The 56,395-nt window shown below is 61.7% G+C and carries 51 protein-coding genes and 1 pseudogene (1 of these 52 only partly in view); 21 read left to right on the top strand and 31 right to left on the bottom strand.

Going from position 1 to position 56,395, the window contains the following annotated elements; translation table 11 throughout:
- Positions 1-8,038 carry the 3' portion of a non-ribosomal peptide synthetase gene (locus FUU19_RS15590; RefSeq protein WP_230490785.1) on the top strand. The gene continues 1,979 nt to the left of window position 1, outside the view, so 8,038 of the gene's 10,017 nt are visible here — the last part of the coding sequence; its start codon lies beyond the left edge, outside the window; it ends in the stop codon at positions 8,036-8,038.
- Positions 8,039-8,168: 130 nt separating this feature from the next.
- Entirely contained in the window at positions 8,169-9,158 is a 990-nt protein-coding gene (locus FUU19_RS15585) for an aldo/keto reductase (protein ID WP_230490786.1), read from the top strand.
- Here FUU19_RS15585 and FUU19_RS15580 read toward each other — a convergent pair.
- Complete coding sequence (locus tag FUU19_RS15580) at positions 9,155-10,048, bottom strand: LysR family transcriptional regulator (protein WP_043140030.1); 894 nt, start codon at positions 10,046-10,048, stop codon at positions 9,155-9,157. The genes FUU19_RS15585 and FUU19_RS15580 overlap by 4 nt on opposite strands.
- 172 nt (positions 10,049-10,220) lie before the next feature.
- Between FUU19_RS15580 and FUU19_RS15575 the strand changes: the two genes are divergently transcribed.
- Entirely contained in the window at positions 10,221-10,616 is a 396-nt protein-coding gene (locus FUU19_RS15575; RefSeq protein ID WP_025303382.1) for a (R)-mandelonitrile lyase, read from the top strand.
- Positions 10,617-10,622: 6 nt separating this feature from the next.
- Here FUU19_RS15575 and FUU19_RS15570 read toward each other — a convergent pair whose 3' ends face one another.
- The 3 genes from FUU19_RS15570 to gabD all read right to left on the bottom strand — a co-directional run bounded on the left by FUU19_RS15570 (position 10,623) and on the right by gabD (position 13,002).
- Positions 10,623-10,991 carry a glyoxalase superfamily protein gene (locus FUU19_RS15570; protein WP_141972878.1) on the bottom strand — a complete coding sequence of 123 codons (369 nt, stop codon included), beginning with the start codon at positions 10,989-10,991 and terminating at the stop codon, positions 10,623-10,625.
- Positions 10,992-11,013: 22 nt separating this feature from the next.
- Positions 11,014-11,427, bottom strand: coding sequence for a GyrI-like domain-containing protein (locus FUU19_RS15565; RefSeq protein ID WP_197833525.1), 414 nt, complete (start codon positions 11,425-11,427; stop codon positions 11,014-11,016).
- 99 nt (positions 11,428-11,526) lie between these two features.
- A complete protein-coding gene (gabD, locus tag FUU19_RS15560) occupies positions 11,527-13,002 on the bottom strand; it encodes an NADP-dependent succinate-semialdehyde dehydrogenase (protein ID WP_230507171.1) in 1,476 nt (491 codons plus the stop codon).
- A gap of 211 nt (positions 13,003-13,213) precedes the next feature.
- Here gabD and FUU19_RS15555 point away from each other — a divergent pair, with 211 nt between their 5' ends.
- Positions 13,214-13,429 carry a glycogen synthesis protein gene (locus FUU19_RS15555; protein ID WP_230490788.1) on the top strand — a complete coding sequence of 72 codons (216 nt, stop codon included), beginning with the start codon at positions 13,214-13,216 and terminating at the stop codon, positions 13,427-13,429.
- Between the two features lie 38 nt (positions 13,430-13,467).
- On the opposite strand, the gene FUU19_RS15550 is transcribed toward FUU19_RS15555, so the two are convergent.
- Together FUU19_RS15550 and FUU19_RS15545 are read right to left on the bottom strand one after the other, a co-directional pair.
- The gene (locus tag FUU19_RS15550; RefSeq protein WP_230490789.1) at positions 13,468-14,382 is read right to left on the bottom strand and encodes a pyridoxamine 5'-phosphate oxidase family protein; all 915 of its coding nucleotides are present in this window, start codon (positions 14,380-14,382) and stop codon (positions 13,468-13,470) included.
- A gap of 4 nt (positions 14,383-14,386) precedes the next feature.
- The gene (locus FUU19_RS15545; protein ID WP_230490790.1) at positions 14,387-15,004 is read right to left on the bottom strand and encodes a glutathione S-transferase family protein; all 618 of its coding nucleotides are present in this window, start codon (positions 15,002-15,004) and stop codon (positions 14,387-14,389) included.
- Positions 15,005-15,101: 97 nt separating this feature from the next.
- On the opposite strand from FUU19_RS15545, the gene FUU19_RS15540 reads away from it, so the two are divergent.
- The 5 genes from FUU19_RS15540 to FUU19_RS15520 all read left to right on the top strand — a co-directional run bounded on the left by FUU19_RS15540 (position 15,102) and on the right by FUU19_RS15520 (position 19,995).
- A complete protein-coding gene (locus tag FUU19_RS15540; RefSeq protein WP_230490791.1) occupies positions 15,102-16,013 on the top strand; it encodes a LysR family transcriptional regulator in 912 nt (303 codons plus the stop codon).
- A gap of 147 nt (positions 16,014-16,160) precedes the next feature.
- Positions 16,161-16,958, top strand: a complete 798-nt coding sequence (locus FUU19_RS15535; protein ID WP_230490792.1) for an alpha/beta hydrolase — start codon at positions 16,161-16,163, stop codon at positions 16,956-16,958.
- 1 nt (position 16,959) lies between these two features.
- Positions 16,960-17,331: a RidA family protein gene (locus FUU19_RS15530; protein ID WP_141968006.1), complete on the top strand. Its 372-nt coding sequence runs from the start codon at positions 16,960-16,962 to the stop codon at positions 17,329-17,331.
- Positions 17,332-17,389: 58 nt separating this feature from the next.
- Positions 17,390-18,577: an amino acid aminotransferase gene (locus FUU19_RS15525; RefSeq protein ID WP_230490793.1), complete on the top strand. Its 1,188-nt coding sequence runs from the start codon at positions 17,390-17,392 to the stop codon at positions 18,575-18,577.
- A gap of 20 nt (positions 18,578-18,597) precedes the next feature.
- Complete coding sequence (locus tag FUU19_RS15520) at positions 18,598-19,995, top strand: amino acid permease (protein WP_141968010.1); 1,398 nt, start codon at positions 18,598-18,600, stop codon at positions 19,993-19,995.
- A gap of 37 nt (positions 19,996-20,032) precedes the next feature.
- On the opposite strand, the gene paaY is transcribed toward FUU19_RS15520, so the two are convergent.
- The 13 genes from paaY to paaA all read right to left on the bottom strand — a co-directional run bounded on the left by paaY (position 20,033) and on the right by paaA (position 31,323).
- Entirely contained in the window at positions 20,033-20,629 is a 597-nt protein-coding gene (paaY, locus tag FUU19_RS15515; protein WP_230490794.1) for a phenylacetic acid degradation protein PaaY, read from the bottom strand.
- Positions 20,630-20,641: 12 nt separating this feature from the next.
- Positions 20,642-21,580, bottom strand: a complete 939-nt coding sequence (gene paaX / locus FUU19_RS15510) for a phenylacetic acid degradation operon negative regulatory protein PaaX (protein ID WP_141968012.1) — start codon at positions 21,578-21,580, stop codon at positions 20,642-20,644.
- Positions 21,581-21,658: 78 nt separating this feature from the next.
- Entirely contained in the window at positions 21,659-22,966 is a 1,308-nt protein-coding gene (gene paaK / locus FUU19_RS15505) for a phenylacetate--CoA ligase PaaK (RefSeq protein WP_141968014.1), read from the bottom strand.
- A gap of 15 nt (positions 22,967-22,981) precedes the next feature.
- The gene (gene pcaF / locus FUU19_RS15500; RefSeq protein WP_230490795.1) at positions 22,982-24,187 is read right to left on the bottom strand and encodes a 3-oxoadipyl-CoA thiolase; all 1,206 of its coding nucleotides are present in this window, start codon (positions 24,185-24,187) and stop codon (positions 22,982-22,984) included.
- Entirely contained in the window at positions 24,184-24,624 is a 441-nt protein-coding gene (paaI, locus tag FUU19_RS15495; RefSeq protein ID WP_047730362.1) for a hydroxyphenylacetyl-CoA thioesterase PaaI, read from the bottom strand. The genes pcaF and paaI overlap by 4 nt, the downstream gene beginning before the upstream one ends.
- A complete protein-coding gene (locus tag FUU19_RS15490; protein ID WP_230490796.1) occupies positions 24,621-26,150 on the bottom strand; it encodes a 3-hydroxyacyl-CoA dehydrogenase in 1,530 nt (509 codons plus the stop codon). The genes paaI and FUU19_RS15490 overlap by 4 nt, the downstream gene beginning before the upstream one ends.
- A 2-nt stretch (positions 26,151-26,152) precedes the next feature.
- A complete protein-coding gene (gene paaG, locus FUU19_RS15485; protein WP_230490797.1) occupies positions 26,153-26,944 on the bottom strand; it encodes a 2-(1,2-epoxy-1,2-dihydrophenyl)acetyl-CoA isomerase PaaG in 792 nt (263 codons plus the stop codon).
- 3 nt (positions 26,945-26,947) lie between these two features.
- Positions 26,948-27,721 (bottom strand): 2,3-dehydroadipyl-CoA hydratase PaaF, encoded by a 774-nt coding sequence (gene paaF, locus FUU19_RS15480; RefSeq protein WP_230490798.1) that lies wholly within the window; start codon positions 27,719-27,721, stop codon positions 26,948-26,950.
- An 8-nt stretch (positions 27,722-27,729) separates the two neighbouring features.
- Positions 27,730-28,788, bottom strand: a complete 1,059-nt coding sequence (paaE, locus tag FUU19_RS15475) for a 1,2-phenylacetyl-CoA epoxidase subunit PaaE (protein ID WP_197833575.1) — start codon at positions 28,786-28,788, stop codon at positions 27,730-27,732.
- 13 nt (positions 28,789-28,801) lie between these two features.
- Positions 28,802-29,299: a 1,2-phenylacetyl-CoA epoxidase subunit PaaD gene (gene paaD, locus FUU19_RS15470; protein ID WP_141968026.1), complete on the bottom strand. Its 498-nt coding sequence runs from the start codon at positions 29,297-29,299 to the stop codon at positions 28,802-28,804.
- A 9-nt stretch (positions 29,300-29,308) separates the two neighbouring features.
- On the bottom strand, positions 29,309-30,067 hold the full coding sequence (gene paaC / locus FUU19_RS15465; protein WP_230490799.1) for a 1,2-phenylacetyl-CoA epoxidase subunit PaaC: 759 nt from the start codon (positions 30,065-30,067) through the stop codon (positions 29,309-29,311).
- A gap of 8 nt (positions 30,068-30,075) precedes the next feature.
- The gene (paaB, locus tag FUU19_RS15460; RefSeq protein WP_141968030.1) at positions 30,076-30,363 is read right to left on the bottom strand and encodes a 1,2-phenylacetyl-CoA epoxidase subunit PaaB; all 288 of its coding nucleotides are present in this window, start codon (positions 30,361-30,363) and stop codon (positions 30,076-30,078) included.
- A gap of 21 nt (positions 30,364-30,384) precedes the next feature.
- Positions 30,385-31,323 (bottom strand): 1,2-phenylacetyl-CoA epoxidase subunit PaaA, encoded by a 939-nt coding sequence (gene paaA / locus FUU19_RS15455; protein WP_033647856.1) that lies wholly within the window; start codon positions 31,321-31,323, stop codon positions 30,385-30,387.
- 317 nt (positions 31,324-31,640) lie between these two features.
- On the opposite strand from paaA, the gene paaZ reads away from it, so the two are divergent.
- Positions 31,641-33,707, top strand: a complete 2,067-nt coding sequence (gene paaZ, locus FUU19_RS15450) for a phenylacetic acid degradation bifunctional protein PaaZ (RefSeq protein ID WP_230490800.1) — start codon at positions 31,641-31,643, stop codon at positions 33,705-33,707.
- Positions 33,708-33,750: 43 nt separating this feature from the next.
- On the opposite strand, the gene kdoO is transcribed toward paaZ, so the two are convergent.
- Together kdoO and FUU19_RS15440 are read right to left on the bottom strand one after the other, a co-directional pair.
- The gene (gene kdoO, locus FUU19_RS15445; protein ID WP_230507169.1) at positions 33,751-34,644 is read right to left on the bottom strand and encodes a Kdo hydroxylase KdoO; all 894 of its coding nucleotides are present in this window, start codon (positions 34,642-34,644) and stop codon (positions 33,751-33,753) included.
- A gap of 491 nt (positions 34,645-35,135) precedes the next feature.
- Entirely contained in the window at positions 35,136-36,689 is a 1,554-nt protein-coding gene (locus tag FUU19_RS15440; RefSeq protein ID WP_230490802.1) for a sensor domain-containing diguanylate cyclase, read from the bottom strand.
- Positions 36,690-36,849: 160 nt separating this feature from the next.
- Between FUU19_RS15440 and FUU19_RS15435 the strand changes: the two genes are divergently transcribed.
- Positions 36,850-37,044, top strand: a complete 195-nt coding sequence (locus FUU19_RS15435) for a hypothetical protein (RefSeq protein ID WP_060420604.1) — start codon at positions 36,850-36,852, stop codon at positions 37,042-37,044.
- 15 nt (positions 37,045-37,059) lie between these two features.
- Here FUU19_RS15435 and FUU19_RS15430 read toward each other — a convergent pair whose 3' ends face one another.
- Complete coding sequence (locus tag FUU19_RS15430) at positions 37,060-37,479, bottom strand: VOC family protein (RefSeq protein ID WP_141968041.1); 420 nt, start codon at positions 37,477-37,479, stop codon at positions 37,060-37,062.
- A 177-nt stretch (positions 37,480-37,656) separates the two neighbouring features.
- The gene (locus FUU19_RS15425; protein ID WP_230490803.1) at positions 37,657-38,577 is read right to left on the bottom strand and encodes a Kdo(2)-lipid IV(A) acyltransferase; all 921 of its coding nucleotides are present in this window, start codon (positions 38,575-38,577) and stop codon (positions 37,657-37,659) included.
- Positions 38,578-39,203: 626 nt separating this feature from the next.
- Between FUU19_RS15425 and FUU19_RS24770 the strand changes: the two genes are divergently transcribed.
- The 3 genes from FUU19_RS24770 to FUU19_RS15410 all read left to right on the top strand — a co-directional run bounded on the left by FUU19_RS24770 (position 39,204) and on the right by FUU19_RS15410 (position 40,149).
- Positions 39,204-39,401, top strand: coding sequence for a glycine zipper domain-containing protein (locus FUU19_RS24770; protein ID WP_230490804.1), 198 nt, complete (start codon positions 39,204-39,206; stop codon positions 39,399-39,401).
- Between the two features lie 14 nt (positions 39,402-39,415).
- Entirely contained in the window at positions 39,416-39,664 is a 249-nt protein-coding gene (locus FUU19_RS15415) for a GlsB/YeaQ/YmgE family stress response membrane protein (protein ID WP_004935146.1), read from the top strand.
- 95 nt (positions 39,665-39,759) lie between these two features.
- Positions 39,760-40,149 carry a YidB family protein gene (locus FUU19_RS15410; protein WP_019453502.1) on the top strand — a complete coding sequence of 130 codons (390 nt, stop codon included), beginning with the start codon at positions 39,760-39,762 and terminating at the stop codon, positions 40,147-40,149.
- A 3-nt stretch (positions 40,150-40,152) separates the two neighbouring features.
- On the opposite strand, the gene FUU19_RS15405 is transcribed toward FUU19_RS15410, so the two are convergent.
- Positions 40,153-41,085: a LysR family transcriptional regulator gene (locus tag FUU19_RS15405; RefSeq protein ID WP_230490805.1), complete on the bottom strand. Its 933-nt coding sequence runs from the start codon at positions 41,083-41,085 to the stop codon at positions 40,153-40,155.
- A 110-nt stretch (positions 41,086-41,195) separates the two neighbouring features.
- Here FUU19_RS15405 and FUU19_RS15400 point away from each other — a divergent pair.
- Positions 41,196-42,248 (top strand): annotated as a pseudogene (locus tag FUU19_RS15400) (SDR family oxidoreductase).
- Between the two features lie 44 nt (positions 42,249-42,292).
- On the opposite strand, the gene FUU19_RS15395 reads toward FUU19_RS15400, so the two are convergent.
- From FUU19_RS15395 to FUU19_RS15385, 3 genes are all read right to left on the bottom strand, one after another.
- A complete protein-coding gene (locus FUU19_RS15395) occupies positions 42,293-43,300 on the bottom strand; it encodes an NAD(P)H-quinone oxidoreductase (protein WP_141968049.1) in 1,008 nt (335 codons plus the stop codon).
- 153 nt (positions 43,301-43,453) lie between these two features.
- Entirely contained in the window at positions 43,454-43,663 is a 210-nt protein-coding gene (locus tag FUU19_RS15390; protein WP_004935132.1) for a hypothetical protein, read from the bottom strand.
- Between the two features lie 510 nt (positions 43,664-44,173).
- Positions 44,174-44,551 (bottom strand): hypothetical protein, encoded by a 378-nt coding sequence (locus tag FUU19_RS15385; RefSeq protein ID WP_230490806.1) that lies wholly within the window; start codon positions 44,549-44,551, stop codon positions 44,174-44,176.
- Between the two features lie 376 nt (positions 44,552-44,927).
- Between FUU19_RS15385 and cspE the strand changes: the two genes are divergently transcribed.
- Together cspE and dsrB are read left to right on the top strand one after the other, a co-directional pair.
- Entirely contained in the window at positions 44,928-45,140 is a 213-nt protein-coding gene (gene cspE, locus FUU19_RS15380; protein ID WP_004935122.1) for a transcription antiterminator/RNA stability regulator CspE, read from the top strand.
- Positions 45,141-45,460: 320 nt separating this feature from the next.
- Positions 45,461-45,661, top strand: a complete 201-nt coding sequence (dsrB, locus tag FUU19_RS15375; RefSeq protein ID WP_038877309.1) for a protein DsrB — start codon at positions 45,461-45,463, stop codon at positions 45,659-45,661.
- A gap of 218 nt (positions 45,662-45,879) precedes the next feature.
- Here dsrB and rcsA read toward each other — a convergent pair whose 3' ends face one another.
- Complete coding sequence (gene rcsA / locus FUU19_RS15370) at positions 45,880-46,509, bottom strand: transcriptional regulator RcsA (RefSeq protein WP_033635078.1); 630 nt, start codon at positions 46,507-46,509, stop codon at positions 45,880-45,882.
- Between the two features lie 732 nt (positions 46,510-47,241).
- Here rcsA and FUU19_RS15365 point away from each other — a divergent pair.
- A complete protein-coding gene (locus FUU19_RS15365; protein WP_230490807.1) occupies positions 47,242-47,946 on the top strand; it encodes a GNAT family N-acetyltransferase in 705 nt (234 codons plus the stop codon).
- A gap of 11 nt (positions 47,947-47,957) precedes the next feature.
- Here the strand turns inward: FUU19_RS15365 and FUU19_RS15360 are convergent, their stop codons facing one another.
- Entirely contained in the window at positions 47,958-49,373 is a 1,416-nt protein-coding gene (locus tag FUU19_RS15360; protein ID WP_141968055.1) for a pyridoxal phosphate-dependent decarboxylase family protein, read from the bottom strand.
- A 102-nt stretch (positions 49,374-49,475) separates the two neighbouring features.
- Between FUU19_RS15360 and FUU19_RS15355 the strand changes: the two genes are divergently transcribed.
- Positions 49,476-50,351 (top strand): LysR substrate-binding domain-containing protein, encoded by an 876-nt coding sequence (locus FUU19_RS15355; RefSeq protein ID WP_230490808.1) that lies wholly within the window; start codon positions 49,476-49,478, stop codon positions 50,349-50,351.
- On the opposite strand, the gene FUU19_RS15350 is transcribed toward FUU19_RS15355, so the two are convergent.
- Positions 50,348-51,733 (bottom strand): CoA transferase, encoded by a 1,386-nt coding sequence (locus FUU19_RS15350; RefSeq protein ID WP_230490809.1) that lies wholly within the window; start codon positions 51,731-51,733, stop codon positions 50,348-50,350. The two genes, FUU19_RS15355 and FUU19_RS15350, sit on opposite strands and share 4 nt — an antisense overlap.
- A gap of 61 nt (positions 51,734-51,794) precedes the next feature.
- Positions 51,795-53,978, bottom strand: a complete 2,184-nt coding sequence (locus FUU19_RS15345; protein WP_230490810.1) for a glycoside hydrolase — start codon at positions 53,976-53,978, stop codon at positions 51,795-51,797.
- Between the two features lie 501 nt (positions 53,979-54,479).
- Here FUU19_RS15345 and FUU19_RS15340 point away from each other — a divergent pair.
- Positions 54,480-55,178 (top strand): MgtC family protein, encoded by a 699-nt coding sequence (locus FUU19_RS15340; protein WP_025303346.1) that lies wholly within the window; start codon positions 54,480-54,482, stop codon positions 55,176-55,178.
- 242 nt (positions 55,179-55,420) lie between these two features.
- The coding region (locus tag FUU19_RS15335) for a P-type ATPase actuator domain-containing protein (protein ID WP_255703162.1) at positions 55,421-56,395 on the top strand (975 nt) is incomplete at its 3' end.

Below are 56,395 nucleotides of genomic sequence, written 5' to 3'. Positions count from 1 at the left end.
GCTGTTCATCGCGAGCGACGCGCAGCGGCGGGATCCGGCGCTGTTGTGCGAACAGATGGCGGTCTGGTGCATCGAGGCCTGCTTCCTGCCGCCGGCGCTGCTGGGAACCCTGCCTGAACTTCCGGCTTCGGTGCGCTATCTCGCGACCGGCGGTGAGGCGACCGCGCAGGAAGCGCTAGACCATTACCTGGCCAGCGGCATGCAGGTCGCCAACATGTATGGCCCGACCGAGGCTTCGGTCAGCGTCAGTGTGAATATCTATCGCCGCAACGGCGCGCGCAATATTGGCCACGCCATCGCCAACATGCGTTGCTATGTGGTTGACGAGAAATACAATTTGTTGCCGCTTGGCGTTGAAGGCGAGCTGTGCCTGGCCGGCGAGGGGGTGGCGCGGGGGTACCTGAACCTGCCGGCGCTGACGGCGTCCACGTTCGTCGCCAACCCATTTGAACTGCATGAGCCGTACCGGCGGCTGTATCGCACCGGCGACCGGGTACGGCGGTTGGCCGACGGCAGTCTGGAGTATCTCGGGCGGCACGATCAGCAAATCAAGATCAACGGCTATCGCATCGAGTTGGGCGAAATAGAAATGCAGCTGCGTGCGCTGCCTGAGGTGGCCGAAGCGGTGGTGACTCTGCGTCCCGGCACTACGGACCAACTGGCGGCCTGGTATGTGCCGCAACCTGGCGCGGCGCCGGAGGCCGGCGACATCTTGCAACGCCTGGCGGCGCAGCTGCCGCACTACATGTTGCCTTCGGCGATGCGGGCGCTGGTGGCGCTGCCGCTGACGGTGAGCCGCAAGGTCGATTACCGGGCATTGCCGGAACCGCTGCCGGTCGAGCCGCAAACGGCGTTTCGCCGGCCGGGCACGCCGCTGGAGACTGATCTGTCGGCGCTGTTCAATCGGTTGCTGGGTGGCAATGTCGGCGTGGACGACAACTTCTTCCGCCTCGGCGGCAACTCCATTATGGCCATCAGGCTGTGCCACGAAGTGAATAAACTGCCGGGGGCAAAGATCTCGGTACTGACGTTGAATCAGCATCCGACGGTGGCCGCATTGAGCGAGCACATCGCCGCCCAACGGCAGGCGCCACCGGATGAGCTGCCTATCCTCTCCGGCGGGCGGCGGGAGGCGCCGCTATCGCTTCAGCAGTCGCGGCTGTGGTTCGTTCAGCAACTGTCGGTGAATGCCACGCATTATCTGTCGCCTGTGCTGCTGCGGCTGTCGCCGGATATCGATGACGAACGCTTTGCGGATTGTCTGCAGGCGATCGTCGAGCGCCACCAGATCTTGCGTAGCCTGATCCGCCAGAATGATCGGGGCGAAGCCAGTCAGTGGGTCAGCGACACCGTGCTGCCGGTACCTTTGCTGGCGTTGAGCGCCGATGAATTTGACGCTGCGCTGTCGCAAGCCTGCCGCCAACCGATGGATTTGACGCGTGAGCTGCCGCTGCGCGCCACGCGCTACCGTTACCGCGATGCGGCGGAGCGGGAAACGACCGTTTGTCTGTTGGTGTTCCATCACATCGTCTTTGACGGCTGGTCGCTTGAAGTGCTGCTGCAGGAGCTGGACGCGCGCTATCGGGGAACGTGGCGTGAGGCGACAGAGCCGGCGTTGCAATACCTCGACTATGCGTGCTGGCAACAGGCGCCGGAAAATGTGCAGCGCCGGGCGGACGAATTGGCCTTTTGGCGGCAAGCGCTGGAAGGTTGCCAGCAACTCGATCTGCCGTTGGACTTTTTGCGGCCGGCGGTCTTCGACGAGCGCGGCGACAACAGCGAGGTGCCGTTGCCGGCGGCGCTGGTGAAGGCGCTGGATGCGCTGGCGCGTAGAGAGGGGGTGACGCTGCATGCGGTGATGCTGGCGGGCTTCATGTTGCTGCTGTCCCGCTACAGCGGCCAGAACGATGTCATGGTCGGTACGCCGCTGGCGAACCGCAACCGCCCTGAACTGGAGAATCTGATTGGGTTCTTCGTCAATACGCTGCCTTTACGCCGGCAGATTGACCCGCGTCATCGCGTTGCCGAGTTTGTACGGCAGGTCGCGGCCACGACGCTGCAGGCGCAGCAGCATCAGACGCTGTCGCTGGAAGCGCTGGTGGACGACCTGGCGCTGCCGCGCGATTTTTCGCGTCATCCGCTGTTCCAGGTCATGTTCGCGCTGGAGAGCGCGGGCGGCGCACAGGCACGCCCGGACTGGCTGGCGGTGGTCGATCTGAGCGCTCATGAGCGCACCGCCAAGTTCGACCTGACGCTCACGCTGACGCCGCAGGGGGAGCAGATGCGCGCGCGCTTCAACTTCGCTTCGGCGTTGTTCAGCAAAGCGTCGATGGATCGGCTGGCCGGCTACTATCTCGCCGTATTGCAGCAGATGGCTCACCACGACGACTGGCCGCTGGAAAATATTCGTCTGCAACCGCAGAGCCAGGTGTTGCCGGTGGGATCCGCCTTCGGCTATGCGTTTGAGCGCAGCCTGCAACAGGATTTCGTGCAGCATGCGCGGCGCGAGCCGCAGGCCGTGGCGGTTGTCGACGATCAGGGGGAGATGACTTACGGCGAGCTGCACGAGGCGGCGTTGACGCTGGCCACTCAGCTGCGCGTGCAAGGACGGATGACCGGCGACGCCATCGCCGTCATCGCCGATAAGGGGCGTCGGCAGCCGGTAGCCCTGCTGGCGGCGCTGATGTGCGGTAAGGCGTTCTTGCCGATGGAGGCGGCATGGCCGCCGCAGCGGCGGCTGAAAGTGATGGCGCAGGCCGGCATCAACACGCTGCTCAGCGATGCGCCCTGGGCCTGCGCCGAGATCAACCTGATCGAACTGAATGCTTCAGGGTTGGCGGCGCAGCTGCCGCTGCCGCAACAGCGCCTGCCGGCGCTGGATGCCGGGCCTGACAGCCTGGCCTATATCATTTTCACCTCGGGATCGACCGGCACACCGAAGGGCGTGGCGATCGAACATCGCAGCGCGGTGAACATGCTGGAAGGCGTGCGGCGGTATTTCGGCCTCAATGAGCGGGATCGCAGCCTGGCCCTCAGCGCGTTGAGCTTCGATCTGGCGATATTCGACATTTTCAGCCCGCTGAGCGCCGGCGGAGCGGTCGTGATGCCGGCCGAGCGGGACAGGAGCAATCCGCAGGCCTGGTATCAATTAATGATGGCCCATCGGGTGACGCAATGGCTGAGCGCACCGGCGCTGATGGAGCTGTTGCTGGATTATGTGAACGGCGCGGGGTTGACGGCAGGGCCTGCACCGGCGCTGCGGGCGGTGATGGTGGGGGGCGACTGGATCGCCACCTCGCTGCCGGAACGCTGCCTGGCCTGGGCGCCGCACGGCCGTTTTTGCAGCGCCGGCGGCGCGACGGAGGCGGCGATCTTCACCATGCTGTACGAGGTCCCGCGCGGTCAGAAAATTCGGTCGGTCAGCATTCCTTACGGCAAACCGTTGCCGCACCAGCGCTGTTATATCCTGGATGCCGGGCGACGCCCCGCCGCGCCGGGGGTGCGAGGGGAAATCTATCTGGCGGGTGAGGGCCTGGCGCGCGGGTATTACGGCGATCCGCAACGCACCGCCGAGAGTTTTTTCTGGCATGACGAGCTGCAGGAGCGGGTGTATCGCACCGGGGACGCGGGCCGATGGCTGGAGGATGGCAACGTGGAGTTCATGGGGCGCCTCGATCAGCAGATCAAGCTGAACGGCTATCGCATCGAACTGGGCGAAATAGAACATGCCGTGCTCGCCTATCCGGGCGTGACCGCCTGTTGCTGCGTACTGGTCACTCAACCGCAGCCTTGCCTGGCCGCGTACTACGTTGCCGATGAGACGATCGCCCCTCAGGCGCTGGCTCAGCATTTGAGCAGCCAACTGCCTCCGTACATGGTGCCGCAGGCGCTGATGCAGCTGGCGCAGCTGCCGCTGACCGAAAACGGCAAGATAGCCCGACAGGCGTTGCCGCAGCCGGAAAGGGCGGCGCGTGAGCTCGTTGCGGCGCAGAGCGAATGGGAGAACGTTTGTCTGGCGGTGTGGCGCGATTTGCTGCAGCGGCAGGATTTCGGTGTGGAGGACAATTTCTTCTCGCTGGGGGGCAACTCTCTTCTGGCTATCCAGGCCTGTTATCAGATCGGCCGGCGGCTGGCGTGTGAGGTAACGCTGAGCGAGCTGGGACGATTCCCGACTATACGTTCGCTGTGTCGTGCGTTGCCGCAACAGGAGCAGGGCGCCGCGCCGGTGTCGATCCCGCCGCTGCGGCAACGCGAGTATCCGCTCTCTGCTTCACAGCTGCAGCTGTGGTTTATCGAGAATTTGAACGGCGGCGGCAATCTTTATCATGTGCCGATGCTGTTCCGTCTCGGCGACGAGGTGTGTCTGGCGGCTTATGAGCGCAGTTTGCAGGCGGTCGTCGCCCGGCATCAGGTTTTACGCAGCCTGATTGTCCAGATGCCATCCCAAAGCGCCGTCGCCCGGGTCTGTGAACTGACGCTTTCGCTGGAGCGCGTGACGCTGGAGGCGGCGCACTGGCCGGACAGGCTGCGGCAGGATATCGACCGGCCGTTTGCGCTGGGGGCGGAATTACCGATCAGGGCGGCCGTTTACCGGGTTGCGCAGCCGGATGGCGGGTGGGTGAATTACAGCCTGATTCTGGTGCACCACCTGGCGTTTGACGGCTGGTCGCAGCCGGTGCTGCTGCAGGAGCTGGACGTGCTGTATCAGGCGCAGCGGCAAGGGCAAGAGGCCGGGCTGGCGGCGTTGCCGTTGCACTATGGCGACTATGCTGTCTGGCAGCGGCGCTGGCTGGATTCCGCTCAGGCGGATGAGGCAAAAGCGTATTGGCGCCATGCCCTGGCGGGGTGGCAGGCGCTGGAAATGCCGCTCGACTTCGTGCGGCCTGCTCGCTTCGATCATCGTGGCGCCAACCACGTCATCGCGCTGCCGGAGGCGCTGGTGGCGCAGGCGACGCAGTTCGCCCGGCGGCAAGGCGTCACGCCGTTTGCGTTGTATCTTGCGGCCTTTAATCTGCTGCTTGGTTACTTCAGCGGCCAGCAAGACATTCTGGTCGGCACACCGGTCGCCAACCGGCCGGTGGCGGAGACTCGCTCGGCGATCGGTTTCTTCGTCAATACGCTGCCGCTGCGCTCGCAAATAGACGATGCGGTGTCGCTGAACGATTATGTGCATCGGGTCTTTGACGGCGTGCTGCAGGCGCAACGGCATCAGAACTTGCCGTTGGATCAGCTGATCGAACTGCTGCAGGTGCCGCGTGATCTGTCGCGCCATCCGCTGTTCCAGGCGCTGTTCGCGCTGGAGGAGGTGGGGGACGGGCCGGCCTGGCTGGTGCCGCAGGATCTGCTGGCACACTACCAGGCGGCCAAATTCGATTTGACGCTGAGCATACAACCGGCGCCGCAGGGCGGGCGGGCGATCTTCAACTATGCTACCGCCTTGTTTGCACCGACTACGCTAGCGCTGCTGGGGGAGTATTATCTGACGATCCTCACGCAGATCGTCAATCACGGGGAGCAGCGCGTCAGCCAGTTAGCGCTGGTCTCGGAGAGTGAAATGGCGCGGCAGCGCGCCTTCCATCAATCCTGTCCGCCGGCCTACGATTTCGAGCGCGCCATCCATCATGATTTTATCCGTCAGGCCGAGCGCGATCCGCAGCGGGTGGCGATCGTCGATGAATGGGGCGAACTGAACTACGGTGAGCTGTATCGGCGGGCGCTGACGCTGTCGTTGCAGCTGCGTCAGCACGCGGACATGCGCGCCGAGACCATCGCGGTGATGGTGGATAAAGGGCGGGCGCAAATCATTGCGGTGCTGGCGATTCTGATGGCCGGCAAGGCCTATTTGCCGCTGGATGGCGCCTGGCCGGAACGCCGCCGCCTGGATATCGTCGCGCAGTCGCAGACTCGGGTTATCCTGAGCAGCCGCGAGTGGGGGGCCAGCGGCGAGGCCAGGCTGTTAACGATCGATCCGCAGGGGGCCGTCATGGGGTTACCGCCGGCTCCGCCGGGGGAGCCTGTCTTACCGGCACCTTCCGCGCTGGCCTATGTGATCTTCACCTCCGGGTCTACCGGCGCGCCAAAAGGGGTGGCGATAGAACATCGCGGCGCGGTGAACAGCATCATCGATACGTTGCACCAGCTGGAACTCGGCGCGGACGATCGCGGGTTGGCGCTCAGCGCGTTGAGCTTCGACATTTCGGTGTTCGATATTTTCGGCCTGCTGTCGGTGGGTGGCGCCATCGTAATGCCGTCCGAAACCGAACGCTACCAGCCTGAGGCCTGGCATCGGCTGTTGATGACCCAGAGCGTGACCTTCTGGAACTCCGCGCCTTCGGTGATGACGCTGCTGGTGGAGCTGTTGGAGTCCGCCGCGTCGCAGGCGCAGTGGCCGCAGCTGCGTAACGTGGTGCTGGTGGGCGAGGTGATCTCCCGCCAACTGCCGGCGCGTATTCGCCAATGGCGGCCAGGGTGCCGGGTCGTCAGCGCCGGGGGCGCGACCGAGAGCTCCATTTGGTCGATCCTGTACGACATCCCGGAAACGCCGATCCTGGCGCCCAGCGTGCCTTACGGTCAGGCGATGGCACATCAGCGTTTTTACGTGCTGGATCGTCATCAGCGCGTGCTGCCGCCTGGCTTGCCGGGAGAACAATACATCGGAGGGATCGGCGTGGCGCGCGGCTATTACCGCAATCCGTCGCTGACCGAAGAGAAGTTCATCTACCATCCGGCGCTGGGAGAGCGTCTTTATCGCACCGGCGATGCCGGCCGCTATTTGCCGGACGGTAATCTGGAGTTCCTCGGCCGTATGGATTTTCAGGTGAAAATCAACGGCTACCGGGTTGAGCTGGGGGAGGTCGAGCAATGTGCGCTGGCATTCGGCACGATCAAATCCTGCTGCGCCATCGTGCTGTCGGAGGAGAATCGGCAGCGCCTGGCGCTGTATTACGTCAGCGAGGCGCCGCTGGATGAATCGGCGCTGCTGGTCTTTATGAGTGGGCAATTACCGTTGTACATGCTGCCTGCGGCGCTGATGCGGCTGGAAGCACTGCCGTATAACTCCAGCGGCAAACTGGATCGCAAGGCGTTGCCTGCGCCGGCGGTGAGCGAGCCGCAGGCCTATGTCGCTCCCGCGAGCGAGCTGGAACAGCAGCTGTGCGCGCTGTGGCAGGCGGCGTTGCAGTGCGGGCAGGTCGGCATGACGGATGATTTCTTCCTGCTGGGCGGCACCTCGATCAAGGCCATTTCCCTTTGCGTCGGCATGGGCGAACTGATGGCCGCGCCGGTGCCGGTGGTGCAGCTGCTGCAAAGCCGCACCCTGAAAAATCTGCTGGCCGCCAACGAACGCCGCCTGGTCTTGCCGCTTAACCGTTGGGCTGAGGGCGCGCCCGTGGTATGGATGATCCACCCGGCGCTGGTGGGAGCGGAAGCGTTTCACGCTTTCGCTCAGCCGTTGCAGGGGCGATTCAACTGCTATGGCGTCGACAACCATAACCTTTATCATCAACCGGCCATCGACTCGCTCGGCGATCTGGCCGAACGGTATCTGAACGACATGATCGCCGCCGGTCTGCTGCAAGGCGCTGGGCCGGTGCACATTCTCGGTTGGTCGCTGGGGGGGATCATCGCGCTGGAGATTGCCGCCCGTCTGGAAGCGCGCGGCTGCCGTAACGTGCAACTGTATCTGCTGGACAGCTTCTACCGGCAGGCCACGGCGGAGTTGCCTCTGGAGCAGCTGTTGCCGGCGTTGGGCATCGATGGCGAGGCGGCGACACGCGCCATGGCCGCAGGGCAGGCGGAGCGGCGGCTGTCGGAAGGGAGGCTGAGCCGCCGGCTGCAGACCACTAGGGTGACGCTGTTTAAGGCGACGGAGGGTAACCCGCAGTTGCCGGAGGCGGTCACGGCGCCGCTGTTGGCGGTGGACGATAATGGGCTTGGCGCCGTCTGCGAGCGGCTGCAGGTCATCCCGTTGGCTTGCCATCACCATAACATCTTGCTGTGTGAGGCGGAGATCGGGCAAGCGCTCAACGAAGGGATCTGATTTATGAGCCTGGCTCATAAGCTCAAGCGTATTTCGCCCCATAGTCATGGCGGCAGTCGCGTTTTACAGTCATCACACCGGAACGGCTCCGCGTCAGGCGGGGCCGGTATCAATCAGTGGGGGAGTGAAGATGCAAACACGCAAATTGGGGCGCGAAGGGCTGGAAGTCTCGGCGTTGGGGTTGGGCTGTATGGGACTGAGCTTTGGTTACGGCCCGGCCACCGACAAACGGCAGGCGGTCGATCTGATCCGTGCCGCGGTTGACGAGGGCGTGACGTTCTTCGATACCGCCGAGATTTATGGTCCGTTCACGAACGAGGAATTGTTGGGCGAAGCGCTGGCGCCGGTGCGCGATCGGGTCGTCATCGCCACCAAGTTCGGTTTCGATCTGCCGCAGCCGGCGGGGCAGCAGGTGTTGAACAGCCGTCCGGAGCATATTCGCCAGGCGGTGGAAGGCTCGTTGAAGCGCCTGCGGATAGAGACGATCGATTTGCTGTATCAGCACCGTGTCGATCCTGAGGTGCCTATCGAGGAGGTGGCCGGTACGGTGCAGCAACTGATTCGCGAAGGGAAAGTGAAGTATTTCGGCCTGTCGGAAGCCGGTGCGCAAACCATTCGGCGAGCTCACGCGGTGCAGCCGGTCACGGCGCTGCAAAGCGAATATTCGCTGTGGTGGCGCGAGCCGGAGCGTGAAATCTTGCCGACGCTGGCAGAGCTGGGCATCGGTCTGGTGCCGTTCAGCCCGCTCGGCAAGGGCTTTCTCACCGGCGCCATTACCGAGAACACCACCTTTGACAGCGGCGATTTTCGCAACGTGGTGCCGCGCTTCAGCGCCGAAGCGCGCCGGGCCAATCAGGCGCTGTTGAGCGTGCTGGGGCAGATAGCGCAGCGCAAAGGCGTGACGCCGGCGCAGATCGCCCTGGCCTGGCTGCTGGCCCAGCAGCCGTGGATCGTGCCGATCCCGGGAACCACCAAGCGTCACCGGCTGGAAGAAAACCTTGCGGCGGCGTCGGTGGTGTTGGCGGCGGACGAACTGGGCGAGATCGAGCGTGCGCTCTCCGCTATCGACGTGATCGGCGATCGTTACCCGGCGCATCTGCAGAAGAACGTCGGGCGTTAAGCCCCGCGTCGCAGCGCCTCAATCAGCAGCGCAAAGGCGGTAGTGTGTTGCCTGCGGCTTGGATAATAGAGGTAATAACCGGGAAACGGCGGGCACCAGTCGTCCAGCGCCATCAGCAACCGACCGTCGGCCAGCGGCTCGGCGACGGTATCTTCCGGCACAAAGGCGATGCCGAGGCCGAGCTGCGCGGCGTCGATTCGCTGGCGCAGGCTGTTGAAGGTCAGCTGCCCCTCCACCCGCACTTTAATCTCCCGGCCATCGCGGGCAAATTCCCAGGCGTACAGCCCGCCGAGGGTGGGCAGGCGCATGTTGATGCAGCGATGGTTTTGCAGCGCTTGCGGCGTAGCGGGGAGGCCGTAACGGGCGAAATAGTCAGGGGAGGCGACGGGCACCATGCGCATGTCCGGCCCGATGCGCACCGCGACCATGTCCTTCGCCACCTGTTCCCCCAGGCGAATTCCGGCGTCGAATCGCCCGGCGACGATGTCGGTCAGGCTATTGTCGACGGTGATTTCCACGTTGATATCCGGGTAATCGACGAGAAAAGTGCGCAGCACCGGCCACAGTACCGCATCCACCGCGTGTTCGCCGGCGGTGATGCGGATGTTGCCGGCGGGCCGATCGCGCATTTCACCCAGCGCGTTCAGCTCGCTTTCAATCTCCGCCAAGCGCGGGCCAATGCTGTTGAGCAGCCGCTCACCGGCCTCGGTGGGGGCGACGCTGCGCGTGGTGCGCGTGAGCAAACGCAGCGCCAGGCGTTCTTCCAGGCCGCGAATAGCGTGGCTGAGTGCCGATTGGGAAACGCCAAGCTGCGCCGCCGCTTTGGTGAAGCTGCGTTCCCTGGCGACCATCAGGAAAGCGATCAGATCGTTAAAGTTTTCTTTCAACATACCGGCACCGGAGAGCAAGGTTGGGGCGCTGTCGCGCGTAGATTTATGAATTGAGCTCATAGCTCCTTGCGCATTTTACCCGCTAGTCGCCGGAAAAACACGGCGCTATCTTGGCATCACTGACTCACAACTATCAGCGTAGGTTGGAAAGCCGGCGCGGAGGACACGACAGATGAAAATACAACGCAGCGGTTCTATCCCATCACAGCGCGGTTCGGCGGATTATTTTACCGGGCAGGTACGCATCGACGCGCCGTTCGCCGGTGACGCGCCGGCCAGGGTAGGCGGCGCGACCGTCACCTTCGAACCCGGCGCCCGCACGGCATGGCATACGCATCCGCTCGGCCAGACGCTGATCGTCACTCAGGGGCGCGGGTGGATCCAGATGTGGGGCGAGAAGACGCAGGAGATGCATCCCGGCGATATCGTTTGGATACCGGCTGACGTCAAACACTGGCACGGTGCGACACCGGACACTGCCATGACCCATATCGCCATCGCCGAAGCGGTGGACGGCAGCCCGGTGACCTGGCTGGAGCCGGTCAGCGAGGCGGAATACCGGCCATAACGCCGATCAGGCCGGGGGACTCTGTTCGCAAAACCGCAGCCGGTTGCCGAACGGATCGGTGAGGTTGAGCTCTTTGCCCCAGTCGACAACCTCCAGCCCCGGCCGGGCATAGCGGTAGTTTTTGGCCGTGAGCTCCCGGTGCAGCGCGTCGATATCGTGCACCGGGATGAAAATGGCGGCGCCGGGCGTGCTGTCGCCGTAGTGTTCGCTCAGGTGCAGCGTCAGCCCGGCGCGGGTCACCTGCATGTACAGCGGCAGGTCTTCGCTGAAACGGTGCTCCCACGCCAGCGTGAAACCGAGAAAATCCAGATAAAACTCTTTGGCCTTGTCGACTGAAAAGATACGCAGAATCGGAATGGCGGGGGAGAGCGTCATCATTGTTGACCTCACTGTCGCGTTAGCGGCAGCCGATATGGATATCGACCGCGTCGGGGCCGGTATAGGCTTCGAAGTCGGTCAGGAAGCGACGTTCGATTTCCGGGTGTTGCTCGAAGTAGGTCCAGATGGCTTGCCAGCCTTCGATGACCGCTGCCGGCATGGCGCCTCGGGCCTGGAACACCAGATAGCGGCCAGGTTGGATGTGCAAACCGCTCTGTGCCTCACTGCCGGCGGTGACATCAAACGGCCCGCTGGCATCGGAGGCGTAGTTGGAGTAGACCCCGTAAACCGGCATGGCGGGCGAGGTGGCGAAAAAGTCTGACCACAGCGCCGGGATTTTAGCCGTCTCGGGCCGGGTTTCGTCCTGATTGGTGGTTCTGATTGTCTGGCCGGCGACGTAAAAACCGGGCAGGTGTACCGAGAGGGGCTGCATAGAGGCAATTCCTTTTAACCGCTGAAAAGATGCCTAAAGGTAGCAAAGGCTGCCCAAAACCGCCAGACAGGGCCCCCGCAGGCGCGGAGGCCCCTCACATCAGGCGCCCAAACCGCCGAGGCACAGGTATTTGATTTCGAGATAGTCCTCGATGCCGTATTTTGAGCCTTCGCGGCCCAAACCGGAGTGCTTCATGCCGCCGAACGGCGCCACCTCGGTGGAAATCAGCCCTTCGTTGATGCCGACAATGCCGTACTCCAGCGCTTCGGCCACGCGCATCACCCGGCCGATGTCGCGGCTGTAGAAGTAAGCGGCCAGGCCGAACGGCGTGTCGTTGGCCAGTTCGACGGCGTCGGCCTCCTGGCTGAAGCGGATCAGGGGCGCCACCGGGCCGAACGTCTCCTCACGGAAGATTTTCGCCGTGCGCGGCACATCGGTCAGGATGGTCGGGGTGAAGAAATTGCCGCCCAGCGCGTCAGGCTTGCCGCCCAACAGCACCGAGGCGCCGTGCTCGACGGCGTCGGCGATATGCTCGCGCACTTTCTCCACCGCGTCCGGGTTAATCAACGGGCCGATGGAGACGCCGTCATCCAGGCCGTTGCCGACTTTCAGCTTGGCGACGGCGGCTTTCAGCTTGGCGGCGAAGGCGTCGTACACGCCGTCCTGCACCAGAAAACGGTTGGTGCAGACACAGGTCTGGCCGGCGTTGCGGTATTTCGAGGCGACCGCGCCGGCCACGGCGGCGTCCAGATCGGCGTCGTCGAAGACGATAAACGGCGCGTTGCCGCCCAACTCCATGCTGGTTTTCTTGATGGTGGGCGCACACTGGGCCAGCAGCTGCGCGCCGACTTCGGTGCTGCCGGTGAAGGAGAGTTTACGCACATCCGGGTTGGCGGTGAGTTCGCCGCCGATGCCTTTGCTGGGGCCGGTGATCACGTTGCACACCCCGGCGGGCAGCTCGGCGCGCTCCGCCAGCACGGCGATCGCCAGCGCCGAGAACGGGGTCTGGCTGGCGGGGCGGATCACCCCGGTGCAACCCGCCGCCCAGCCGGGGCCGGCTTTGCGGGTGATCATCGCCGCCGGGAAGTTCCACGGGGTGATGGCGGCGAACACGCCGATCGGCTCTTTCTGCACGATGATGCGGCGACCGGCCTGGGGCTGCGGAATGGTGTCGCCGTAGACCCGCTTGCCTTCCTCGGCGAACCATTCGATAAAGGAGGCGGCATAGGCGATTTCACCGCGGCTTTCGGCCAGCGGTTTACCCTGTTCCGCCGTCATGATGCGCGCCAGATCCTCCTGATTTTCCATCATCAGCTCAAACAGCCGCCGCAGTTTGCCTGCGCGCTCTTTGGCGGTCAGCGCCCGCCAGGCGGGCAGCGCTTTTTTGGCGGCGGCGATGGCGCGCGCGGTTTCTTCGGCGCCGAAGGCTGGCACATGGCCGACCAGCTCACCGTTGGCGGGGTTATGAATGGCGATCGCGTGGCCTGCTTTGGCCGGCAACCATTGCCCGTCGATGTAATTGGCCTCGCGGAACAGCGTGGGATCCTTGAGGGTAGCGCTGATGCTGGTGCTCATTGGTCTCTTCCTTTGCTGAGTTCAACAGAATGGTCTATCCCATACGGCTACCCTTTACCCTAGCAAACTTTGCCGCCGCCGTTTGCCACCGTGGCGACAAGATGAGCATTTTCTTCATGCGCACCTTCTGTACAAAAAACATCCGCCGGCGGGCCGATACTGAAAGAGCAGGCATATAACCCTTTTCGATGTGATTAAAAGGAGTGTGCGAATGATGAAATCAGTGGACTGGCATCTCGCGGCCTACGGCAGCGAAATGGATTTTTTGGCGTCGAGCATCGCCCTGATGGAATGGCAAGGGCGGCAGATTGACGCCGGGCAGGTGGCCGGCAATATGTCGGAGCAGCAAAGCCGCCTGTTCTTTGCGCGGTTGAGTTATTTTCGTCAGCTTTATCAGGCCGCAGCGGCGGCCGAACACAGCCTGTAATTTCCCGATTCAGCCCCGCCGCAGCGGGGCTTTTCATTTCAGCGGCGCCACACTCCGGTCGCCAGCGTCGCCGGCGAATACTCCAGATCGCGTCCCCGCCACGGCAACGCCGCCGCAAAGCGCCAGGCGCGGTGAACGTCAAACCGCCAATAACGTTCCGCCCCTTCAACGCCGGGATCCCCTGCCGCCTGCCAGAGGATCTGCGTTTTTCCTTGCAGATGCAGTACGTCACCGCGCTCGAAATCGATGAACAGCAGCGCCGCCCGCGGTTCGGCCAGCAGGTTGCCCAACGTATTCATATAGCGGTTGCCGCGAAAGTCCGGCATCCACAGCGTGTCGCCTTCCAGATGGATAAAGCCGGGGCGCCCGCCGCGATGGGAAATATCGACGCCGCCCTGCGCCAGTGCCAGGTGCGCGCCGCTGGCGACGAAGCTGGTGTCCGCGGTGCGGATCAGCGCCTGCGCCGCCGCATCGAGCGACGTTAAATGCGCAACCGGCTGTGGCCGGCTCTCCACCGGGTAGAGTTCGCGGCGCTGAATGTACTGCGGGCAGTTGCCGAAGCTTTGGTGAACGACGATCTCCACCCGGTTTTTATCGGTGCGGCCGACGGTGCCGTTGGCGCGGTTACGCCGCCGGTTGCTGAAGTCGAGCCCGAGCGCGCCGACCGGTTTGCCGGGCAGCAACAGCGCCTGGGCGGGATCGTCGCTGCGGCGCGGCGCGCTGATGCGCAGGTGCGTGTCGTCCGGCGTGCGTAAAAATCCGGGCGGGCCGCTGAACAGGGTGGCGATGGGCCAGCCCTGGTCGTCCAGCGTAGCGACGAACAGGTAGGGCAGCGCGGCGAAAAACGCGCGGTGCTGATCCGGCATCGCGGGGTAGATGCCGCCGCCCACGCGATCGAATCCGGCCAGCGTCTGCGCGCGCAGCTCATCGGGGTGGAACCGTTGCGGGATCATGGCGTCAGCTCGCCGCCGGTTCCGGCAGGGCCGGCATGGCGAAGAAGCCGGGAAGCGCCGCGATGCGCGCCACCCAGCGCCGTATCGCGGGGTAAGGCGCCAGCGAAATGCCGCCTTCGCCTGCGACCGCCACATAGCTGTAGCAGGCCAGATCGGCGATGGTCGCCTGTTCGCCGGCCAGGTAGCCGCGCTCGCTCAGGTGCTGCTCCATCTGCGGCAGAAAACGATCGCTGATTGCCCGCGCCGCCTGGTAATCCTCCGGCACCGCGAACTGGGCGATCAATCGGCAGGAGGCCGGGCCGTAGCGGACTTCGCCGGCGGCTTTGGAAAGCCAGGCCTGCACCCGCGCCGCCGCCACCGGCTGTTCCGGCAGCCAGTGGCTGTCCGGCGCGTAGCGTTTCACCAGATAGACCAGAATGGCGTTGCTGTCGGCCAGCGTCAGATCGCCGTCCTGCAAGACCGGGATCTGGCCGAACGGGTTGAGCCGGCGAAAGGCCGCGCTCTGCCGCACGTCTGCCGAGGCCTCTACCCATTCATAGGGCAGCGCCAGCATGCGCAGCAGCAAGGCCACGCGGTGAACGTGGCCGGAAAGCGGGGTGCCGTAGAGGGTGATGGTGGACATGGCGTTTCTCCTCAGTGTTTTTTTCAGGATACTCTTGCGGTGAATGAGCGGAATCCGGCAATGTGGAAATTGATAATTTCACTTATCGGAAGAGTCTATGGATCGGTTAGACGAGTTGGCCATCTTCGTGGCGGTGGTGCAGCAGGGCAGCCTGGCTGCCGCCGGGCGCAAACTGCGGCGTTCGGCGCCGGCGATCACCCGGGCGATCGCCGCGCTGGAACAGCGTTTCGGCACCCGGCTGGTGGAACGTACCACCCGGCGGCTGGCGCCTACCGAGGCGGGCGTGCGGCTGCTGGAGCGCGCGCAACAGCTGCTGCAGGATTATCAGGCGGTGGTGCAGGATACCGCCGAAGCGCAGCTGAGCGGCTTGCTGCGCGTCACTTCGCCGGTGCAGTTCGGTCGCCGCTACGTGGCGCCGGTGGTGATGGCGTTTCTCGATGACTACCCGCAGATGCAGATCGAAATGGTGTTGAACGATCGCAATCTCGATCTGATTGACGAAGGATTGGATATCGCGGTGCGCATCGGTCATCTGCAGGACTCTTCGCGCGTGGCGCGGCGGTTGGGGCAGGTCAGCCGGGTGACGGTCGCCAACCCGGATTATCTGGCGCGTTGGGGGGAACCGCGCTCACCGGCGCAGCTGGCGGAACACGCCACTATCGTCGGCACCCAGCGGCCGTCGCTGCGCGAATGGCGCTTCGGCCCGCAGGAAAACGGCGAGCGGGTGCGATTGGCCCCCCGGCTGTTGCTCAACGACGTGGAAGCGCAACTGCTGGCGGTGCGCGCCGGCAAAGGCATCGCCCGCCTACTCTCGTATCAGGTGGCGGACGATTTGGCCGCCGGTACGCTGGTGCGGCTGCTGGTGGATCATGAGCCGTTGCCGATGCCGGTACAGCTGGTGGCGCAGCAGGCGCAGCGCATGCCGCTGAAGGTGCGCGCCTTCTGGGATTATGCGTTTGAACGGCTCAGCGCATTGCCGCAAATTCAGCCGGATGGACGGGGGAAATAAGCGCAAAAAGTTTCATGGGCTAAACTTTTTCGCCGCCGGCGTTATTTTATTTTACCGGACGCGCATTGCTGATGCGCCCGTCTTGACAATAATGTCACCGGTGCTAATAGTTAATTCATATCTTAAATAATAAACGAAGTTTAATATATGAAACAACTTGCGGGGAGTTATGATAATGGCGCTACGGTGGATAATGAAGACGCTATTTTGGCTTCATTCCAAACCCGCAGTGCGGCTATTTATTATCAGGCAAAACATGAAAAGAATATTGCGTATGGCGAAAGTGAACGCGAAACATTGGATTGGCTCTATTCTGCAAAGCAGCACCAGGGGACGTTAATTTTTATTCACGGCGGCTATTGGCAATTTTGCGATAAGGCGGATTTCGCCTTTATCGCCGCCGGGCCGTTGGCGTTGGGTTTTGACGTGGTGCTGGTGGAATATGCGCTGGCACCGGCGGTTAATCTTGACGCTATTTGCCGCCAGGTGGGGGCGGCGCTTGATGCCATTCAGCGCCGTCTGCCGCTGCACTATGCCCATCCGGTGCATCTGTGTGGCCATTCCGCCGGCGGCCATCTGGCGGCATTTTGGCAGCAGCATGCGCTGGTGGATGCGGTCTTTCCCATCAGCGGCCTGTTCGAACTGGCGCCGCTGCAAGAAAGCTATGTCAATCGGGCGCTGCAGCTGACCGCGCGGCAAATTGAAACGCTAAGCCCGGCGCGCCGGCCCCCGGTGCGCGGCAAGCCGCTCACGCTGTATTACGGCGCATTGGAGCTGCCGGAGCTGATCGGCCAGTCGCAACACTATCACGCGGCGCTCCGCCAACGCGGGTTGTCTGCAGAACTGGTCGCGGTGCCCGGCGCCAATCATTTCACCATTCTGGATGCGTTGTTCGCCGTCGACGGCGCGCTGCTTCGCCAACTTGACCACCACGGAAACCACTGACATGCGCGAGATCGTAGAGACCGGGCTGCCGGACATCGGCCAGCCTTTTTCCTGGGCCACCCGGGGCGGCGGTATGCTGTTTACCGCCCACGGCCCGGTGCGGGCGGACGGCAGCATCGAGACCGGCGCGCCGGAGCGACAGATTGCGTTAACCTTCGATAACCTGGCGCAGACGTTGAAGGCGGCGGGCAGCCACAGCGATAAGGTGCTGCAGGTGATCGTGTATCTTACCGACGTCAACGACGTTAAATGTCTCGATGAGATTTACCGGAAATACTTTAATTATCCTTATCCCAACCGCTCCACGGTTATTGTCGAAAAATTGGTGGTGCCGGGAATGAAAATAGAAATTACCGTCAGCGCCATCGCCTGATTTAATTTCTTCTTAAGTTCGCCTTTATATTAATTCAATAACGAGTTAAGGATGCGTCATGTTTAAACAGATTGCACCCTCCGCGGCCGATCCTATTATGTCGCTGATGGAAGCTTATTTGCAGGACCCCAATCCGCAGAAAGTGAATTTAGGTATCGGTCTGTATTACGACCGGCAGGGAAATATTCCGCTGATGCAGGCGGTCGAGGCCGCCGAGCAGCGGTTGCTGGCGCTGCGTCGCCCGCACGGTTATCCGCCGATCGAAGGTTCGCCGCAGTTCGCTCGCCAAGTGCAGGCGCTGCTGTTCGGCGAGCAACAGGCGGCCGAGATCGCCACGGTGCAGACCGTCGGCGGCTCCGGCGCGCTGAAGCTGGCGGCGGATTTTTTGCGCCACTTCCTGGCGTGCGGTGACATTTGGGTGTCCGATCCCACCTGGGCCAATCACTGGGCGATATTTGAAGGCGCCGGGCTGCGGGTGAATACCTATCCCTACTTTGACGAAACGGCGGGCGGCTTGCGTTTCGCCGCCATGCTCGACGCGCTGGACAGCCTGCCGCCCGGCAGCGTAGTCCTGTTGCATCCTTGCTGTCATAACCCGACCGGCACCGATCTGACGCCGGAGCAGTGGCGCGCCACGCTCGCCGTGCTGCAGCGACGCAACCTGCTGCCGCTGTTCGATATCGCCTACCAGGGCTTCGGCGACGGGCTGGAGGAGGACTGCTTTGCGTTGCGCGAAGCGCTGAAAACCGATCTGCCGTTTTTGGTCTGCAACTCGTTTTCCAAAAATGTCGCGCTGTACGGCCAGCGGCTGGGCGCGCTGTCGGTACGCTGCGCCGATGCGCAAAACGCCGCCAACGTCAAAGGCGCGTTAAAAACGCTGATCCGCCGCAGCTACTCCTGCCCGCCGACGCACGGCAGCCAGATCGTGGAAACCCTGCTCGGCGACGCCGAACTGGGTGAACGTTGGCGCAATGAGCTGGCGGAAATGCGCATGCGCATCAAGCAGATGCGTGAGCAGCTGGCTGCCGGCCTGGTGCAGGGCGGCTCTTCGCTGGATCACCGGCGCATACGCGATCAGCGCGGCATGTTCAGCTACACCGGTCTGAACGAAGCGCAGCTGCAGACCCTGCGGCAACGCTACGCCATCTATCTGGTGGCGCCCGGCCGCATGTGTCTGCCGGGGCTCAACCCCGGCAATATCGACTATGTGACCGCCGCCATTCTCGACGTCACCCGTACCGCCTAACTTCGCTCGGGAACACCGCCATGCCACAGATGAATGATTTTGAGCATATCGCCCGCCGCCAGGGCGGGTTGAACAAGCATCTTACCGCCGGGCAGATGTCGATGCTGGCGATCGGCGGCGCCATCGGCACCGGGCTGTTTCTCGGCAGCGCCTACGCCATTCAGATGGCGGGGCCGTCGGTATTGCTGAGCTACCTGATCGGCGGCGTTATTGCGCTGTTGTTGATGGGCAGCCTGGCGGAAATGACCTCCGAACACCCGACGCCCGGCTCGTTCGGCGACTACGCCGAATTCTATCTCGGCCCGCTGTTCGGTTTTCTGGTGCGTTATTCCTACTGGTCTTGCGTGGTGCTGGCGGTGGGCACCGAAGTTACCGCCATCGGCATGTACATGCAGTTCTGGTTCCCGGCGACGCCGACCTGGCCGTGGGTGCTGCTGTTCTCGGCGGCGGTGATCGTGGTCAACGTGATCGGCGTGAAGTCGTTCGGCCAGGTGGAATACGCGCTGTCCACCGTCAAAGTGACGGCGATCGTGGCGTTCATTCTGATCGGCATCGGCATTCTGGCGTTCTCGGGCAACCCGGCCTACGGCTTGCGCAACCTGACCGCCGGCGGCTTCATGCCGTTTGGCGTCAAGGGCATGTGGTTCGCGGTGATCGTGTCCATCTTCAGCTATCTGAGCATTGAAATGATCGCGGTGGCCGCCGGCGAGGCGAAAAATCCGGTGATTGCAGTGAAGGCGGCGTTCAAGGGCACCATCGTGCGGCTGTTCATCTTCTACATGCTGTCGATCGCCCTGATGCTGGCCATCGTGCCCTGGCGCCAGTCCGGCACCGGCGAAAGCCCGTTCCTGATGGCGATGAACGTGATTCATCTGCCCGCCGCCGCCGGTATTTTCAACTTTATCGTGCTGGTGGCGGCGCTGTCGGCGATGAACAGCCAGCTGTACATCACCACCCGCATGATGTTCTCGCTGTCGCGTGCCGGGCAGGCGCCGGCGGCATTGGGGCGCGTCAGCCGGCGCGGCATTCCGGTCAATGCGTTGGCGATGTCGTGCATCGGTATCGTGGTGTCTATCGTGCTGAGCCTGGTGGCGCCGGAAACGTCGTTCGCCGCCATGATGTCTATCTCGGTGTATGGCGCCTGCTTTACCTGGCTGATGATTTTCGTCACCCATCTGTTCTTCCGCCGCCGGCACCGGCAGACCCACCTGAAATTCCGCATGTGGGGGTTCCCCTATACCACCTTGCTGGGCGCCGGGCTGATGGCGGCGCTGATGATCTCGACGGCGTTTACCGAATTCTTCCGCATGACGCTGTGGTTCGGTATTCCGTTCACCTTGCTGCTGGTGGTGGCTTATCACTGCCAGAGCCGCCGCGCGGCTGCGCCGTCGCCGTTCAAGGCGCCGGAGGCGGAGTAATAAGGGAAGGGGCTGAGGCGTGCCTCAGCCCCGGGGATTACAGCTGGCTTTTTGGGATCAGGTGGTCGCCGAAGCTCAGGCGCTGGCGGCCCGGTTCGATTTCGGTTAGCGGCGCCACTTCGTGCAGCGAGGATTTGCAGCGCTGTACCAGATCCTGATACTCGCGGGTGCCGGCGATCTTCCAGGCCAATTCCTGTTCGGTCAGATCGCGCAGCACGCGCGCCGGGCTGCCGACCACCAGCTTGTTGGCTTCGATCACCGCCGCGGCTTTGACGAACGCCATCGCGCCGACGATGGTGTTTTCGCCGATCTCCGCACCGTCCATCACCACTGCGTTCATGCCCACCATCGCGTTGCGGCGAATGCGGCAGCCGTGCAGGATGGCGCCGTGGCCGATATGGCCGTCTTCTTCCACCACCGTGTCCTGCTGCGGGAAGCCGTGCATCACGCAGTTGTCCTGAATGTTGGCGCCGTCGCAGATCACCAGGCGGCCAAAATCGCCGCGCAGGCTGGCATTCGGGCCGATATACACCTGCTTGCCGACGATCACGTCGCCGATCAGCACCGCCGTCGGGTGCACGTAACTGCTGGGGTCGACGACCGGCGTCAGGCCGTCAATCTGATACACAAGCATAGCGTGAGTTCCTTAAAATGTAGGGTCGCGCGGCAGGCCGCCGAAGCGCCGATAGTAGCCGGCGGCCGGCGCGGGCAGGGCGCCGATGGTGGTTTCCGCCAGCGCGCTGACGTACTCCGTCGCGGCGCGATCGACCTGCTGATAAAGATTGATGCACAGGTTGCGGGCGATCTGGCCCTCCCACTGCGCGGGCAGCAGCGCGTCCGGCAGCAGCGGATCTTTCAACACCACGCGACGGAAGAAGTGAATCAATAATAGCTTAATCTGGAAACCGCGCAGCGGCGTCAGCGCCGCCGGGTCAACTTCGCGCAGCAGCGCCATCAGCGGCCGGAAGGAGACGATAAACTCGTGATAGCCGGCCGCCACGTCGCTTAGCGACCAGCAGTCGGCCACCAATTTTTGCAGGGTTTGCTCGGAGCGATTGTAGGGGTAATCGGCGCGAAAGTAGATCACTTGCTCGCTGGCGTTCAGTTCGCCGAGCAGCGCCGTCACGTCGGTCTGCGCATGGGTGGGGGCGGCCATCAGGTTGTTGGCGATCTGCCCGAACCCGAGCCAGCCCAGCTCTTTTTTCAGCCGTGCGCGCGCGTTTTTTTCGGCGCTTTCCAGCAACAACAGCTCCCACTTGCCATCCCAGGCGGGTTGCTCGCGCAGATAGATTTTCGACTCGGCGTGGCGGAACTGGCGCATTCCCTGCTCGGTCACGCGGTAGAAGCTGCGGCGGCCTATTTTCTCCACCGCCAGCCAACCCTCTTTCTGCAGGCGGAACACCGAGGTGCGCACGAAGCGATCGCCGAAACCGAAGGCCTCCAGCAGCGCGCTCAGGCTGCCGAGCCACACTTCGCCGCCGCGATGGCTGAGCGCGTCGCCGTACAGCGAAATGATCAGCGAGGTACCGCTGATCGGCTGCGCGTCGACGGCATGGCGAATGAACTCATCCAGTTTATGTTCCATATTTTTCCATGGGTTAGCCTTCGATGAGCCATAACATTACCATAATTTAAGGCGGCGTCATCCGTGACGCCGTGCGCTTCAGCGCGGCCGCAAATCGACCACGCGCTGCGCCTTGCCTTCTGAGCGCGGGATATCGCCGCAGTTGGCGATGCTGACGTCGGTGCTGACGCCCACGATCGATTTGATGTGGTGGCGCAGCTGGTGGCAGATGTCGCAACGCTGCTGGTGGCTGAGGCTGAGCGCCGACTCCTTGAGCTCGACGCGCACCGCCAGCGTGTCCAGATGCCCGCTGCGGCTGACCTGCAGCTGGTAGTGCGGCGACAGCTGCTCGAACTGCATGATCTGCTCTTCCACCTGCGACGGGAAGACGTTGACGCCGCGGATGATCAGCATGTCGTCGGAGCGGCCGGTGATCTTGCCCATGCGGCGCATCTGGCGCGCGTCGCCCGGCAGCAGCCGAGTGAGATCGCGGGTGCGGTAGCGGATCACCGGCAGCGCCTCTTTGGTCAGGGTGGTGAACACCAGTTCGCCGTGCTCGCCGTCCGGCAGGGCGATGCCGGTCTCCGGGCAGATGATCTCCGGCAGGAAGTGATCTTCCCAAATGGTAGGGCCGCCGCCGCTTTCCAGACACTCCATCGCCACGCCCGGCCCCATCACTTCCGACAGGCCGTAAATATCCAGCGCCTTGATGCCCATGCGGGTTTCGATTTCGTGGCGCAGGGCTTCGGTCCAGGGTTCGGCGCCGAACACGCCGAGCCGCAGCGAGCAGCCGCGTGCGTCGCCGCCCATTTTGCGCTCCAGTTCGTCGATCAGCGTCAGGCAATAGGACGGCGTCACCATGATGACGTCAGGTTTGAAGTCGAGGATCAGCTGCGCCTGGCGTTCCGTCTGGCCGCCGGACATTGGGATCACCGTCGCGCCGAGCCGTTCTGCGCCGTAGTGCGCCCCCAGACCGCCGGTGAACAGGCCGTAGCCGTAGGCGACGTGCACCTTGTCTTTGGCGGTGGCGCCGCCGGCGCGCAGACAGCGGGCGACGATGTCGGCCCAGTTATCGATGTCGCGCTGGGTGTAACCCACCACCGTCGGGCGGCCGGTGGTGCCCGAGGAGGCGTGGATGCGCACCACCTGTTCCATCGGCACCGCGAAGGTGTCGAACGGGTAGTTGTCGCGCAGATCCTGCTTGGTGGTGTAGGGGAAGCGCGCCAGATCGCTCAGCTGCTTAAGATCGTCGGGGTGTACGCCGGCCTGGTCGAATTTGCGCTTGTACATCGGCACATTGTCGTAGGCGTGGTGCAGCGTCCACTTCAGACGCGCCAACTGCAACGCTTCAATCTCATCGCGCGAGGCGAATTCAATCGTTTCGAGGGGCTGTGGATTTATTGTCATGATTAGCCTCAGGGGTCAGACACGCTCAATGATCATGGCGATGCCCTGGCCGACGCCGATGCACATGGTGCAAAGCGCGTAGCGGCCGGCTCGCCGTTCCAGTTCAAACAGGGCGGCCAGCGCCAGGCGCGCGCCGCTCATGCCCAGCGGATGCCCCAGGGCGATCGCGCCGCCGTTGGGGTTGACCTGCGGGGCATCGTCCGGCAGGCCAAGCTGGCGCATTACCGCCAACGCCTGGGCGGCGAACGCTTCGTTCAGTTCGATAACGTCCATCTGCGCCAGGCTCAGCCCGGCGATCTCCAGCACCTTGCGGGTGGCCGGCAGCGGGCCGATGCCCATCAGCCGCGGCTCCACGCCGCAGGTGGCGGTGGCAACGATGCGCGCGCGCGGCGTCAGCCCCTGGCGCACCGCCATCGCTTCGGAGGCGACGATCAGGGCCGCCGCACCGTCGTTCAGGCCCGAGGCGTTGCCGGCGGTGACGCTGCCGGGCTGACGGAACGGGGTTTTCAGCGCCTGCAGCTGATCAAAGGTGGTGTCGGGGCGTGGGTGTTCATCCTGGCTGAACAGCGTCACCGCGCCTTTTTTGCCGGTGAGGCTGACCGGGGCTATCTCCTGCGCCAGGTGGCCCAGCGCCTGCGCTCGGGCGGCGCGCTGCTGGCTGCGCAGCGCAAAGGCGTCCTGATCGGCGCGGCTGATGTTGAACTGCGCCGCGACGTTTTCGGCGGTCTCCGGCATCGAATCGGTGCCGAACTCGGCCTGCATCCGCGGGTTGACGAAGCGCCAGCCGAGGGTGGTGTCGTACAGCTGCGCCTGGCGGCTGAAGGCGCTGTCGGCCTTGCCCATCACCAGCGGCGCGCGGGTCATCGATTCCGCGCCGCCCGCCAGCAGCAGCCCGGCGTCGCCGGCCTTGATGCTGCGCGCCGCCATCGCCAGCGCATCCAGGCCCGAACCGCACAGGCGGTTCACCGTGGTGCCGGACACGCCGACCGGTAGCCCGGCCAGCAGCAATGCCATACGCGCTAGGTTGCGGTTGTCTTCCCCGGCCTGGTTGGCGCAGCCGAGGATCACGTCGTCCAGCTGCGCCCAATCGACCTGCGGATGGCGTTCCAGCAGCACGCGCAGCGGCAGGGCGGCGAGATCGTCGGCGCGCACCTGGGCCAGTGCGCCGCCATAGCGGCCGATCGGGGTGCGCACACCGTCGCAGATAAATGCCTGATTCATGCCTGATCTCCTAAAATACTGTGGCCGAGACGGTGCGCGCGGCCGCGGAACCAGGCGACGGTTTTGCCCCGTTGATTAACGATTTCGACGTCATACAGCCCGGTAGCTTTGCCCTGATGGCGCATCTCCGCGCTGGCGGTGAGGCGATCGCCGGCCAGCGCCGGGCGGACGAAGTCGATGCTGCAGCCGGAGGCCACCGCCGCCAATCCCTGGCTGTTGCAGGCGTAGGCGAAGGCGGTGTCCGCCAGGCTGAACAGCTGGCCGCCGTGGCAGGTCTGGTGGCCGTTGAGCATCTGCGGGCCGACGGTCATGCTGACCTGAGCGTACCCGGCGTCGACGGCATCAATGTGCATCCCCATCGCCTGAGCGCAGGTATCTTGCTGAAACATCTGTTCGGCGCAGCGCTGAGCCAGCGCGCGCGGCGTATTGGCGTTCATCGTTCGGCTCCTGGGAAAGTGGCGGGGGAAGCATAGCGGCGCAGCAGCGGCATCGGGCGATAGCGCGCCTCGCCGTAATAGCGTTGCAGGTTTTCCAGCGTCGTCAGAATGTGGCGCCAGCCGAGCGCGGCGCCCCAGGCCAGCGGGCCGCGCGGATAGTTGACGCCGCGCAGCATCGCCAGATCGGTATCTTCGGCACCGGCGACGCCTTTGTTCACCACGTCGAGCGCTTCGTTGGCCAACATGGCCAGGGTACGCATCGTCAGCAGGCCAGGGTAATCCGGCAACGGAATGACCTGCTTGCCGAGGGACTGCAGCAGGCGTATTGCTTTGGCATTGTGTTGCGCATCGTTTTGCGCCGCGCAGCTGATGGCGATGGCGGAGGCACGCGCATAGTCGGCACAGAGATCGAACAGCACCACGGGCGTTCCACGTTCGTCAGCCAGTTGGTCGGCGGTTTTACCATTGGTTAACATCAGTGTAACGTCGTCGATCGTGACGTGTGGGCTGGTCTGGCCAGGTTGTTTGATCGCCCCCGCATTTTCGCTTAACAGCTGCGCCAAATCGGCCAGCGAAGACCAGTCGCCGTGCAGCGTGACGCGTTGTGGCAGTGCGGCCTGCGCCGGTGGCGCAAAGGCGATCTCGGCGGCGGATCGCGGCGCGTCGTAGCGGTAGAAACCGCGGCCGGATTTACGGCCGAGGCGCCCGGCGGCCACCAGCTCCTGCTGCACCAGTGAGGGGGTGAAACGCGGATCCTGATAGAAGGCCTGATATACCGATTCGGTCACGGCGTAATTGACGTCCTGGCCGATCAGATCGGTCAACTGCAGCGGGCCCATGGCGAAACCGCCGGCGTCGCGCAATACCGCGTCCAGCGTGGCGGCGTCGGCTACCCGTTCCTCCAGCGCGCGCAGGGTTTCGGCATAGAACGGCCGCGCCACGCGGTTGACGATAAATCCCGGCGTCGAGCGGCACACGACGCTCTGCTTACCCCAGCGCTGCGCCAGGGCCTGCAGCGCGGCGAGGGTCTCGGCGCCGGTCTCCAGACCGCTGACGATCTCCACCAGCTTCATCAGCGGCGCCGGGTTGAAGAAGTGCAGCCCGGCCATGCGTTCCGGGTGTTGCAGTGCCCCGGCGATGGCGGTGATCGACAGCGAAGAGGTATTGCTGGCGAACAGCGTCGTGGGCGAGCAGAGCGCCTCCAGATCGCGGAACAGGCCCTGTTTGATGGCCAGATTTTCCGCCACCGCTTCAATCACCAGCGCGCAGTCGGCCAGCTGCTCGAGGGAGTCGGCGCGTTCGAGGCGCGCCAGCAGCGCTTCGGTGGTCGCGGCGTCGGCCTTGCCGCCGTCTACCCGCTGGCGCAGGCGGCGAGCGAGATCGTCGATCGCGCGCTGGGCGGCGGCGGGCGCGATGTCGAACAGCCGCACCGGATGGCCGGCGGCGGCGGCCACCTGGGCGATGCCGATGCCCATGGTGCCGGCGCCGATCACCGCCACCTGGCCGTTAAGAAGGGGCGCGTTCATGGCTATTTCCCGCTGAAGTTTGGCGTGCGTTTGGCAAAGAACGCGCTAACGCCTTCGCGGTAGTCGTCGCTGCGGCCGCCCAATCGCTGCAGATCGCGCTCCAGATCGAGCTGCTGATCGAGGCTGTTGGTGGCCGAGCTGTAGAGGGCTTTCTTGATCAGTCCCAGGCCGTAGGTCGGCTGGGTGGCCAGATGGCGCGCCAGCGTTTGCGTGCGGTCGGCCAGCTCGTCCGCCGGCACCACCTGCCAGATCATGCCCCATTCCAGCGCCTGCTGGGCGCTGACTTTGTCACCCAGCAAGGCCATGCCCATCGCGCGGGCGTGGCCGGCCAGCCGCGGCAGGAACCAGCTGCCGCCGGAGTCAGGCACCAACCCCAGACGGCAGAACGACTGAATAAAGCTGGCGTTGTCGGCGGCGATGACGATATCGCACGCCAGGGCCAACGCGGCACCGGCACCGGCCGCCACGCCGTTGACCGCGCACACCACCGGCTTTGGCAGGGCGGTCAGGCGACGGATCAGGGGATTGTAGAAACGTTCGACCGACAGGCCGAGATCCGGCGCCTGTTGGTCGGCGCTGACGTTGCGATCGTTGAGATCTTGCCCGGCGCAGAAACCGCGCCCGGCGCCGGCGATCAGCAGGTTGCGCACGCTGTCGTCGCGCTCGGCTTGCGTCAATGCTTCGCTCAGTTGGCGATGCATCTCGTCGTTAAAGCTGTTGAGCCGATCCGGTCGGTTGAGGGTCAGCGTCAACACGCCGGCGTCGAGATGGCTGAGAACCAATGCGTTATCCATAAATCAGCGCCCCTGATAGTTTGGCGTACGTTTTTCGAAAAAGGCGGCGATGCCTTCGCGGCGATCGTCGGTAGCGGCCAGGGTGACGAACTGCTGGCGTTCCATCGCCAGTCCCTGGCTAAGGCCGATCTCCTCGGCCTGTTTCAGCGCCTGTTTGGCGGCGCGCAGCGCCAGCGGCGCCTGACGGCTGATGCGATCGGCAATCTGCTGCGTGCGTTCCAGCGTCAGGGCATCGACGCACACTTCGCTGATAAGGCCGGCCTGCAGCGCGGTGCGGGCGTCGATGGGCTCGCCGGTCAGCACCATCTGGCTGGCGCGCGCCTTGCCGACGCAGCGGATCAGGCGCTGGGTGCCCCCGGCGCCCGGCATCAGGCCGAAGGTGATCTCCGGCAGGCCGAAGCGGGCACTTTCGCCGCCGATGACGATGTCGCAGGCCAGCGCCAGCTCGCAGCCGGCGCCCAGGGCATAACCGTTCACCGCCGCCAGCAGCGGCTTGCTGAACTGGGCCAGACGCTGCCACAGCTGCGGACGGCGATCCGCCAGCGCGGCCGGCAGATCCTGCTGTTGCAGTTCACGCAGATCGGCGCCGGCGGCGAAGAAGCGCGCCGCGCCGGCGATCACTACGGCGCCTACGCCGCTGTCGGCGTCGGCCTGCTCCAGGCGGGCAACCAGCTGTTCCAGGCACGGCGTGCTCAGGGCATTACGCGCCTCCGGGCGGTGCAGCGTCAGCGTGACCACGCGGTGCTGCTGCTGATGCAAAATAAACGGGGTGTCCATCGCGGCTCCTAGACGTCGAAGTCCAATACCACGCCGTCGCCTTTCGGCCACGACTGGCAGCTCAATACGTAGCCCGCCGCCAGCTGATCCGGCTCCAGGCTGTAGTTGACGCCCATCTCCACCTGGCCGGCCTTCAGACGGCATTTGCAGGTGGCGCAGACGCCGCCTTTACAGGCGTAGGGCAGGTCGGCGCCCTGGCGCAGCGCGGCGTCGAGAATGCTGTCGTCCTGTTCGCCGACCTCGATATCCAACCGGCGCCCGTCGAGCAGAATGGCCACCCGGGTAGCGTTGCGATCGCCGCTGTGGCGCGGGCGGGCGACCAGGCCGCTGGTGTTGAAGCGTTCACTGTGGATGTGGTTGGCCGGGACGCCGGCCTGTTCCAGCACGGTTTGCGCGTCGTCCATCATCGATTCCGGCCCGCAAATAAAGGCGTGGTCATAGTCGCGGAAATCCAGCAGCGTACCGCCGATCGCCGTCAGGCGTTCACGGTCGATGCGGCCGCTGAGCAGCGGGCTGTCGAGACTTTCCTGGCTGAACAGGTACAGCTGCTGAAAACGCTGCGGGTAGCGGTTTTTCAGATCCGACAGCGCCTCTTTGAACATCATCGAACGGCTGTTGCGGTTGCCGTAGATCAGGGTGAAGCTGCTGCCCGGTTCGAGCAGCAGCGTCGCCTTGATGATCGACAGCATCGGCGTGATGCCGGAGCCGGCGGCGATCGCCAGGTAGTTGCCGTGGCGCTCTGCCTGCGGCTGGTAGCCGAAGCGCCCCTGCGGCACCATCACTTCCAGCGCGTCGCCGACCTTCAACATGCGGTTGACGAAGCTGGAGAATCGCCCCTGATCGAGAGCCTTCACGCCGATCTGCAGCAGGCCTTCCTGCGGCGAGCTGCAGATCGAGTAGCAACGCCGCAGTTCTTCGCCGTTGACCAACGCCTTGAGCGTCAGGTGCTGGCCGGGGGTATAGCGGTATTGGTTTTGCAGCTCTTCGGGTACCCGCAGGGTGATGGCTACGGCGTCCGGCGTTTCGCGCTCGATGGCGGCGACGTTCAGGCGATGAAAGACCGTCATGGTGTCAGCGCTCCTATATGCATTTGAAATAATCGAACGGTTCCCGGCAGTCGCAGCAGCGGTACAGCGCTTTACAGGCGGTGGAGCCGAACTCGCTGATCTTCTCGCTGTGGGTACTGCCGCAGCGCGGACAGGCTACCGGGCCGTGGGCGTGCGGCCGATCGCAGGTGTGGCCCTGCGGGGGCGCTACGCCGTATTGCCGCAGCCGCTCGCGAGCGTCGGCGTTCATCCAGTCGGTGGTCCAGGCCGGGCTGAGGCGAATGTCCACCTGCACCGGGCTGAAACCGGCGGCCGCCAGCCGCTGCTCGATGGCGTTGAGCAAAAATTCGGTGGCCGGGCAGCCGGAATAGGTTGGGGTGAAGGTCACGCGCCAGCCGGCGCCGTCGCGCACCACGTCGCGCACCATGCCCAAATCGGTGATCGACAGCACCGGTAGCTCGGGATCGCTGATCTGCTGCAGACAGTGCCAAATCTGCGGGATTTCGGCGGGTTGCAAACGAGTGATGTTCATCGCGGCCTCCTACCACTGACCGTTTGGATAGGCGCGCTGCAGGAACTGCATCTCTGCCAGCAGCGGGCCGAGGTGTTCGCTGTGCCGGCCTTGCTTGCCGCCGTGACGAAACGCCTGCTCGGCGGGCAGCGCCAGCGTCGCCTGCCGCAGCGTCTCTTCCACCTGTGCCAACCAGGGGGCCTGCAGCGCGCGCGGATCGACGGCGATGCCTTGCTCCGCCAACGCCAGCTCCAGCGCGTCGGCGTGGAACAGTTCGGCGGTGAAGCGCCACAGGTTATCCAGCGACTGTTGGATCTTGCCGTGGCTGACGTCATTGCCGTCACCCAGGCGGATCATCCAGCCGTGGCTGAAGCGCAGGTGGTAATCGGCCTCCTTCAACGACTTGGCGGCGATGGCGGCGATCTGCGCATCGCAGCTGCGGCTCAGCGCCTGGTGCAGCTGCACGTGGTAGGCATCGAGCAGGAACTGACGCACCAGCGTGTCGTTGAAACCGCCGTTCGGCTGTTCCGCCAGCAGCAGGTTATGGAACTGGCGCTCGTCGCGCCCGAAGGCCAGGCTGTCTTCGCTGCAGGGCGGCCCGGCCAGTTCGGCGGCGTAGCCCAGGAAGTTGCGCGCCTGGCCGAGCAGATCGAGACCGATGTTGGCTAACGCCAGATCGATTTCCAGCTCGGGCGCGTGGCCGCACCAGGCACACAGGCGCTGGGCGAGGATCAGAGGCGTGTCGCCCTGGCGGAGCAAATAGCTGATGCGCGGATCGTTAACCGTCATGGTCGCCTCTACATGTTCTTGATGCCGTCGGGAATGGTGTAAAACGTCGGATGACGATAGATCTTGTCTTCGGACGGATCGAAGAACGCGCCGCGATCTTCCGGCTGCGAGGCGATCAGATGGCGCGATTGCACCACCCAGATCGAGCAGCCTTCGTTGCGGCGCGTGTAGGCGTCGCGGGCGTTTTCCAGCGCCATTTGGTCGTCGGCGGCGTGCAGGCTGCCGACGTGGCGATGCGCCAACCCTTGTTTGCTGCGGATAAACACTTCATACAGCGGCCATTCAGCGTGGCTCATGATCTCGTTTCCTTATGTTGGCTATGCGGCGGAGGCGGCGTTTTTCGCGGCGTGGGCCATGGCGCCGTCGCGTACCCAGGCGCCGTCCTCCCAGGCGCGGCGTTTGGCCTGCAGGCGTTCGTGGTTGCATTGACCGCGCCCTTTGATCACCTCATGCAGTTCGCTCCAGTCGATCTCGCCGAAGCGATAATGGCCGGCGGCCTCGTCCCAGGTAAGGCTCGGGTCCGGCGCCGTCATGCCCAGCGCCTCAAGCTGCGGCACGGTGTTGTCGACGAATTTCTGCCGCAGCTCATCGTTGCTGTGGCGTTTGATTTTCCATGCCATGCTCTGGGCGCTGTGGGGGGAGTCGGCGTCGCTCGGGCCGAACATCATCAGCACCGGCCACCAGAAGCGATCGATAGCGTCCTGCAACATGGCGCGTTGCGTGTCGCTGCCGTTGGCCATCGCCATCACCGCCTCGTAGCCCTGGCGTTGGTGGAAGCTTTCCTCTTTGCAGATTTTTACCATCGCCCGCGCATAGGGGCCGTAGGAGGCGCGGCACAGCGCCACCTGGTTGACGATGGCGGCGCCGTCGACCAGCCAGCCGATCACGCCGATATCCGCCCAGTTGAGCGTGGGGTAATTGAAGATGGAGGAGTACTTCATCTTGCCGTCGAGCATCTTTTGGTAGATGTCCTGGCGCGAACAGCCGAGGGTCTCGGCGGCGCTGTAGAGGTACAGACCGTGGCCGGCTTCGTCCTGCACCTTGGCCAGCAACACCGCCTTGCGCCGCAGCGTGGGGGCGCGCGTCAGCCAGTTGGCTTCCGGCAGCATGCCGATGACTTCCGAGTGGGCGTGTTGGCCGATCTGCCGAATCAGGTTCTGACGGTAGGCGTCCGGCATCCAGTCTTTGGCCTCAATGGCGATGTCTGCCGCGATCTTGTCGTCGAAATGCTGCTGATATTGTGCGTCAGTTGTCATGCTTGCCTCTTGGTGATTCGTATTTTTCACATTAAACACAAAAATGTGAATCACTTTAACTAACCATAAGGCTACAAACTGATAACAAAAAGATCAAACGAGATTCATGTGGTTTTGCGAGCTCACTCACAAGGAGTTTAATTATTTAGTTGATTTTATTTAACAAATAAAAGCACTCATTCCGTATTAATGGCAGGGGAATCGGCTTGAAAGCGTCTTTTGTTCTCTTTTTGTTAAAATTTGATTTGGCGCTGACTGGCATTTATATGATACGTAATTAAGCTGTATGGTGAAAATTTATGAATTTTGGAGGGCACATGCAGCAGTTACACAGTTATCTTTCTGGCGCCTGGGTATATGGGCAGGGAGAGGGCCGCGAGATCCGCCACGCCGTGACCGGTGAAGCGTTGTACCAGGTCTGCTCCGACGGTTTGGCGTTAGCGGAGAGCCTGAACTATGCCCGCAGCCGCGGCGGCCCTGCGCTGGCGCACATGACATTCCAGCAGCGCGCCCAGATGCTGAAAGCGGTGGCCAAACACCTGCTGGCGCATAAAGAGGCGCTGTATCAGATTTCCTATCAAACCGGGGCGACGCGCAGCGACGGCTGGGTTGATATTGAGGGTGGCATCGCCACGCTGTTCGCCTATGCCGGCATGGCCGGCCGCGATCTGCCTGATGATACCCTGTGGCCGGAGGATGAGCTGATCCCGCTGTCGAAACAGGCGCAGTTTGCCGCCCGCCACGTACTGACCTCACGTCCGGGCGTGGCGCTGCACATCAACGCCTTCAACTTCCCGTGCTGGGGCATGCTGGAAAAACTGGCGCCGACCTGGCTGGCGGGCATGCCGGCCATCATCAAGCCGGCCACCGCCACCGCGCAGCTGACGCAGGCGATGGTCAGGCTGATCGTCGACAGTGGGCTGGTGCCGGAAGGGGCGCTGCAGTTGGTTTGCGGTGGCGTCGGCGACATGTTTGCGCACCTGGATTATCAGGATGCGGTGACTTTCACCGGTTCGGCTCAGACCGGGCAGCGGCTGCGTGCGCATCCGCGCCTGCTGGAAAAATCGATCGCGTTCACCATGGAGGCGGATTCGCTCAACTGCTGCGTGTTGGCGGAGGACGTGACGCCGGAGATGCCGGAGTTTGCGCTGTTCATCAAAGAAGTGTGCCGTGAAATGACCGCCAAGGCGGGGCAGAAATGTACCGCGATCCGCCGCATCATCGTGCCGGCGGCGCAGGTGGCGGCGGTGCGTCAGGCCTTGTTGCAGCGCCTGGCGGGGGTGACGGTGGGCGATCCGCAGCTGGAACCGGTGCGCATGGGGGCGTTGGTCAGCCACGAGCAGCGTGATGATGTGCAAAGCAAGGTAGATTTCCTGCTGCGCAACGGCTGCGAGCCGCTCTGTGGCGCGGCGCTGGATAAGCTGGACGTGCTGGGCGACGGCGCGCGCGGCGGGGCGTTTTATCCGCCGACCCTGCTGTATTGCGCCGATCCGTTCACCCATCAGGCGGTGCACGGCACCGAGGCCTTTGGCCCGGTGGCGACGCTGATGCCGTATGCGGATACCGAGCAGGCGATCGCATTGGCGTTGCTGGGGCAGGGCAGCCTGGCGGGATCGCTGGTCACTGCCGATCCGGCATTGGCCAAGCGCTTCATTCGCGCGGCGGCCTGCGCCCACGGCCGCATGCTGATTTTGGATGAGCAGGCGGCGGCGGAGTCCACCGGCCACGGTTCGCCGTTGCCAATGCTGGTGCACGGCGGCCCGGGGCGCGCCGGCGGTGGCGAAGAGTTGGGCGGATTGCGCGCGGTGAAGCACTATATGCAGCGCACGGCGATCCAGGGCAGCCCGGCGATGCTGGCGGCCATCGGCGGCGAATGGGTGCGCGGCGCACCGGTCGCCGAGCATCCGGTACATCCGTTCCGTAAATACTTCGAGCAGCTGCAGCTGGGCGACAGCCTGCTGACCGCGCGCCGCACCGTGACCGAAGCGGATATCGTCAACTTCGCCTGCCTGAGCGGCGACCATTTTTACGCGCACATGGACAAGATCGGCGCCGCCGATTCGCTGTTCGGCGAGCGAGTGGCGCACGGTTACTTTGTGGTGTCCGCCGCGGCCGGGCTGTTTGTCGACGCTGCCGTCGGGCCGGTGATCGCCAACTACGGCATGGAGAATCTGCGCTTTATCGAACCGGTGAAGATCGGCGACACCATTCAGGTGCGGTTAACCTGCAAGAAGAAGATCCGCAAGCCGCAGAAAACCGCCGAAGATCGGCCGCACGGTGTGGTGGTGTGGGATGTCCAGGTGTTGAATCAGGAGCAGCAGCCGGTAGCGCTGTACAGCATTCTGACGCTGGTGGCGCGCCAACAGGGGGACTTCGAGGCGTGATATGCGTTTACCGCCGCCGGTAACGCCGGCGGCGGCAAACTCTTTAGATCAGTGGCTGGCCACGCAGCTGCTCCAGCACTTTCAGCGGTGAACGCTGCGGATCTTGCATCTTGTCCACCGGCAGCAGGAAGGTCTGTTCCAGCATAAACTGGCCGCCCATCGCGGCGTGCGGCGTTTGGTCCGAGAAGCAAATCCAGCTGCTGCCCGGCGGGAACGCCAGCGCCAGCTGTGGCCCCTGTTGCTGATAATCGCCGTCGGCTTTCATGGCGTCATGCAACTGCAGCATCAGGTGGTCATAATGGCTGCGGCGGGTTTTGGTGATGCGCACCTGGTGCTGCAGCCAACTGCTGAAGGCGGAGTAGCGAGCGAGGCGCGGCATAAAGCGTTCCGCCAGCTCAGGGAACGGTTCACCGACGCGCCATTGGCGGTGCTCACCGTGCGGATTGATGTTGGTGAAAATGCGCAGAATGCGCTCGCCGTAGTTCGGGCGCGACGGGAAGGCGTCGACGTGCAGTCGGCTATCGTCTTTGCGCCAGGAGCTGTTTGCACGCCAGGCTGAAACCGGATGCAAACGCAGGCTGCCGGTTGGGTGGTGCAGCGCTTCCTGGTACTCGGGCAACAGCCCGGCGATCAGCTGGCGGCACGACTGGTAATAGCGCTCCAGCAGTTGCTGAACCTGCTGCCGGCGTTCCGCGACGGCGACGCCGGTCAGCTTGCCGGACAGCGGCTGATAGCTGATGTTTTTGCGCTTCGGATCGACCAACGCCGGATCCAGCAGCGGCAATTCCTGCTCAGACAGGGTGAACGCCAGCTCGGGCAGAAACAGCACCTTGCCCTGTTCCAATTCGCTGACCGCGCTGGATGCTTCTTGCGCCGCCCATTGTCGCAACGGCAGCGTCAGGACGGCCTGTTCACGCATAATATCGCCAGTAGGCATGAGATCTCCTCGCAAATCTATATCGCTTTATTCCCGTCTTTCAGGTTGCCGCGTGGTTGGCTGCACTGGCTTGCGCAGTGGCTGGCTGGAGCGGCGCCAGAAATTTTTGCGCCGGTCGCCCAATTGCAACGTGAAATTTGCGGGTTCTATTATGGATGTATCAGCAGGGCGCAGTGCGCCGAAGCGTGCGATGGCTTCCTGATATATAGAATAGTCCTGATAAGGGTATCACCGGCAACGCCAATGAAAAGTAAACGGGGGCTAAACGAAGCGGGGTGTGGGCACGAATAATCAAAAATGGCACGAATTGTCTGCTGAATGACGTATTTTTTATCTTATTGAATTGTAATAGAAATAAATATGCTGCTTATTTATTGGCGTTATTTCATTCAAAGAGCAGGGCAAACCGGGGAAATAATGTTTCGGAGGGGAATTATTTCATTTTGTCGGGAATAAATCGGGCCGCCAAATTTTGGTGACCCGATTATTGATTAAGCGCTGTAAATGCAGTTTTTGCCTTTTTTCTTGGCTTGATACAGCGCGCTGTCCGCCTCATTGATAAAGCTGATCGGCGTATCGTTATACATATGCGGCACTTTGGCGCAGATGCCGATGCTGATGGTGACGATGCCGTGCGGGTTGCCCTGATGCGGGATCTTCAGATCGCGTACCGCCTGGATGACGCGTTCGGCGAAAATCAGCGCGCCCTGCACGTCGGTATCCGGCAGGATAATCCCCATCTCTTCGCCGCCGTAGCGCGCCAGGATATCGTTGCTGCGGCACGCCAGCCCTTTCAGCGTCTGGCCGATCTGCTGCAGGCACTGGTCGCCGGCAACGTGACCATAACTGTCGTTGTACTGCTTGAAGTAGTCGATATCGAGCATCAGCAGCGCCACGCTGCGGTAGTTGCGAGAGGCACGCGCCAGCTCGTTCTTCAGCGCGATATCAAACTGGCGGCGGTTGGCCAGCCCGGTCAGGCCGTCCAGCAGCGCCAGCTCTTCAAGCATCTGGTTGATGCTGGTCAGCTGATCGCGGGTGCGCATCAGCTCGGCTTCGGTTTGCATGCTGTGCTTGATTTGCCGCAGCAGCACCATGCCCATCGCCAGCAGGATCATCAGCAGCGAGAGGCCGCCGGCGGCGAACAGGCCGGCGTCGGTGCGCCAGTCTGCCAGCGCGTCGCGCTTCGACAGCCCGGCGGCGATCACCAATGGAAAGCGGTTGACCCGCGAATAGCCGTAGATACGCTCCACTTTGTCGTACAGCGAGGTGATGGTGGCGTTGCCGAATTCCGAATGCGGCAATATTTCGCTGAACAGCACGCCCTTGGCGATGTTTTTCCCGATCGAGGCCGCTGAGTAAGGGCGGCGGTAGAGGATGGTGCCGTCTGCCAGCAGCAGGTTCAACGAGGCGTCGGTATTGAGGGCGAAGCTGTCGTAAAACTGGCGGAAATAATCGACGTACAGCGTCGCCAGCACCACGCCGCCAAAGCTGCCGTCCGGGTTGTTGAAGCGCCGCGACACGGGGATGATCAGATCGCCGGTCGTGCGGCTGCGGATCACCTTGCCGATGTACAGACCGCCGCCATCGCGGTTTTGATGGTATTTGAAGTAATCGCGATCGGCGTTGTTGGCGTTCTTGATGAACTTGCCCGAGGAGGTCGCCAGCCAGCGGCCGCGCGCATCGTAGATGAACAGCCCATGCAGCTGCGGCAGATAGCCGACCTGCGTTTGCATTACCCGCTGCAGCCGCGTCAGCTGCGATGGACCCAGCCCGTCGGTCTGGAGACGTTCGGTCAGATCGAGCAGATTGCCGTCCACCTGCATGAAGGTATCGTCGGCGTGCTGCGCCAGCGAGCGGGCGAGGTTGGCGGATTCATGCTCGGCGCTGCGCAGATCGCGCTGGTGCGCGCTCCAGATTTGCCAGCTGTTAAAGAGGATCAGCGTGGCGGCAACGATGATGACAAACACGCCGGCCTGAAATAATAATGGGGAGCTTTTAACGCTGCGCGGCGGCACGGCATCCTGTATGGGTTGCTGCTGAGTCATGTCACCCTTGTTGTTTGATTACTATTCAATTTGAGTTAAGAGCAATCCTATATTTTATGCATAAATGCGCCAGACCTCTAGCCCTTAACGAGGCGATACGAAGAAAGGCGGGCGCAATCTGCCTCTGCGGCGGGGCGGACAAGACGGAGTGGGAGAGTCAATGTCGGATTACATCATTATCGCTTTACTGACGCTGGCGGTGTATTACCCCCTTACGCTGGGGGCGCTGGCGGTGATGATGTTCTTTGCCTGGCGTCGGCGCCGGTCGCCCTATTGGCGGTTGGGGTTGGTGCTGCTGACGCTGCTGTTCGTGTTGTTCGCCAAGGCGGCGTATGACTGGCACCGCTATAGCTAGCGGTGCCATGGCGAGTTATTCGACGTTGATCATCCAGTTGACGCCGAATTTGTCGGTCAGCATGCCGAAACCTTTGGCCCAAAAGGTGGCTTGGTAAGGCATCGTCACCAGGCCGCCCTGCGCCAGATTATCGAACAGCTTGCGCCCCTGTTCCGCATCGCTGGGGTTAAGCGACAGTGAAAAACCTTTGTGAGAAGCGCCGCCGCTTTCATCCTGCGGACAGCCGTCGGAGGCCATCAGCACGCCGTCGCCAATCAGCAGACGTGCATGCATGATCGCCTCCGGGTTAACGTCCTGCGGGCCGCCTTGGCGGGCTTCTTCGGGCATATCTTTGAAGCGCATAACCATTTCAATTTTGGCATTCAACTGCTGCACGTAGAAGTTAATCGCTTGCTCACAGTTACCGCTGAAAAACAGATAGGGTTGTACCAGCATGACATTGACCTCGGTTGTGGCCCGACAGGCAACGACCGGCCCTCGGGCAGGAAGAAATGGTTGCTGGCGGCAATGATTGCCGTCGGTGACTTATTAGTGTAGTTCCCTTGGCGCGGAATGCTTGTGCGAGGCGAGCGTGCCTTCGCCACCGGAATGACGGGCGAAGGCGCGAGGGTGTTAATACAGCGAAGGTTCGCCGGGGGGACGGGTTTTAAACCGGCGGTGCAGCCACATGTACTGATCGGGCGCCAGCAGCACCTGTTCTTCCACCACGCGATTCATCATGGCCGCCGCGCGCGTTTCATCATCCAACGGGAAGTCCGTCAACGGCGGCTGTACGATCAGCTCATAACCCTGCGCATGCGGCAAGCGGCGCGGCACGAAGGGCACGATCGACGGCCGCCCCATGCGCGCCAGGATAAAGGTACCGGTGGTCGTGGCGGCGTTTTCGACGGCGAAGAACGGCGCGAACACGCTGCTTTGCGGGCCGTAATCGTGATCCGGCGCGTACCACAGGATTTCGCCCTGTTTCAGGTTGCGGACCATGCCCTTGATATCTTTACGATCGATCATGAATTTATTCGAGCGCAGCCGACCGCGGGTCTGTACCCATTCCATCAGCTTGTTGTTGTGCGGGCGGTGCACGCCGATGCCGGGGTTTTGCATGCCGAAAATGCGTGCGCCCAGTTCCAGCGTCAGGAAATGCAGACCGATCAGCAGAACGCCTTTGCCGTCCTGGCGTGCCAGCCGCATGTTTTCCATGCCGCTCACCTTGAACCAGCGGGCGATGCGCCAGTCGGGCCAGAACCAGGCCATGCCGACTTCGAACAGGCCCATGCCGACGGACTCAAAATTTTTGACGATCAGCGCCTCGCGCTCGGCGGCGGGCATGGTGGGGAAGCAGAGTTCTATATTGCGGCGCGCTATTTTTACCCGGCGTTTCATCAGGCGCATGGCTATTCTGCCGAGGCCGTGTCCAAGCCGATATATGAGCGGGTAGGGCAGTAACACCAAGAGATGGAGTATTCCCAACCCTATCCACAGCAACCAATAACGAGGGCGCAAGAATTCACGCTCAAAGCGTTGGTTTGAAAGCATTTTCCTGTTATTCCTTTTCTTTCCCGATGGGACCTTAACCCAAATTGTTATACGACGAATGATAGAACATTTTGTGCTAAATAGGGTTTTCCATTAATGCTTTTTTTACGCTTTATTTAATAACGGGCGGAATACGGGGCGAGTTAGGATTTTTACCGAGGAAAATGAGGATATTTACCGCTATTTCAACCGGCTGGCGAAATTGAAAAATAAAGACACAATTAAGCGCATCGCAAAAGTGACAACCGCTATGTAACCTTAGAGAAACAGTAACGCGGCGGAACCATCCCAAACGGCGGCCAGCGCGTACAGCAGTGCGAGAATCATGACGAACGGTGCATTGAACATGGGCGTTTTCTCCCGGAGGTTTGTTTAAAGTTTAGTCTGCCGATATGACGATAGGATGAAATCAGATCGTTTTTTGTACGGTAAAATTCAGACGGACGGAAATGGGTAAACCGCTGATTTTTTACTATAGTCATAGTGTGAAGTTGTGCGTTTGTCGGCGTACGCCTCTGCATTGAACGGCCGCGGGCAGGTTGCCCAGAGCAAGATCGCGGAGCGGACGGCGCCTGGCGCGAAACATGTGACGAGATTCTCAGAGGGTTGGTCTGTAAGGATTTGACATGTCATATGAAAATGACGAACTAAACGGTGTTGAGCAACCGAGCGACTACGTGAAAACCCCCGCCTGCGAAGTGCGCAGCGGTGTAAAAGCGGCGCTCGAGCAATCATGTGCCTGCCTTAAGGATAACCCTTGGGCGGGGATAGGCGCCGGCGCCGTCGTGGGCCTGGTAATAGGATTTCTGTTAGGCAAAAGGTAATAGGGAGAGTAAAGATGGGCATCATTTCCTGGATCATTTTTGGTTTAATCGCCGGTATCCTGGCCAAGTGGATTATGCCGGGCAAAGACGGCGGCGGCTTTATTGTGACCGTTATATTGGGGATCGTGGGCGCCGTGGTCGGCGGCTATATCAGCACCTTCTTCGGTATGGGCCGCGTTGACGGTTTTAACCTGGGCAGCTTTGTGGTGGCGGTAATCGGTGCCCTGGTGGTGCTTTTTGTCTACAGGAAGATCAAAGGCTAAGCAGCCGTTGCTCAACAGGGTCGCCGCGGCGGCCCTTTTTCGTGAAATCAATCCGGCTGTGCGGCGCGGGCCGTACCGGCTGAAAGGGGAATATCATGGGTCTGTTTGATAGCGTACTGGGTAACATTCTGGGCGGCGGCGCCAACGGTAAAGGCATCGATTACATCGCCATTATGCAGTGGGTTGAGCAACAAGGTGGCCTGCAGGCCATTTTGGACAAGTTCCGTCAGGGGCAGTTCGGCGACATCGTCGGCTCCTGGCTCGGCAATGGTGAAAACCAACCGATTACCGGCGATCACGTACAGCAGGCTCTGGGTAGCGATGCGATCAATCAACTGGCTGAAAAGCTGGGTGTCGATCCGGCTCAGGCCTCCAGCACCATTGCGCAGTTCTTGCCAACGGTCGCGGATGCCGCTTCGCCAAATGGCGAAGTGCAGCAAGACAGCAACGAACTGGGCGACATGGTCGGCAAACTGTTCAAATAATGTTTATGCCCCCGGCGTTTGGCCGGGGGCATTCACTCCGCTAATTCCCTCGATCGCCGTCAACGCCTGTTGCAGATGCGCCACCCAGGCGCGCACTTTCTCCGGAATAAATCGTAATGCAGGATAGACCGCGTGCAGCGCCATGGGCGGGTAGCGGTATTCCGGCAACACGTGAACCAATGCCCCCGTTGCCAACTGTTCACCGATCAACGGCCGCTGAGCACCGCCGATACCGAGCCCCGCCTCGATGGCCATCAGCAGCGATAGCGTATTGTTGGCGCGGAACGTGGGCCGCAGCGCCACTACCTCGGGGCCGTGCGGACCGATCAGGGTGAGCGTATCGCCGTCGTTCAATCCGCTGTAGCGAATGTGCGCATGTTTTGCCAGCTCCGCCGGCGAGCGTGGAACGCCATGCTTTGCCAGATACGCCGGTGACGCCACCAGCAGGCGTTGCAGCTCACCCAGCCGTTTCGCCACCATGCCGGGCGCGTGCAGTTCGCCGAAGCGCAGCGCCACGTCGATGCCTTCGCCGATCACGTCGGCGCGGCGATCGTCCAGCAGCAGCTCGAGGGTGAGATCCGGATGGCGCTGCTGGAACGCGATGGCCAGCGGCGTGACGTGCCGTTGGCCGAATCCGGTCGGTGCATGAAGGCGCAGGTTGCCCTGCAGCCGGTGGCGCTGGCCGTGCAGCGCCTCTTCCGCTTCGTCGACCGCCGCCAAAATCGGTTTGAGGCGCTGATAATAACCGCTGCCGGCCTCGGTCAGGGTGACCGCCCGGGTGCTGCGAAACAGCAGCTGCGCCCCCAGTTCCTGCTCCAGCCCGGCGATTTGCTGACTGACCGCCGGCTGCGTCAAGCGCAAATCGCGAGCGGCGGCCGACAGGCTGCCCAGCTCCGCCACCCGCATAAAGGTTTTCATTGCGTTCAGCTTATCCATGTCGATATTGCCTATAGGTTTTTCTTATTAGTGTTAGTGGAAAATCTCATCTACCGCAAGCAATGCTAATCAATAACACTCAGGGCATCGACAACCCGAGGAGTGACAAGATGAACGCAAAGCGACAGGCATTAGTGATCGGCGCCAATGGCGTAATAGGGCGCCGATTAATTGAGGAACTGACCGGCCAGGGCTGGCCCGTGGTGGGCGTCTCGCGCCGGGGTGGGGAACCGGCACCTGGTGTGCGCCACCTGCAGGTGGATCTGCTGGATGCGGCGGCAACGCGCGACGCGCTGCGGCCGCTGAGCGTGATTAGCCACGTTTTCTATGCCGCCTATCAGGATGCGCCGGATTGGGCGGGCCTGGTGGCGCCCAATCTGCAGATGTTGCAACACGTCGTCGAGGGACTGGAGCCGATCGCGCCGGCGCTGGAACATATCAGCCTGATGCAGGGTTACAAGGTGTACGGCGCCCATTTGGGGCCGTTTAAAACGCCGGCGCGCGAAAGCGACGCCGGGCATATGCCGCCGGAGTTTAACGTGGCGCAACAGCAGTATCTGGTGCAGCGTCAGGCCGGCAAACGTTGGCACTGGAGCGCCATTCGCCCGAGCGTGGTGGGGGGCTTCTCCCTCGGCAATCCGATGAACCTGGCGTTAAGCATCGCGGTTTACGCGTCGATCAGTAAAGCGCTTGGGCTGCCGTTACGTTTCCCCGGTAAACCGGGCGCTTACCACCGCCTGCTGGAAATGACCGATGCCGGGCTGTTGGCGCGTGCCACGCTCTGGGCGGCGACCGAACCGGCGGCGGCCAATCAGGCGTTTAATATCAACAATGGCGATCTGTTTCGCTGGAGCGAGATGTGGCCGAAAATCGCCGCTTACTTCGGGTTGGAATGCGCGCCGCCGCTGCCGATGCCGTTGGAGAGCATGATGGCGGATAAAGCGCCGCTGTGGCGGGAGCTGGCGTAGCGGCACTCATTGGCCGAATCGGACTATCGTGCGGTGGCGGGCTGGCGTTTCGCCGACTTCGTCTTTTCCTGGGACTACGACATGTTCGCGGACGGCAGCAAGGCGCGGCGTTTCGGTTTCCATCAGTTTGTCGAAACCGAAGCCATGTTTTTCTCGCTGTTCGATGAGTTTCGCCGCCGCGGCATCATTCCCTGAGCGCGGCATCGGTTTCCCCGCAGCACAGGCCGCGGGGAATGGCTTCAGAACGTCAGCATGATCTTGCCGATGTGCTCGCTGGACTCCATCAGCGCATGCGCGGCGGCGGCCTGCTCGAGCGGGAAAGTTTTAAAAATTTGCGGCTTCAGCACGCCGCGCTCCAGCAGCGGCCAAACCTTCTCGTGCAGCTCGGCGGCAATCTGCGCTTTGTCCGCCACGCTGCGCGAGCGCAGCGTTGAACCGGTATGGGTCAGGCGCTTTAACAGCAGCGGCATCAGATTGAGCTCTTTTACCACGCCGTTTTGCGTGCCGATTTGTACGATACGGCCTTCCATCGCTGCGGCCTGATAGTTCTTGGCCACATAGTCGCCGGCGATCAGATCGACGATCACGTCGGCACCTTTGCCGTCGGTGACGTCTTTGGTGCGTGCGACGAAATCTTCGCTGCGGTAGTTAATCGCCACGTCGGCGCCCAGCGCCAGGCTGGCCTGGCGCTTCTCTTCGGAGCCAACGGTGGTGATCACCTGCGCGCAGAAGGCTTTTGCCAACATGGTAGCGACCGTGCCGATGCCGGAGGTGCCACCGTGGATCAACACGGTTTCGCCGGCTTTGAGGTGGCCACGCTGGAACACGTTGACCCAGACGGTAAAGAAGGTTTCCGGTAGTGCGGCGGCCTCGGTCAGGCTCAGGCCCGCCGGCACCGGCAGCGCATTGCTTTCATGCACGCTGCAGTATTCGGCATAGCCGCCGCCGGCGATGAGGGCACAAACCCGATCGCCGAGCGCGAAGTGGGTCACGCCTTCACCGATGGCCACCACTTCGCCGGCGATTTCCAGGCCGGGGATATCCGAAGCGCCGGGCGGTGGCGCATAGTTCCCCTGGCGCTGCAGCACGTCGGGGCGGTTAACGCCGGCGGCGGCGATTTTCACCAGGAGTTCGCCCGCTTGCGGAACGGGCACCGGGCGTTCGGTGACGACCAGAACCTCGGGGGCGCCCGGTTGGCTGATCTCAATCGCTTTCATCGTGCCGGGCTGCGCTGCATTTGTTGACATGGTCACTCTCCTCATCGTGGCGGACGTGGTTATCAGGCGGAACGCCCGCAATAAAGTCTGCTGTTAGCTTAGCGAAATCGAAGGAGGTGCGCGTGGTCGAATAGAGCGGTTTTACGAGGAGGGGAGGACGCCGCCGCGATGGGCGGCTGGATATCAATCGTTAGGGGGGATGCGGAACCCTTTCAACGAGACGATAAAGTGTTCTTTCCCTTTGGAGATCTTGGCGCCTTTATCGCACCACAGGCTGGCAAGCTGGAAGAAGTCATCGCTGCCGATATCGTAGGCCAGTTCGATTTTCTTGGCTGTGCCGGCGCGGATGAGTTTTTCTGCTTCCTGATGGTTTGCAGCTTTAATTATGGTCATGGGCGAAATCCTTGGTGTTAAGCCAGAGCGGATAATCGCGAATCATCATATGGCCATATTGTGACAATTTTGTGATGAAAACATGACGGTCCACGAAGGCGCGGCGTGCGGCGTGCCGCGCCTTCGCGGTGAAAATACGTTATCGACTACCGATCGTGCGGGCGAACGAATGTACTTTTCTTCTGAGATTTGAAATGCTTATAGAGCGAATAGCCCGCAATGCCGGCCAAGACAGCCAAGAGGGCAAGGGATCCTGTGGCCATGAACATCACCTCCGAATAAGAATGGCAAGGAGGCGCATTTGTGACATTCATCACTTTACGGGGCAATGGGAGCAATCTGTAATCGGGAAACGGGCATGAGGGAGGAGCAAAAAAAAAGCGCCTATAGGGAGGCGCATAAAGATTTGCAACACAGCTTGTTGTGTTCAACACCAGGAGGAGTGGTGAACTGGCGCTATTCTATGCAGCGGCGAGGGCGGCTGATATAGGTATTACTCCGAAAGCGCCGCTACCACTCATAGCCCAACTGGATGTTGTAATCGGGATCCTGGTTGGTGGAGTAAGGATCGGATTGGCGACGGCGATCGGTTTTCTTCACCGGGCCTTCATACGCGGGATAAGGTTTGGCGCGCGGTTTGCTGCAGCCCGGATGATCGCATTCGATATCGACGCGAAAGCCGTTCTTGTCGCGTGCTTCTGCCCAGGTAATCGGTGGTTTCGCCGCCTTAGGGGCTGGCCCTGACGGTGCTGTCGGCTTGGGGACGGGAGCCACGCTGGGTTCGGGAGCTTGATAATTCAGCTCCAGTGCACTCTGCGGAGCGCTGTAAGCGGCAAAGGCCAGCAGGGCGGCGGCACTGGCAGTTGGTAAGGTAAGCCATCTCGGCATGGTGAATCTCCCTGAATGATTTCTGTAGGCAACTATAAAACAGCAGAACGAGAATTACTATCATTTACCTTGGCTGTTACGGGGGCGCCAGGCGGTGATTCCATCGACAGACAGGGTCAAATCCTGTGCGTTTAGCCGAGATTCACGTCCCATCACGGCGAAAAAGGTTGCTATTGCCGCTCGCTCATGAGTTAATGATGTCGGCCTGTGGTACAGACCTATTTATGCACGACATTTTGAGTAAAGTAGTTCAAATTTAAAGCGTTATCCCGGATAGCCCTTCTCTGACGAATTTCCTTTCCAGTGCCTCCATAAGTAACTGATGACCGGCTATCTCGCCCATGGCGGCTAACATTATTATTGAAGGAAATTAGACATGTCCAACATGATCAAAGGTCAAGTGAAGTGGTTCAACGAAGCTAAAGGTTTTGGTTTCATCACCCCAGCAGACGGCAGCAAAGACGTATTCGTACACTTCTCTGCTATCCAGGATCAAGGCTTCAAGACCCTGGCTGAAGGCCAGAACGTACAGTTCTCTATCGAGAACGGTGCGAAAGGTCCATCTGCGGCTAACGTTACCGCTATCTAATTGGCGTCTACCGCCGATTGAAAAAAACCCGCCGCGGCGGGTTTTTTTATGCCTGAAATTCGGTGGTGCGCAAAAAAAAGCCCGCAAGTCAGCGGGCAAAAGTTCCTTGTTACTTCTTCATTTGCGAGCGCTTCTCTGGGGGGGAAACGCCTGAAGACAGGCTACGCGAGGCCGGCTTAAGATTCTGCGGCCAAACCGTTAAGAAAGTGAAAATTCGGGCGGCTGTTACGCTGAGAGCGAGGCCGGATTGGCGCGGGGCGGTGTCTTTCCCCCTGGGTTTTGTCATACACTGATGCCAATCGCAAATGATGGGGAACGGTATGCAGGTTAACGATCGAGTGACGGTAAAAACAGATGGCGGCCCGCGGCGCGAGGGCGTCATTCTGGCCGTAGAGGTGTTCAACGAAGGGACTATGTATCTGGTTTCTCTTGAAGACTATCCGGCGGGCGTATGGTTTTTTAATGAAATCGACAGCCGTGACGGGACGTTTGTGGAGCCATGTCGCGAGCATGGGCAGTAACGTCGGTTAATCTCATTAATTTGCTAATGAAATTGTCCATTTTGAGATTATTTCATTACGGTAAGATTTTTTTTATCGACGGCAAAAAAATACCCGCTGCGCTAGCGGGGGATAGCGCAGCAGGTATTCTTTTGGTGGTTCCAGTATCCGATATCCAGGTGACTTTATCACCGGATATTTAACGGCCGACAAAACAGAGTGGGGGCATTCTCTGCGGCTCAACGGCTATTGACAAATATTCCACTGGTCAGCGTATCGGTCAAACGAACAACGTGGTAAATGATCTGCTTGTTGTGCGTCTTTATTTTCCGCTTGATGTTTCCCTTGTGGGAGGAGACCGTTTTGGCCTTTATTTGCATCTGGTCTGATATCTGGATGGTGCCTTGACCGGACATCCACATGCGTAACATGTTCGATTCGGTCTGGCTCAGCGTTACCGGCGTTTGGTCCAGAGAGGATTTCTCCGCCCGTAGGGACGTTCTCTCGAGATAGTGACTAAGTAGCTGATTCATAGTCTCTGGTTTGATGGATTTTGACGATATGATGACGTTCTTGCGAACATATAAATAATCGTCGAAATGTACATTGGTAATAGCCATGAAGATGAAGAATAACGTATCCGGGTGCAGTGAAATCACCCGTTTTATTCGCTCAGTGGCGTTTGCTTCGTGGATGAAGCAGTCCTCGTTAATAAACACCAGGCTCGGATTCAACTTGCTGCATTTTTCATGCAGGCTGTCAATATCCTCGATGGCATTAATATGGCGTTTTTTCACGCCATGCGAAGTCAGATAGTCGGTTAATCCCAATCTGGTATAGCTACATGAATCCATGATGATCGTTGGCATATCGCACCCCCACTTAAATCCGTTTTACTGCGGTAATATGAGAAAAAGCCTAAAAAGCCGAAAGGCAAAAATGGAGCAATAATTCAGTGTAGCGAGTGTTCTATCAATAAACACGACGGCACTCAATGATATTTTCATACTAAACTTATTAATCACATGAATCTATAAGTTTGGCTTAAGTCAGAGAGATTTGCTGCTCGCTCGGCGTCGACGCGAGCTACCTGATTTGCGCTTGGCACCCGTGCTTGCTGGCATTGCTTGCCGAGATTCTGTTCATCATGTCACGAAACAAAATTTTAGTTTGCTAGGAAAAGTCTTAAAAAAAATTCATGTGTTGGTTTTTTGAAGTTTTCCAGTGCGATTCTTGAGCGCTCAAAAAGTGTTCTCTTGATTATTTTGTCTTTTTAATCATAAAAATCATTATGTTGAATCTTTTATCCCCTCGACTGCTAATGATAATCACTTCTTTTTTTATCATAACAACCAACAAAAGTTAACGTCATGGCTGAAATGTGTAGCTTAATTGTTGCTATAAATCACCGTTTTACAATGGGTTATCTGGATATTTATTTCGCTTGAAATAATTTTGGTGAATATTTACCGGTGATTGAGTTGTTTTTCTAAACTATCATCCTGTTGCTCGCGCCAGCGGGGTGGGGGGCAGGTCGGAGTTGTCTCCGGCCCGCGTTGGTTTTAATTTGCCTTTCCACCTTTCAAAAACAGGATGTCGCGGTGAGACAGAATCAGTATGGGCAGCCGATAGGCGACGCCCTCCCTCATTGGCAGCCGGCAGGCATGCCCGGACACACGTTACTGCCAGGACGGTTTTGCCGCCTCGAACCGCTGGACCTCGAGCGCTGGGGTGACGAACTCTATCGGGCTTATCAAACCGCCGAGGACGATCGCGACTGGACCTATCTGTTTTGGCAGCGGCCGCAGACGCGCGAGGATTTCCAGCATTACCTTCAGGCACAGGTGTCCGGCGCCGACAGAAACACGATGGTGGTGATCGATCAGGCGAACGGGCGCGCGGTGGGAACCTGCGCTTTTTTACGCATCGATCCCGCCAACGGCGCGGCCGAACTGGGGACCATCAATTGGTCTCCGCTGATGAAGCGCAGCGCGCTGGGCAGTGAGGCGATTTTCCTGATGCTGCGGCATCTGTTTGACGATCTTGGCTACCGGCGCTGTGAATGGAAGTGCGATAGCCTCAATTTGCCTTCGCGCCAAGCCGCCGAGCGTTTGGGCTTCCGTTACGAAGGCACGTTCCGCCAGGCGGTCGTCGTCAAAGGACGCACGCGCGACACCGATTGGCTGTCGATCATCGACGCGGAATGGCCGGCGCGACACGCCGCCTTTGCCGCCTGGCTATCGCCGGGCAACATCGGCAATGACGGTCGGCAAGAGCGGCGTTTGCAGGCTTTCCAACTCGGGTAGCGCCGCGCGCGTTAGGCCGTCTCTGGCAGGCAGTGGCGCAGCGAGTCCAGCGCCAGCCGGATGTCCTGTTCCTCCGTCATCCAGTTGACCAGCGCGGCGCGGATCCCCGGTTGATGGTTATAGGTCGTCGGGGTGCAACGCACCACGCCGTGCCGGTTAAGGCGCTCGAGAAAGCGATCGCGCGCCGCCTCGCTGTCGCCCTGCGGATAGCTGAGCGCGAAGCACACCACGTTCAAATTCACCGGCGCCAGCAGATGGAAGCCGTCGTCGGCCGCTAACGCCGCCCCCAGCGTCTGCGCCAATCGGACGTTGCGCTCGACGATATCCCGTATGCCGCTACGGCCATAGGCTTTCAGCGTCAGCCAGAGCGGCAGGGCGCGAAAGCGTCGCGAATTTTCCGGCGTCAGATGCAGATAGTTGTCTGGCCGCGGCGTCGGTGCTTCCAGGTAGGCAGAATGGTTCTGAAATACCTGCATCTGCAGATCCAGGTGGCGGGTAAATTGGATCGCGCTGTCATAAGGCACGTTCAGCCATTTGTGCGCATCGACGGTGATGGAGTCGGCATGCTGCCAGCCCTCAAGCCTTGGGGCGTACAGCGGCGAACTGGCCGCCACGCCGCCGAATGCGGCATCGACATGCAGCCAAAACGGATAACGTTCCCGCAGCGCCAGCAGACGCGGCAGATCGTCGAAAGCGACGGTGTTGACCGTGCCGGCGCTGGCCAGCACCAACGTGGGGCGGCCTTCGCCGGCGGCGAGCTGTCGCTCCAGCGCCACCATATCCATGGCTTCAGACTCCGGCAGGCTGGCGACGGTCGTCAGCGCGTCGCGGCCGATGCCGAGCATGCTGAGCGCCTTTACGCTGCTGGCGTGCGGATTGGCGGCCAGCACCCGGATGGGCCCCAGCGCCGCCAGGCCCCGTTGGGCAATATCCACGCCATGCTGTTGGCCTAGCCACTGCCGGCCAATGGCCAGCCCGGCGAAATTGGCCATGGTAGCGCCGCTGACCAGGCTACCGCTGAACGCTTCCGGCAGGCCCAGCAGGGATTTCAACTGCGTCACGGCCGCCAACTCGATCGCCGCGGCGATCGTATCATGGCTGAGCTGGCTATTTTGGTCTGTCACGCTAACCAGCCAGTCCGCCGCGACCGCCGCCGGGGTGCCACCGCCGGTGACGAAGCCGAAATAACGCGGGCCGGCGCTGGCGGAAATGCCCGCCTGATAACGTTGCCAAAAGTCATCCAGCGCCGCCAGAGCGCCTTCACCGTTTTCTGCCAGCCGATCGTCACCGGGTTGCAGCTGCTGTTGCGCGAGCGGTGGGCAGACCGAGCGCTGCTGCAGCCCGGCCAGAAAATCTTCCGCCAACTGGCGGGTGTGGTCGAGGATCTGCGGAAACTGGGTAAGATCCTGTTGTAAGCGTGGGTGCATGGCGGCTCCGAAAGCATTAGGGATAGATGACATAAACATAGAACAGTTGCCTGCGGGCCAAAATCGATGAAAAATAACCTTTTTGGATAATTTGGCTAACCAGTGATGAGCGAACGCCTTCCCCTGCATGTCTTGCCGACCTTTGTTATCGCTGCCCGGTTGGAAAATTTGCGCGCCACGGCGCAGCAGGTGCATTTGACGCACGGCGCGGTGAGCCAGCAAATTCAGCTGCTGGAGCAGGCGGTCGGCTACCCGCTGTTTGAACGGCGTGGGCGCGGTGTGCGTCTGAATGCGGCCGGGAAAGAGATGCTGGCGGCGGTAGAACCGGCGCTGCAGGCGCTGCAGCAGGGCGTTGCCCGCGCCCAGCGCGCCGCGGCGAACCAGACGCTGCGCATCAGCGTGCTGCCGTCTTTTGCCCACTACTGGCTGTTGCCGCGTCTGCCGGCTTTTCATGAAGCCTGCGCCGATCTTGCGTTGGATATCGATGCCTCGCTGACATTGCAGGATCTGTCGCAGCGCGGGTTCGATGCGGCGATCCGCATTGGTAACGGCCAGTGGACGGGGCTGCAGGCGCAGCGCATCGCGTCGGGCGACGTGCTGCCGGTCGCCTCGCCGGACATGGCGCGTCAGTGGGGAACGGCATTCGAGAACGGCGGCGACGTTCCCTTGCTGGAGCACGACGTCAGCCCCTGGCGCGACTGGTTCAATGCGCAAGGGCGCCCACTGTGCGGACGGCAACAGGCGTTGTTCAACGATGCCGGATTGTTGATTCGCGCGGCCGAGCAGGGGTTTGGCATCGCGCTGGCGAAAAAGCTGCTGGTGCAGGATGCGATTGACGCCGGTAGGCTGGTGGCGCTGGCTGCGCCCTGTCGCCTGAGCGATGACGACGTTTATCTGGTGTGGCCGCAGACCGCCGGGTTGACGCCGGCGGTGTTACGTTTGCTGCAGTGGCTGCAGCAACAGTTGGCGGCTATTTAACGGCGCAGCCACACCGGCTGCGAGGTGCCGAGGGGAGTCGCCGGCAGCGCCCATTGCAGCGCCGTGCCCTGCAGGCTTAGCGGGGCGCGCAGACGTTGTGCGGTGCCCCAGTCAGTCAGTTCCGTTTCCGGGTTTTCGTCGGCGGGGCCGGCCGGTGCCAGCGGTTCCGGCCGATAATCTGCCGAACAGGGGTGCGCCAGCAGCAGTTGCGCCGTGCGCGCCAGCGACAGCCGCGCGTGGTAGCCGGTGCCGCGGCTCAGGCGCTGTGCCATACCGGTCAGTACCGCCGCTGCCATCAAATAGCCGGTGGCGTGGTCCAGAGCCTGTACCGGCAGCGGCACCGGCAAACTGGCGCTGCGCCAAACCATGCCTGCTTCCGCCAACCCGCAGCTCATCTGAACCAGGCTGTCGAAACCGCGTCGGGTGCGCCACGGCCCGCTCCAGCCGTAGGCATTCAGGCAGACGTCGATCAGGCCCGGCGCCAGCGCGCGTCTTTCCTCCGCGCCATAGCCCAACTTCTCCAGCGCACCGGCACGGTAGCCGTGCACGATCACGTCGGTGTTTCTCAGCAGATGTTCAAACGTATGGCGATCGTGCGCATTAGTCAGGTTGAGGCGTGCGCTGCGCTTGCCCAGCATCACCTCGTGCTCGACGCCGGGTTCATCCCAACCGTAAGGATCGATGCGCAGCACGTCGGCACCCAAACCGGCGAGAAAACGGGTGGCGATCGGTCCGGCGAGAATGCGCGTCAGATCCAGCACCCGCACGCCGTGCAGTGGCCGGGCTATGGGCAGCGCCCAGCCCGGCGGCGGTGCTTCCGGCTGCAACGAGGTGTGGATCAAGGGTTCGAGCGCCACGCTCTTGCCCTGAATATGTTGCCGCCACGCGGCCGCCGAGCGCATTTGGGCCGCGCAGCCGCCGGCCTCGATCACTGCCTGCTCCAGCTCGCTTTTTTTCCAGCTCAGCACGCGTGCCGCCAGCGTGCCTTTATCCGATGCCGGGCCCAGCACCTGTTCCACCGCCCGCCGATGGTGCGGCGCATTGGTATGCAGGCGTATCCAGCCGTCTGCCGTCTCGTAGTCGCCGGCCAGGGCGTCCCAGGCGGCAGGCAGCGTCCAACCGAGCGGACGCAGCGTCCAGCCGAACCAGAGCGAGGCCAGGCGTTGATCGATCCAGACCTGCGGCGCCTCTGCAGCCTCGCGGCCAAGCAATTCGGCGCAGGCCAAACCGGCGGCGCTCCAGGCGGCGGTCGCCAATTCGGTGACGGGAAAAGCCGAAGGCAATGCGCCGATGCCGCTAACGGTTAACCGGTCGGTAGGGGCGGGGCGCTGCCCCAGGCTTTGCCAAATCTCGTCGAGCAGAGTGTGGATCAGAGGCGTCATCGGCCACTCCTTGCGGGTCGTCGGAAATATAGCCTAGCGTAGCCCACCGTCGGCGACCTTGCTAAGGCGCAACGTCTAACGTGCGGCCGTCGGCCAGTTTGGCGCGCAGGCTGTGGGCCGCGATGCCGGCGAATGGCTGCGCGCTGAAGTTGGCGGTCAGCGTCGACCCGTCGCTGAACGTCGTCTGCTGCACCCAGCCGTCCCGATCGAGCCAGCGGAAGTCGATCAATGCTTTATCCCACAGGGCCTGATGCAGCGGCCGGAAGGCGGCGTCGGCGCGTTTGACCGCCGGTAGACGGGCCGCCAGAGTGGCGCGGCTCAGGTGGAACATCGGCGCGGTATTGTACAGCTGGCTGAGCAGACTGCGGGTGGTCTGAACGTCGCTGAACTTCAGATTGTCGTAATTCCAGTGGTGGCTGCTGACGATCGCATCGTGGAAAACGGCCTGGTACAGCGGCAGGCGATAACGCGGATCGAATTCGACGGTGCGGTAGGGCTGTTTCACCTTGGCGGGGTGGAAGAAAAACGCCGGTTGGGCGTTGGGCCACCAGGCGCCGAGATAATAGGGCGAGGATTTATCCTGATTCATCTGTTTATCGCCCCAGCCGAATCCCCAGGTTTCCATGCCGTGGGCGAACATCAGGCTGCGGGCGGTCACCGCATTGCCGTCCTCCGAGCCGAGCGGCAGCTTAAGGGTGGCGCTGAACCAGGCCAGCCTGGCGTTGCGCGCCTCGGCCATCTGCGCCGCGCCGGTCGGGTGGTCGGGTTGATAGTCGTCGGAGACCATGCCGGTACCGTCCACGTCGAGGAACAGGCTGTTCAATCCGGCCAGTTGCATCAGCTCGCGCATGCGCTGTTGAGAATAGGGCAGAACGCAGCCCGGATTGAGGTAGTAACCCTGTTTGCCGAAGCCGGGTTTCTTGCTGCCGTCGGCGCGCACAATGGCGCAACTTTCCCGCAGCGCCGTCGGCAGTTGCGCGGTGAGCCAGCTGTCGTTCACACCGCGTGGAATGGCGGTATCGTAGGAGTCGTAGCTGGCGATCAGATAGCCTGCCGCTTTGGCGGCGGTTACCGCCTGTGGGTGCAGGAAGGCAGCGGTCCAGTTATCGGTGCCCAACCACAGGCGCGGCAAACCGGCCTGGCGCAGCGCATCGATCAGCGGTTTGGCCAGCCCTTGCCCCCAACGGTCCACTGGGGTTAACCAACGCCCCAGCTCTCGCTGTGCCCGCTCCCGCACCGCAGCGGCCTGGCGCTGCTGTGCCTGCAGAAAATCGGCGTCATCCGGCGTGGCGCCCAGCGGAATTTGCGCCGTCAACGCCTGGTTGATGCCGTCGATCAGGGGCTGTTGCTGCCAGCCCTCCGGTGTTTTGCCCGCCAGCTGCAGCAGGAGCTTTCTGCTCTCGGCATCCATCTGCTGCCGCAGCCCGGCGGCGGCCGGAGAGGCAAGGTAGTGCAGCAACCCCGGCCAATCTTTGACGTCTTCCGCCGCCAGCAGTTTGTCGCCCCACAGGTAGACATGGGTGGCACCGATCAGCTTTTCGCCTTCGGGCGCCTGCTTTATCTTCTCGCGCAGGCTGCTGAACTGGCCGCTTTGTTGCAAATAGTCGCGGTAGCGGCGGGCGCCGGACAGCGGGGTGTCGCCGACGTGCAGCAGCACCTCGAATGCCTGCTGTTGGTTGAAGCGGTTGAACTGATGCCCGGCGCGCATCTCCAGCTTTTCCTGCGCGGCGGCGAAGGTGACCCGGTTGCTGAACGGCGTCAATATCAGCCAGCTGTAGACCTTGCCCTGGTATTGCTGGCTCCACAGCGGCAGCTTCAGATCCCAGTTGGTATCCAGCGGCGTCATTTCTGCCGTCAGGTAATGGCGCCAGACCGCGTTGTCGAGCGGAATGCGGCTGCCTTCGCCGATCGGCAGCAACAGCGTTTCCGCCTGCGGCGGCAGGCGATACCAGTTTAGGGTTTGCGGTCGGTCGCTGCTGAAGCTCAGACGCAGATCGCCGTCTTCCAGCCGGGCGTTAACCTTGATCGCACTCTGCGGCCAGCGCCAGCTGGCGCGTTGTGGCGATGCAGTAAGATCCGCCACCTGTTGCGCGGGCTGCGCCAGATTGACCGGTACAGCGCCGGCGGCAACGCGCAGCGTGGCGGGATCGAGTTCAAACTGCACGTCGCCTTGCTGCAGCAGCAGGGCATCGGCGGGAAAGCTGACGAGCAGCGCGAGCGCGAGCGGGGAAAGCCGGTGTTTCATCGGGGGCGTCCTTGAAAGATGAAGGAGGGCAGTTTATCGATAAGCGCACTGGCGCCCAACATTGTCGCTGCCTATTTGTGACATCGAAATATGATCGCGGTATTCCAGTTTATTTTTCGTTTAATAATTTAGCCTTTACTTCATTACCCGACGTCACTATACTCAGCCAAAATTTCGGTGGAGAAACCCAATTGGACAGTTGTAGTTGTAATAAAACAAATAAGGCAAGCTGACCAATTCTCTTCTGATTTGTTGCTTGCCGTAATCGGCGGGCAGCACCCCTCTCAAGTTATTCCTGAGCTGTGCATACCCGAATAAAAAGCGTTTCCTGATGCCTGAGGGTTTCAGGTGAATTGAGTTGGACGTTATTATGGTATTCTGCAGCCACAGCCTTTTCCCTCCAGGCACAGCACGCTGATTCGCTGATTTATTTTCGGCGCGATTTTGCGTGTGCTAAACAGCACATGATTTTATCTCCTGCGGTTAATTAAGGGGACAGTCATGGCTATGACTCCTTTCGTTTTAAATTTATTGCTGGCAATGTGCCTGGGCGCGGTGATTGGCGCCGAGCGCCAGTGGCGCCAGCGTATGGCCGGCCTGCGCACCAATGCGCTGGTGGCGACCGGCGCGGCGGTCTTTATTCTCAGCTCCATGTCCACCGATCCGGCCAGCGCCGGCCGCGTGGCCGCGCAGATCGTCTCGGGTATCGGCTTCCTCGGCGCCGGCGTTATCATGCGTGAAGGGCTTAATATTCGCGGTCTCAACACCGCCGCCACGCTGTGGTGTTCGGCGGGGATCGGCGTCCTGTGCGGCCTGGGCCAACATTGGGATGCGGTGGTCGCCACGCTGGTGATCCTGTGCGCCAATATCTTGCTGCGCGAGGCCGCCCAGCGCATTAATCTGCAGCCGCACCAGCAGGCAACCGATCTGGAACTGTGCTATCGCATTCAGGTGACCTGCGGTGAACAGGATGAAATTCTGGTGCGCACCCTGATTCTGCAGGCGCTGAACGGCGTGGCCTTGCGGCTGCAATCCTTGCGCAGCGCCGATATCTCCAGCCCGGGGCAATTGGAAGTGTGCGCGGAAATTACCGCCACGCCGGCCGCGCAAAAAGAAATTGAGGGTATTGTCTGCCGCGTCAGCCTGGAAAAAAGCGTGAGTGCCGTTCGCTGGCGCGTCGCGTCCGAATTACCGGTCTGATTAATTATATAAATATTTATTAACTTGATTATATGCTCAGGTTATTCGGGTTCGCCTGAATAACGCGGAGCATTAAGGAGGCGTTATGGACGATGACCCCGGAAGGGAAATGATTTCTGCGTGGCTGACAGGGTAATCACGCTATTCAGTCACGCTAATTAAAAAATTCCACTCTGCGCAGAGTCACCTGTTTATCGGGCGGGATATCCCTGTGCGCAGAACGAAAATAAGAGAATAGCGTTATGACCCAGATTAATGAAAGAACGCGTCGCCGTGATAAAGACGCGGTGACCTACGCCATTGCGCAAGAGGCGACCAACAGCATCGCCCAAACGCTGGCGAACCTTAAGTGCAACCGCAACGGGTTGACCCAGGACGACGCCGATGAACGGCTGGAACAGTTCGGCGCCAACCAGGTTGCCCACGACAAGGCGCCGCATGCCTTGATTCAGCTGATCAAGGCTTTCAACAACCCGTTTATCTTCGTGCTGATGGTGCTGGCTGCGATCAGTTTCTTTACCGATTATTGGCTGCCGCGCCAGAGCGGTGAAGAAACTGAACTCACCGGCGTTATTATCATTCTTACCATGGTCACGCTGAGCGGGCTGCTGCGTTTTTGGCAAGAATACCGCACCAACAAAGCGGCGGAAGCGCTGAAGTCGATGGTGCGCACCACCGCCACGGTGCTGCGCCGCAGCAGCTACAGCGCGCATCCGCTGACGCTGGAAGTGCCGATCCGCGAACTGGTGCCGGGGGATATCATTCAGCTCTCCGCCGGCGACATGGTGCCGGCCGACGTGCGTCTCATCGCCTCGCGCGATCTGTTCATCAGCCAGGCGATTTTGACCGGCGAAGCGATCCCTATCGAGAAATACGATGCCATGGGCAACGTGGCGCAGAAGTCGAGCGACGGGGAGGTATCCAGCGAGAACGCGCTGCTTGAGCTGTCCAACATTTGCCTGATGGGCACCAACGTCGCCAGCGGCACCGCCACGGCGGTGGTGGTGGCGACCGGCGGCCGCACTTACTTCGGCTCGTTGGCCAAGTCGATCGTCGGTTCGCGGGCGCAAACCGCGTTCGATCGCGGGGTGAACAGCGTCAGTTGGCTGCTGATTCGCTTCATGCTGGTGATGGTGCCGGTGGTGTTGCTGGTCAACGGTTTCACCAAAGGCGACTGGAGCGAGGCGGCGCTGTTCGCACTGGCGGTGGCGGTTGGC

Source organism: Serratia montpellierensis (assembly GCF_020858655.1).
In the GTDB taxonomy this organism is placed as follows: Bacteria; Pseudomonadota; Gammaproteobacteria; order Enterobacterales; family Enterobacteriaceae; genus Serratia; species Serratia montpellierensis.
The sequence above is the reverse complement of the archived record's forward strand: the minus strand, read 5'-3'. Positions and strand labels throughout refer to the sequence as shown.

What these genes read in the sequence shown, in the direction of transcription:
- FUU19_RS15585 (WP_230490786.1), top strand. Translation starts at nt 8,169, where the DNA reads ATGCAAACACGCAAATTGGGGCGCGAAGGGCTGGAAGTCTCGGCGTTG.
- FUU19_RS15580 (WP_043140030.1), bottom strand. Translation starts at nt 10,048, where the DNA reads ATGTTGAAAGAAAACTTTAACGATCTGATCGCTTTCCTGATGGTCGCC.
- FUU19_RS15575 (WP_025303382.1), top strand. Translation starts at nt 10,221, where the DNA reads ATGAAAATACAACGCAGCGGTTCTATCCCATCACAGCGCGGTTCGGCG.
- FUU19_RS15570 (WP_141972878.1), bottom strand. Translation starts at nt 10,991, where the DNA reads ATGACGCTCTCCCCCGCCATTCCGATTCTGCGTATCTTTTCAGTCGAC.
- FUU19_RS15565 (WP_197833525.1), bottom strand. Translation starts at nt 11,427, where the DNA reads ATGCAGCCCCTCTCGGTACACCTGCCCGGTTTTTACGTCGCCGGCCAG.
- gabD (WP_230507171.1), bottom strand. Translation starts at nt 13,002, where the DNA reads ATGAGCACCAGCATCAGCGCTACCCTCAAGGATCCCACGCTGTTCCGC.
- FUU19_RS15555 (WP_230490788.1), top strand. Translation starts at nt 13,214, where the DNA reads ATGATGAAATCAGTGGACTGGCATCTCGCGGCCTACGGCAGCGAAATG.
- FUU19_RS15550 (WP_230490789.1), bottom strand. Translation starts at nt 14,382, where the DNA reads ATGATCCCGCAACGGTTCCACCCCGATGAGCTGCGCGCGCAGACGCTG.
- FUU19_RS15545 (WP_230490790.1), bottom strand. Translation starts at nt 15,004, where the DNA reads ATGTCCACCATCACCCTCTACGGCACCCCGCTTTCCGGCCACGTTCAC.
- FUU19_RS15540 (WP_230490791.1), top strand. Translation starts at nt 15,102, where the DNA reads ATGGATCGGTTAGACGAGTTGGCCATCTTCGTGGCGGTGGTGCAGCAG.
- FUU19_RS15535 (WP_230490792.1), top strand. Translation starts at nt 16,161, where the DNA reads ATGAAACAACTTGCGGGGAGTTATGATAATGGCGCTACGGTGGATAAT.
- FUU19_RS15530 (WP_141968006.1), top strand. Translation starts at nt 16,960, where the DNA reads ATGCGCGAGATCGTAGAGACCGGGCTGCCGGACATCGGCCAGCCTTTT.
- FUU19_RS15525 (WP_230490793.1), top strand. Translation starts at nt 17,390, where the DNA reads ATGTTTAAACAGATTGCACCCTCCGCGGCCGATCCTATTATGTCGCTG.
- FUU19_RS15520 (WP_141968010.1), top strand. Translation starts at nt 18,598, where the DNA reads ATGCCACAGATGAATGATTTTGAGCATATCGCCCGCCGCCAGGGCGGG.
- paaY (WP_230490794.1), bottom strand. Translation starts at nt 20,629, where the DNA reads ATGCTTGTGTATCAGATTGACGGCCTGACGCCGGTCGTCGACCCCAGC.
- paaX (WP_141968012.1), bottom strand. Translation starts at nt 21,580, where the DNA reads ATGGAACATAAACTGGATGAGTTCATTCGCCATGCCGTCGACGCGCAG.
- paaK (WP_141968014.1), bottom strand. Translation starts at nt 22,966, where the DNA reads ATGACAATAAATCCACAGCCCCTCGAAACGATTGAATTCGCCTCGCGC.
- pcaF (WP_230490795.1), bottom strand. Translation starts at nt 24,187, where the DNA reads ATGAATCAGGCATTTATCTGCGACGGTGTGCGCACCCCGATCGGCCGC.
- paaI (WP_047730362.1), bottom strand. Translation starts at nt 24,624, where the DNA reads ATGAACGCCAATACGCCGCGCGCGCTGGCTCAGCGCTGCGCCGAACAG.
- FUU19_RS15490 (WP_230490796.1), bottom strand. Translation starts at nt 26,150, where the DNA reads ATGAACGCGCCCCTTCTTAACGGCCAGGTGGCGGTGATCGGCGCCGGC.
- paaG (WP_230490797.1), bottom strand. Translation starts at nt 26,944, where the DNA reads ATGGATAACGCATTGGTTCTCAGCCATCTCGACGCCGGCGTGTTGACG.
- paaF (WP_230490798.1), bottom strand. Translation starts at nt 27,721, where the DNA reads ATGGACACCCCGTTTATTTTGCATCAGCAGCAGCACCGCGTGGTCACG.
- paaE (WP_197833575.1), bottom strand. Translation starts at nt 28,788, where the DNA reads ATGACGGTCTTTCATCGCCTGAACGTCGCCGCCATCGAGCGCGAAACG.
- paaD (WP_141968026.1), bottom strand. Translation starts at nt 29,299, where the DNA reads ATGAACATCACTCGTTTGCAACCCGCCGAAATCCCGCAGATTTGGCAC.
- paaC (WP_230490799.1), bottom strand. Translation starts at nt 30,067, where the DNA reads ATGACGGTTAACGATCCGCGCATCAGCTATTTGCTCCGCCAGGGCGAC.
- paaB (WP_141968030.1), bottom strand. Translation starts at nt 30,363, where the DNA reads ATGAGCCACGCTGAATGGCCGCTGTATGAAGTGTTTATCCGCAGCAAA.
- paaA (WP_033647856.1), bottom strand. Translation starts at nt 31,323, where the DNA reads ATGACAACTGACGCACAATATCAGCAGCATTTCGACGACAAGATCGCG.
- paaZ (WP_230490800.1), top strand. Translation starts at nt 31,641, where the DNA reads ATGCAGCAGTTACACAGTTATCTTTCTGGCGCCTGGGTATATGGGCAG.
- kdoO (WP_230507169.1), bottom strand. Translation starts at nt 34,644, where the DNA reads ATGCCTACTGGCGATATTATGCGTGAACAGGCCGTCCTGACGCTGCCG.
- FUU19_RS15440 (WP_230490802.1), bottom strand. Translation starts at nt 36,689, where the DNA reads ATGACTCAGCAGCAACCCATACAGGATGCCGTGCCGCCGCGCAGCGTT.
- FUU19_RS15435 (WP_060420604.1), top strand. Translation starts at nt 36,850, where the DNA reads ATGTCGGATTACATCATTATCGCTTTACTGACGCTGGCGGTGTATTAC.
- FUU19_RS15430 (WP_141968041.1), bottom strand. Translation starts at nt 37,479, where the DNA reads ATGCTGGTACAACCCTATCTGTTTTTCAGCGGTAACTGTGAGCAAGCG.
- FUU19_RS15425 (WP_230490803.1), bottom strand. Translation starts at nt 38,577, where the DNA reads ATGCTTTCAAACCAACGCTTTGAGCGTGAATTCTTGCGCCCTCGTTAT.
- FUU19_RS24770 (WP_230490804.1), top strand. Translation starts at nt 39,204, where the DNA reads ATGTCATATGAAAATGACGAACTAAACGGTGTTGAGCAACCGAGCGAC.
- FUU19_RS15415 (WP_004935146.1), top strand. Translation starts at nt 39,416, where the DNA reads ATGGGCATCATTTCCTGGATCATTTTTGGTTTAATCGCCGGTATCCTG.
- FUU19_RS15410 (WP_019453502.1), top strand. Translation starts at nt 39,760, where the DNA reads ATGGGTCTGTTTGATAGCGTACTGGGTAACATTCTGGGCGGCGGCGCC.
- FUU19_RS15405 (WP_230490805.1), bottom strand. Translation starts at nt 41,085, where the DNA reads ATGGATAAGCTGAACGCAATGAAAACCTTTATGCGGGTGGCGGAGCTG.
- FUU19_RS15395 (WP_141968049.1), bottom strand. Translation starts at nt 43,300, where the DNA reads ATGTCAACAAATGCAGCGCAGCCCGGCACGATGAAAGCGATTGAGATC.
- FUU19_RS15390 (WP_004935132.1), bottom strand. Translation starts at nt 43,663, where the DNA reads ATGACCATAATTAAAGCTGCAAACCATCAGGAAGCAGAAAAACTCATC.
- FUU19_RS15385 (WP_230490806.1), bottom strand. Translation starts at nt 44,551, where the DNA reads ATGCCGAGATGGCTTACCTTACCAACTGCCAGTGCCGCCGCCCTGCTG.
- cspE (WP_004935122.1), top strand. Translation starts at nt 44,928, where the DNA reads ATGTCCAACATGATCAAAGGTCAAGTGAAGTGGTTCAACGAAGCTAAA.
- dsrB (WP_038877309.1), top strand. Translation starts at nt 45,461, where the DNA reads ATGCAGGTTAACGATCGAGTGACGGTAAAAACAGATGGCGGCCCGCGG.
- rcsA (WP_033635078.1), bottom strand. Translation starts at nt 46,509, where the DNA reads ATGCCAACGATCATCATGGATTCATGTAGCTATACCAGATTGGGATTA.
- FUU19_RS15360 (WP_141968055.1), bottom strand. Translation starts at nt 49,373, where the DNA reads ATGCACCCACGCTTACAACAGGATCTTACCCAGTTTCCGCAGATCCTC.
- FUU19_RS15350 (WP_230490809.1), bottom strand. Translation starts at nt 51,733, where the DNA reads ATGACGCCTCTGATCCACACTCTGCTCGACGAGATTTGGCAAAGCCTG.
- FUU19_RS15345 (WP_230490810.1), bottom strand. Translation starts at nt 53,978, where the DNA reads ATGAAACACCGGCTTTCCCCGCTCGCGCTCGCGCTGCTCGTCAGCTTT.
- FUU19_RS15340 (WP_025303346.1), top strand. Translation starts at nt 54,480, where the DNA reads ATGGCTATGACTCCTTTCGTTTTAAATTTATTGCTGGCAATGTGCCTG.